This is a genomic window from Mitsuaria sp. RG, from assembly GCF_028369275.1.
Classification (GTDB): domain Bacteria; phylum Pseudomonadota; class Gammaproteobacteria; order Pseudomonadales; family Pseudomonadaceae; genus Aquipseudomonas; species Aquipseudomonas peradeniyensis.
This window is the reverse complement of the sequence record NZ_JAQMYQ010000039.1, coordinates 1-53,270: the sequence shown is the minus strand read 5'-3', so window position 1 is coordinate 53,270 and position 53,270 is coordinate 1. Positions and strand designations below refer to the sequence as shown.

Below are 53,270 nucleotides of genomic sequence, written 5' to 3'. Positions count from 1 at the left end.
TAGTATTAATCTGCCTGACGAGGATGTATCGGCGGCCGCTATCGCGGGGGCGTTTCGTCAGGCAATCGCCAGGTAATGCTTGACGAAGGTCTCGCTCAGCACTTCCCACAGCACCGGCGTGCCCTTGGTCACGAACCAGGCATCGCCTGCCTTGTACCGAGTCACCTGACCGGTGGATTCATCGGTCAGCTGGATCTCGCCGGTCACGATCACCGCCTGCTCGCTGAACGGGTAGACCATGCGGAACTTGCCCTGGGTGGTACCGAAGTAGGCGCTGCTGACCGGGTCGGTGGGGGCGCCGTGGGTCATCTTGCCGTAGCACTTGACCTCGCCTTCGAGGATGGTCGAGCCCAGGTCGGCAACGGTGCCCCAGGCGTCGAGTTCGGACAGTTGCACACCCTGGCGGACGGCGGTAAGGGTCATGGTGGTTCTCCTGGTCTTGTTCAAAAGGAATCAACGGCGGCCGTTGAAGAAGCCCGACAGCTGATGCACGGTCTTGCCGGCGGTCAGCAGCAGCGGACGGATGTGGTCCTTGCCGAGGATGCGTGCATGCTTGACCGAGCTGATCAGCTCGTAGCGGCTGGAGCCTTCGCTCATGCCTTCGGCGAGGATCTTGCAGATGATGTGGCTGGGGGTGACGCCGAAGCCCGAATAGCCCTGCACGTAGAAGGCGTTGGGACGGTTACTCAAGGTGCCGATCTGCGGGAACAGGTTGGCGCTGGTGGCCATCGGTCCGCCCCAGGCCAGGTCGATGCGCACGTCCTTGAGGTAGGGGAAGATCTTCAGCATCAGGTTGCGGTTCCAGGCCTTCAGGTCCTTCGGGATGTGCTCCACGAACGGGGTGGCGGCGCCGAACAGCAGACGGTTCTCGCGGGTGACGCGGTAGTAGTCGATCACCGGGCGGATGTCGCTGTAGGCACCGCGGATCGGGCTGATGCGCAGGATCTGCTCGTCCGACAGCGGTTCGGTCATCAGCTGGAAGGCGTAGGTGTTGACGGTGCGCGCATGCAGCTCGGGTTCGAGCTTGTTGAGGAAACTGTCACAGGCCCACAGCAGTTTGTTGGCCTTGACCGAGCCGCGTCCGGTGCGCACGGTGATCCGCTCGCCGTAGTGCACCTCCAGGGCCGGGCTGTGCTCGAAGATCCGCGCGCCGTGGCCGACCAGGGCCTGGGCTTCGCCGAGCAGCAGGTTCAGCGAATGCACGTGGCCGCCGCCCATGTGCAGCAGCGCGCTGCTGTAGGCGTCGGAGCCGATGATCTGCTTGACCTCCGAGCCGCCGAGGAAGCGGATCTCATCCTTGCCGTTGATCGCCTTGAAGTCTTTTTCCCAGGCGCGCAGGGTCTTTTCCTGGCGGGCGTTGAAGCCCATGTAGCCGTAGCCGTGGCAGAAGTCGGCGTCGATCTGGTAGCGGGCGATGCGCTCCTTGATGATGCCGGCGCCCAGTTCGCTGATCTCGAAGATCTCGCGCAGGCCTTTCTCGCCGACGCTGCCCTTGATCTTCTCCAGGTCGTGGCCGATGCCGGCCATGATCTGCCCGCCATTGCGGCCGGTGCCGCCGAAGCCCAGGTAGCGTGCTTCGAGCACGACGACGTTGGTGATGCCTTTCTCGGCCAGTTCCAGGGCGGTGTTGATGCCCGAGAAGCCGCCGCCGATCACCACGACATCGGCGTCGATGTCGCTTTCCAGGGTGGGGAAGCTCAGGTTGTACTTCTTGGTGGCGGTGTAGTACGTGGGCGTTTCGATGTTGATCATGGCGCAGCCTGGACAGTTGGAATTGTTGGACAGCAGGGCTTGCACAAGCGCTGGCGGTTGCAGGCATTGAGCACCTAACGACAGGTAGGTGTCTTGCCTGGGGCTGCCAGGGTTTTGCTTCAGGCTGCCAAGTGTGTCCATCTCTGAGGGCGTACGGCGACAGCATGACCTCCACAGGAGGTGTGGTGATCATGCGCCTCATGAACATGTTAAGTAAATCACCGCCAGCGGCTGCATTCCCTGTAGGAGCGGCCTTGTGCCGCGAAAGGGCTGCGCAGCGGCCCCAGGATCTCAGCGTAGAGGCAGAATTCGCTGGGGCCGCTGCGCGGCCCTTTCGCGGCACGAGGCCGCTCCTACAGGGATGGCGAATGGCTTTTACTTGAAATCCCACTGCATCTGCGTGGCGATGCTCACACCGCTGGACGACCTGACGCACACGTCCAGATAGTCGGTGAAGCGTGGCGGCACGGCGATGCCTTCTTCCAGCAGCCGGCTGTTGTCGAACAGGTAGTTGAGGTCGGCGAAGCCGCTGTACAGGCGCAGTGCGCGCAGCACCAGGCGCGGGTTGGCCGGGCCGATGCGGGCTTCGAAGCGGCTGGCCAGCGACTTCAGGTCGTCGACATCGACCTTGCGATAGCGCTCGCCCACTGGTTGCGCGCCATTGGCCAGGGCGAAGGCTTCGTCGATCTCGGCGAAGGTGCAGGCCGAGTGATGGCCGGCGGAGATGTGGTACAGGTCGTGACTCAGGCGCGGCTTGAGGGTCAGGCCGATCAGCGCCTCGGCGCAATAGTCCACCGGGATCACGTCGATCTGTTCGTCCAGGCCGCAGGTGAAGCTTTCCAGGGCGAAGCCCATGCGGAACACCCAGAAGATGCTGCCCGACGCCTGGCAACCCAGGCTGCGGTGGCCGACCACGATGGACGGCCGCGCCACCACCAGGGGCAGGGCGGGCAGCTCCTCACGCAGACGTCGTTCAACCTCAGCCTTCGAGGCGGTGTAGTCCACCAGCTGTTGGGCGGCCTCGGGGAATTCCCAGGACTCGCTGATTGGCGACTCGCGCTGCGGGCCGCAGCACATGGCGGTGCCCACGTGCAGGAAGCGCTTCAGGCGCGCGGAGCGGCTCAGCACCTGGGCAAAGGCGAAGGTGCCCTCGACGTTCACCGGCCAGATATTGGGGTTCTTCGAGAACGACGCCACGGCGGCGCAGTTGATTACCCTGTCGACCTGCATCAGCCGCGGGGTCTCGCGGGCCAGCCAGGCGGTGTCGAGGAAGTCGCCGCAGATGATCTGCGCCTCGCTCAGCGCCAGGCCCTGGCGCTCATCGACGCCATGCTGGCTCAGGTTGTCGCGCAGGCGTTGCAGGCCCTGGGCCGGGTTGTCGGCGCGGACCAGGAAGCACAGGGCGCCGGCATGGCCTTCGGCGATCATCCGGGCGGCGACGGCGCCTCCGAGAAAACCTGTGGCGCCGGTCAGCAGGATACGTTCCTGGGTTGAAGGGACAGCGTCGAGCGCGACGGTGGCAGGGGTGTTCATAGGTTTCCTCGGTCAATGACGGGCCCGGCTTACACCCCGTGACGGGGTGTAGAAGTCGTGTGAAAGTTGGGCCGAACAGCAGTTTCAGGCGCACAGCCATACGCACTCTTGAGTCAAGAGAAGGCAGCCGTACCGGGTTGGTTTGAAACCACCATGCCCAGGTAACGCGGGACGTTACCAGGGGCAGGGGTATTTAATTGTCTGGCCCGTGGCCTGTTAATTCAATTAACAGTTGTGGCCGATATGGAGGTTTTTGGTGAAAGTATTTTAATGGGTGTTGAACAGCTGTAAGTGCGCGTAGCCAATATGTAAAAAGTTTTAAAGTTGTTGCTCGATCAAGTACTCGTCGGGGGCGCGGCGGCCCCCGACGGGTATCTCAACTGCGCAAGAATGCCAGCAGGTCCTTGTTGATCACGTCGGCGTGGGTGGTCGGCATGCCGTGGGGGTAGCCCTTGTAGGTCTTCAGGATGCCCTTGGGCAGCAGCTTGGCCGACAGCGGCCCCGAGTTCTCGTAGGGCACGATCTGGTCGTCGTCGCCATGCATCACCAGCACCGGGACGGTCACTTTCTTCAGCGACTCGGTGAAGTCGGTCTGGGAGAACGCGACGATGCCGTCGTAGTGTGCCTGGGCGCCGCCCATCATGCCCTGGCGCCACCAGTTGAGGATCACCCCCTGGTCCGCCTTGGCCCCGGGGCGGTTGTAGCCGTAGAACGGCCCCGCCGGGATATCGTGATAGAACTGCGCCCGGTTGGCTTTCAGCTGGGCCTGCAGATCATCGAACACTGACTTGGGCAGCCCGCCGGGGTTGCCGTCGGTCTTGACCATCAGCGGCGGAACCGCGGCGATGATCGCGGCCTTGGGCACCTTGTCTTCGGGATGGCGGGCCATGTAATGAATTACCTCGCCACCGCCGGTGGAGTGGCCGACATGGACCGCACCCTCGACGCCCAGGTGCTTGACCACGGCGGCCACATCGTCGGCGTAGTGGTCCATGTCGTGGCCATCCCAGACCTGGCTCGAACGGCCGTGGCCACGGCGGTCATGGGCGACCACGCGATAGCCTTCGGCGACGAAGAACAGCAGCTGGGCATCCCAGTCGTCGGCGCTCAGTGGCCAGCCGTGGTGGAAGAAGATCACCTGGGCGTTACGGGGTCCCCAGTCCTTGTAGAAGATTTCGACACCGTCTTTGCTTGTGACGTATCCCATTTCGCTTCTCCTGTCTCTAGGGTGTGGAGCGGGCAGGCCGGTGATGGTTCACCTGGCCACCGGACAACTCTAGGATTAAAGTGCGCTTCAAGGTCAATGCAATTTCAAAGGTGCCGGATGAGAATAGGAGAGTTGGCCAAACTTACCGGGCTGGCCGCGTCGCGCATCCGCTTCTACGAAGCCAGCGGGCTGATCAGCTCGGTCGAACGCAAGGCCAATGGCTATCGCGACTACGACGCCGACGCGGTGTGGGTGCTGGAAATGATCACCAACGCCCAGGCTGCCGGGTTCTCGCTGGAGGAGATCCGCCAGTTGCTGCCTGCCAAGAGCAAGGGCTGGCAGCATGACGAACTGCTCGGCGGGCTCAGGCGCAAGGTCGAGGAGATCGAGCGGCTGCAGGAGCGCCTGGCGCGCAACAAGGCGCAGTTGCTGCTGGTGATCGAGGGGATCGAGAGCAAGCCTGAAGGCATGCCCTGCGTGGACAACTCGCAGCGGGTGCTGGAGCGGTTGCGCGAGGAGCTTGCCCAGGACAAGGCCCGGCGAGCTACTGACTTGTAGGAGCGGGCTTGCCCCGCGAACACCGGCCTCGGCCGGTGCCATGCCACTGCATAGTCATGGCCGGCCTCATCGCGGGGCAAGCCCGCTCCTACAGGAATCGAGCACCGTCAGTTCCGTCTCAGTCGCTCGAGCCCAGCGCCGCCAGCGGCCTGGGCGCATACAGCGCGCTCTGGAACTCAGGCACATACTCGTACTTGACCATCCGTCCCAGCTGCAGATCGCGGATATAGCGCGACAGCTCGCCATCTCCAAGCACCAGCTGCGCCGAATCCCCGCTCATGCTCGAGGCATGCAGGGTCTGGCGCGAGGTGGCGTAGCCGTAGGCCAGCCGGCCCTGGTGGTCGAGGTTGGTGAAACTGTTGGTCACCAGGCCTGGTTCAGCGGACAGCCCCTCGAGCTTCTTCGCCCTGAAGATCACATCCACCTTGCCGCTCTGCGCGTCGCCGATGTCGTAGGTCACGGCCCGCGCATCCTCGCGGCGGTCGATCGCGGTCAGCCACTTGGGCAGGTTGTAGCCCACCACGCCGCGCACCCGCGCCAGCTCGGTATTGACCGGCAGCTTGAGCACATAACCCCAGAAATCCTTGGCCATCGACTGGCCGACCAGGGAGAAAGGCCCGAGATTAGCCTTGCCGGGCTTGCTGGTAATGATCGACAGGGCGATCTCGTTGTAGCTGTCGTTGTCGCAGTAGTCGTAGGTGTAGGCGGTAAACGCCACCAGCCCGCGCCCCGGCCACACCTGCAACGGTTGCACTTGTTCCAGCACTTCGGCGGGCATCAGGGCGCGCAGGCGGTCGAGGTCGGCGGTATAGACGGCGGTGACGCGGCTGTTCCTGTAGTAGAAGTTCGGCGAGTAGGAGGTAAAGCCCATGTCGACCCGGGTCTTCTCCAGGCCCTTGAACCAGCTCAGGTCGATGCCCGGCGCCTCGGCCTGGATCACGGCCAGCGGCGGGTTGGAACGGTAACGGTCGTACAGCCCGCCCTTGAGCACTGGCACCGAGAGCCCTGCGATGTCGATCTGCGTGGTTTCGGCGTGTTCAGGGAGGCCATTGGCGGCGTGGGTGACGGGCATCAGCAGGGCGCCGGCCAAGGCGGTTGCGCTTGCGAGTTTCACGGTGCGGTATCTCCAGGGGGGTAAGGGCTGTCGCTGCGCAATCACCCTAACGTTCAACCCAACTTGAGAGTCAATGATCAAATTTTCGCCAACCCAGGGCTTGACCTTAAAGTTGACTTCAAGGCTAACGTCTGCGGCACACCACTTTTCGAGGTATTGCCGATGGACGTGTTCTCCCCCCTTACCCTGCCCAATGGCGCGGTCGTCCCCAACCGCATCGCCAAGGCCGCCATGGAGGAAAACATGGCCGATGCCGACCATGCACCTTCGGACCGGCTGATGCGCCTGTACCAGGCCTGGGCGCAGGGCGGCGCCGGTCTGCTCATCAGCGGCAACGTCATGGTCGACCGGCGCGCCATGACCGGCCCCGGCGGCGTGGTGCTGGAAGATGACCGGCACCTGGAGCGTTTTCGCCAGTGGGCCGCCATCGGCCGCTCGAAGGGGGCGCAGTTCTGGTTGCAGATCAACCACCCCGGCCGGCAGATGCCGGCGAGCCTCGGGCAGCAGACCTGGGCACCCTCGGCCGTGGCGCTGGACCTGGGCAACATGTCCAGGCATTTCGCCACCCCGCGGGCGATGCCTGCCGAGGTGATCGACGAGGTGATCCGGCGCTTCGCCAGCTCCGCGCGGCTTGCCGAACAGGCCGGCTTCAGCGGCGTGCAGATCCATGCGGCCCATGGCTACCTGCTCAGCCAGTTCCTTTCGCCGCTGAGCAACCAGCGCACCGACCAGTGGGGCGGCTCCCTGGACAACCGCGCGCGGCTGCTGCTGGAGATCGTCAAGGCGGTACGCGCGGTGGTGTCGCCCGGCTTCGCCGTGGCGGTCAAGCTCAACTCGGCGGACTTCCAGCGTGGCGGCTTCAGCGCCGACGATGCCCGGCAGGTGGTGTGCCTGCTCAATGAGCTGGCGGTCGACCTGGTGGAACTGTCCGGTGGCAGCTACGAGGCGCCGGCGATGCAGGGCCAGGCCCGGGATGGCCGCACGCTTGCGCGTGAAGCGTACTTCCTGGAGTTCGCCCGGGACATCCGCACGGTGGCGAAGATGCCGGTGATGGTCACCGGCGGCATCCGCCGTCGACCGGTCGCCGAGCAGGTGGTGCAGAGCGGCGTCGAGATGGTCGGCATCGGCACCGCCCTGGCCATCGCGCCGGCCTTGCCCCGCGCCTGGCAGGCAGGGGAGGCGGCGGTGCCGGAACTGCGCCCGATCACCTGGAAGAACAAGGCGCTGGCTTCGCTGGGCAACATGGCCATGGTCAAGTTCCAGCTGCGCAGGCTGAGCGAGGCCAAGGCGCCCGAGCCCGGGGTATCGCCATTGTGGGCTTTGCTGCGCCAGCAATGGACCGACGCCGTGCGCGCCAGGCAGTACCGGCGGCGCATGGCGCAGGCCTGACACCCCGGGACGCCAAGGAGATGCGATAATGGCCGCGCTATCACAAGAGGCGCACCATGCTGACCATCTCCAACAATGTGCATCTGCCGGATGCCGAGATCGAACTGACCTACATCCGCGCCCAGGGCGCCGGCGGGCAGAACGTCAACAAGGTCTCCAGCGCCGTGCACCTGCGCTTCGACATCCCGGCCTCGTCGCTGCCCGCGTTCTACAAGGAGCGGTTGCTGGCGCTGCGCGACAGCCGCATTACCGCTGACGGCGTGCTGATCATCAAGGCTCAGCAGTACCGCACCCAGGAGCAGAACCGCCTGGACGCGCTGGAGCGTCTGGCCGAGCTGATCATCGGCGCCGGCAAGGTCGAGAAGAAGCGCAGGCCGACCAAGCCGACCCTCGGTTCAAAGACCCGCCGCCTCGACTCGAAGTCCAGGCGTGGGACGATCAAGGCGGGGCGCGGAAAGGTGGATTTCTAGTGGGCTTGGGCGCAAGGGCAGGACTCGGCTGTTGCGTTCTTGCGGTCGGGGTTTCGAGGGCTTTGGGGGTGAGAGCTATTGACCCAGTGAGGGCCTCCAGGTGTTCGCCGTAACACTTTCAGCGCCTATGAGATCGAGCGCCGCCCGCGCGGCGCTCGATCTCATAGGCGCTACAGCTCTGACGTCGGCCTCCTTGAAAGGACCAGACCGATCTGGCGCACCTACTTTCTGCTGAACTTCTCACCTGGCACATGCAGATACGACATCACGCTTTCGGTGAGTTCGGTGGCCAGTTTCACCGCCTCCTTGTTGCGCGCCATGACCCCGGCCACCAGGCCCTCGATCAACGCCAGCACGGCGATGTTGGAGCTGGTCAGCACCGGATGATCGGCGGTGGCATACAGCACATGACGGGCCAGCGGCGCCAGCGGCGAGGCCGGGGAGTCGGTGATGGCCAGCACGGTGGCCTTGCGCTCATGGGCGAAGCGCGACAGCTGCAGGGTGTCCTGGGAGTAACGTGGCAGGGCGATGGCCAGCAGCACGTCCTGTTCGGTGATCGCGGCCAGGCGGTAGGCGGCGTTCTCGTTGCCGCCTTCCATGCTGATGGCGCAGGTGTCCTTGCAGAACGGCACCAGGGTCGAGGCGGCGAGGCCCGCCAGGTAGACACTATTGCCGAACCCCAGCACATAGACCTTGCGCGCCTCGAGCAGGCAGCCGACGAACGCCTCGAAGGCGTCGGCCTGGTTGTTGCTGGCGGTGGTCGCCAGGTTGCTGCTGGCGCTCTGGATCTGCTCATGCAGGCCGAACTCGCCACCCGGGCGCTGGGCCAGTTCGTTGCGCAGCTTGTCCACCGGCGAGACCATCTGTTGCAGGGTCGCCACCAGCTCGGCTTTCATGCCGCTGTAGCCGCCCAGGTCCAGGGCCTTGGCCAGGCGGTTGACCGCGGCCGGTGAGGTGGCGGTGGCCTGGGCCATCTCCTCGATGGTCAGAGTCGCGGCCTTCAGCGGGTGGCGCAGGATGTAATCGGCGACCTTGCGCAGGGACGGCGGCAGTTCGCCCAGGCTCTGCGACAGCTTGCGCATGACCGCAGAGGCGTAGACGGTGGTGTTCCTGGTATGGCTCGACATCCGGCGCGACGCTCCCTGAAAGTTGCCGGTAGTGTATCCCAAGGCGCCCGGCGGCGGAGCCGTTGAGCGCCCTGGCGCTTACTTCAGGCTGCCGGCGAGGAACTGGCGCAGGCGTTCGGACTGCGGCCGGGCCAGCACTTCGCGTGGGTCGCCGCGCTCCTCGGCCTGGCCCTGGTGGAGGAACAGCAGCTGGTTGGACACCTCGCGGGCGAAGCCCATCTCGTGGGTGACCACGACCATGGTGCGGCCTTCCTGGGCCAGGTCCTGCATGACCTTGAGCACCTCGCCGACCAGCTCCGGGTCGAGCGCCGAGGTCGGCTCGTCGAACAGCATCACCTCGGGCTCCATGGCCAGGGCCCGGGCAATCGCCACCCGTTGCTGCTCGCCACCGGACATGTGCGCCGGGTAGGCGTCGCGGCGATGGCCGACACCGACCTTGGCCAGGTAGTGCTCGGCCTTGTCCCGGGCCTCCTTGCGGTTGATGCCGAGCACGTGCACCGGGGCTTCCATGACGTTGTCCAGGGCGCTCATGTGCGACCACAGGTTGAAGTGCTGGAAGACCATGCTCAACCGAGAGCGCAGGCGCTGCAGTTGGTGCGGGTCTGCCGCGCGCAGCCCGCCGCGGGCGCACTCGCGCAGCTTGAGCTGTTCACCGTTGACCAGGATCTGCCCGGCATTGGGTTGCTCGAGCAGGTTGATGCAGCGCAGGAAAGTGCTCTTGCCCGAGCCGCTGGAGCCGATGATGCTGATCACATCACCGGCGTCGGCCTGCAGTGAAACACCCTTGAGCACCTGGTGGTTGCCGTAGCTTTTGTGCAGGTCGTGGATTTGCAGTTTGTTCATCAGTCGGTACTCGCAGGGGTCAGTCGCTGAGCAAGCGACCTTGGCGGATGGAGGTGCTGCCGGCGACCTTGGCCAGCCACAGGCCGGGCTGGGCGAAGCGCAGGCGTTCGCGGGCATAGAGGATGCCGTCGGTGGTGGCCCTGACCACGCTGTGGCGGTCGCTGAGCGGATCGAGCACTTCGAACAGCGGATCGCCGACCCGCACCTGCGCGCCCAGCGGCTGCAGGTAGCTGACCACCCCCGGGTGCTCGGCGTAGGCATACTGCGCACCGGCGAAGGGCGTGGGTTGGCAGCAATGCTCCGGCGCGGCCGGCCACGGCCCGCTGATCAGGCCCTGGTCGGCGAGGTAGCCGAGGATCTGCTCGGCGCTGGCCTGGCACTGCTCGCGTTCGGTGTCGGCCATGCCGCGCAACTCGATGGTGGTCGCCACGCAGGCCAGGGGAATCTCGGCCTCGGGGAAGTATTCGCGCAGGTGCAGCCACGGCGCCGCGCAGGCTTCATCGAAGGCATCTCCACCGGCGCCTTCGGCCAGCAGCGCCACTTGCGCGCCGAGGCGGGCGGCGAGCGGGCGCAGCTGGCTCCAGTGCTGCGGCATGGCGTACAGCAGCATCACCGATTCGAAATCGCAGTGCAGGTCCAGCACCAGGTCGGCGTCGCAGGCGTGGCGCAGCAGCAGGCGGCGCAGGCCGTCGAGCTCCGAGTCGGGCGCGGGCAGTTCGTCAAGAAGCTCGAGCATGGCCCGGCGGATGGTTGCCACGTTGGCCTGGCCATCGCTGCCCAGGTGGCCTTCCAGGTGGGCGGCCAGCGCTTCGGTCAGCGCTGGGAAATCGCGATTGAAATTCTTGCCGCTGTTGAACTCGAAACGGCCCTGGTGGGTGGCCTGGAACATCTGGCCGATGCCGATCGGGTTGGCCAGTGGCACCAGTTCGATCACCGCAGTCAGCCGGCCTTGCGCCTCGAGTTCGAGCAGGCGGCGCTTGAGCTCGATGGCCACGCGCATCCCCGGCAGCTCGTCGGCGTGCAACGAGGCCTGGATATAGGCCTTGCGCGGGCCGCTGCCAAAGCGCAGCACGCGCAGCGAGCGTTGGGTGCCGCAGGCGCTCCAGGGCAGGATATGGTCGATGTGCTGCATGGAAGCTCCTTAGTGCTTGCGGGGGGCGAGGTAGGCCAGCCAGTGGCGCTCGGCCAGCTTGAACAGGCGCACCAGCAGGAAGGTCAGGACCAGGTAGATCAGCCCGGCGGTGATGAAGGCCTCGAACGGCAGGTAGTAGCGCGCATTGAAGGTCTTTGCCGCGCCGGTGATGTCGACCAGGGTGACGATCGAGGCCAGGCTGGTGGTCTGCAGCATCATCAGCACCTCGTTGCCGTACTGCGGCAAGGTGCGGCGCAAGGCCGAGGGCAGCAGGATGCGCCTGTACAGCGTCAGCCTCGACATGCCCATGGCGCGGGCCGCCTCCACCTCGCCACGCGGCGTGGCGCGCAGGCTCCCGGCCAGCAACTCGGCGCTGTAGGCGCTGGTGTTGATGGCGAACGCCAGGCAGGTGCAGAACGTGGCGCTGGACAGGTAGGGCCACAACGGGCTCTGGCGCACCGCCTCGAACTGGGCCAGCCCGTAGTAGATCAGGAACAGCTGCACCAGCATCGGCGTGCCGCGGATCACATAGGTGTAGAGCCAGGCGGGGTAGCGCAGCAGGCACGCGCGCGAGACCCGCATCAACCCCAGCGGGATCGCCAGGGCCAGGCCGCAAGCCAGCGAGATCAACAGCACCTTGAGGGTCAGGGCGATGCCGTTCAGGTACAACGGCAGGTTCTGCCAGATCAGCGGATAGTCGAGTGTCATCGGGCAGATCCCCTAGAGCTCGGCGGCTTTGAAGCCGACCGAGTAACGTTTCTCCACGCCGCGCAACAGCAGCAGCGAGGCACTGGTCAGCAGCAGGTACAGCGCCGCCACGGCGAGGAAGAAGGTGAACGGCTGGTGGGTGGCGTCGGCGGCGTTCTTGGCCTTGAACATCATGTCCTGCAGGCCTATCACCGAGATCAGCGCGGTGGACTTGGTCAGCACCAGCCAGTTGTTGGTGAAGCCCGGCAGCGCCAGGCGCACCATCTGTGGCAGGCTGATCCGCACAAACACCTGCAGGGCGCTCATTCCGTAGGCCATACCGGCCTCGGCCTGGCCTTTGGGGATGGCCAGGAAGGCGCCGCGAAAGGTCTCCGAGAGGTAGGCACCGAAGATGAAGCCCAAGGTGCAGACCCCGGCGACGAAGGGATTGATGTCGATGTACTGCTCGTAACCCAGTGCCAGCGCCAGGCGGTTGACCAGGTCCTGGCCGCCATAGAACACCAGCAGGATCAGGACCAGGTCGGGAATGCCGCGCACCACCGTGGTGTAGACCTCGCCCGGTACCGCCAGCCATTTCAGGGGGGACAGGCGACAGGCCGCACCGAACAGGCCCAGGCCGATGGCCAGTGCCATCGCCAGCAGGGCCAGGTGGATGCTCAGCCAGGCGCCATCGAGAATGCTCGATCCGTAGCCGTGAAGCATGATGAAAACCCTCGTCAGCCTGCGCTATTGGCCGTAGATGTCGAACGGGAAGTACTTGCGCTGCACCTGCTGGTAGGTGCCATTGGCGCGGATCGCGGCGATGGCGGCGTTGAGCCGCGCCAGGTTGGCGCTGTCGCCCTTGCGCACGGCGATGCCGGCGCCGCGGCCGAAGTAGTGCGGGTCGGCGATGTCCGGGCCGACCAGGGCGAAGCCCTGGCCGGCCGGGGTCTTGATGAAGCTCTCCTCGGTGTTGACGATATCGGCGAGGGTGGCATCCAGGCGCCCGGACACCAGGTCGAGGAAGGCTTCGTTCTGCGAGGCGTAGCGCACGATCTCGACCCCCGCCGGCTCCAGTTGCTCGGTGGCGAAGCGGTCATAGGTGGACGACCTTTGAACCCCGACCTTGCGGCCCTTGAGGTCCACCGCCGGGGTGTCGAGCCGGCTGCCGGCCTTCATCGCGAACTTGCCGGGGGTCTGGTAGTACTTGTCGGTGAAGTCGACCGACTTCAAGCGATCCTCGGTGATCGACATCGACGACAGCACCGCGTCGATCTTGCGCACCTTCAGCGACGGGATCATGCCGTCGAACTCCTGAATCACCCACTGGCACCTGACCTGCATCTGCGCGCACAGGGCATTGCCGATGTCGTAGTCGAAGCCGGCGAGCTCGCCTTCAGGGGTGCGGTAGGAGAAGGGCGGGTAGGCGGCCTCGATGCCGATGCGCAGGCTGGCGTCGTCGGCCTGGGCGAAGGCGCTGCAGGCACAGAGTGCCAGCGCGCCGAGAAGTCCTGTCTTGTTCATGTTCTTGACTCCGGTGGGTGGGGCGTACCGTCCAGGGCCTTGCTTGGGAGGGGCCTGGGTACGGAGAAGAACATGACATGAAATATTTCATTTATCAATACGGTGAAAATAATTGTGTCAGTGCAGTGGTCGATGGTGTTCGCCGACAGGGTTGTGGCGCCTATGAGATCGAGCGCCGCCCGCGCGGCGCATCGCGGCACAAGGCCGCTCCTACATTTGTTGCAACGTGCCGAACCTGTCAGGCCATGGTTGCCCGCCTTGGCGCATGTCTTGAGACAGGTGAGGCGACAGTAATGCCCACGCTGAAATTGCGTCGGACCAACAAGGCGGACCAGGTAAGAGCACAGGATTGACTGGCCCGAAACAGATGTGGGAGCGGCCTTGTGCCGCGATGCGCCGCGCGGGCGGCGCTCGATCTGACAGGCGCTGCAAGGGTTGTGACGGACACCTGGTATCCGCCTAGTCGGCAACATGCACGCCCAATCCATCCCGGCCAGGCGCAAGCTCTGGCCGCAGGGGCAACGCCGGAATCACATAATCCCCACCGTTCTGCCGCCGGAACGGGATGGGCGCATCACGCCACAAATCATCGTCTCGCCCGACGGCGGAGGTTTCACGGGGCCCACCGACGACGCCCTGGCCGAGCAGGGCCTGGCACGCAATGTGGTGCTGTCGGTACCGCGCTTCTCGGGGCTTGCGGCGATGCTGGTCGACAGCGACCTGGTGGCCATGCTGCCGCCGCGCCTGGTGGCCGGGAACCCGGCCCTCAGGGTGGTGGAGGCGCCCTTGGTGGTGCCGGGCTTCGAGATGCTGATGCTGTGGCCGGAGCGGGTGCACCGCGATCCTGCGCATCAGTGGTTGCGTGAACAGTTGGCCCGGGCGGTACCGTTGCAGGCGCCTTGAGCTGTTATGCCGGCACCATGGCAAAGCCCACGCCGAAGCGGTTCCAGGCATTGATGGTGGCGATGGCCAGGGTCAGGTTGGCAATCTCCTTGGCGCTGAAGTGCTCCAGCAGCGCCTGGTACTCGTCCTGCGGCGCGCCGCGCTCGGCCAGGCGGGTCAGGCTTTCGACCCAGGCCAGGGCCGCCCGCTCGCGCTCGCTGAAGTAGCGGGTCTCGCGCCAGACGCTCAGGGTCTGCAGGCGTGCTTCGGTTTCACCAGCCTTGCGCGCATCGTTGGCGTGCATGTTGACGCAGTAGGCGCAGCCATTGATCTGCGAGGCGCGCAGGCGGATCAGCTCGAGCAGTGAATGCTCAAGGCCCGAGGCGACCAGCGCCTGCTCGAGGCCGATCATGGCCTTGTAGGCTTCCGGCGAGTGTTTGGCCCATTCGATACGGTCATGCATGGTGAGGCTCCAGTTCGACAAGAGGAAAGTGGCACTACCTTAGGGCCAGTTCGCGCCGCGCCGAATAGCCAATCCCGCGCTTTGCCAGGAGGCCAATCCGTCATTCGGATGGGCACTGACAGGCATCCAATCTCTTCATTTCTGCCAGGGCGGCCGAGGCGGGATAATGGGCAGGTCTTCACCTGAGAACCGTTTCATGTCCGCAGATCGATTCATGCGCGAGGCCCTTGAGCTTGCCCGCGCCAATATCCAGGCCGGTGGCCGCCCCTTCGGCGCCGTGCTGGTCCACCAGGGGCAGGTGATCGCCCGTGCCGTCAACCAGATCCACAGCACCCAGGACCCCACCAGCCACGCTGAGATGCAGGCCATCCGCCAGGCCGCCCAGGTGCTTGGCCGGGCGCGCCTGGACGGTGCCGAGATCTACGCCAGCGGCCATCCGTGCCCGATGTGCCTGGCCGCCATGCACCTGTGCGGCATCGAGCGCGCCTGGTTCGCCTACGACAACGACGAGGGCGAGCCCTATGGGTTGTCCACCGCCGCAGTGTATGCGCAGATGGCCCGCCCGCCACAGCAGCAGAGCCTGCCCCTGCGCCCGCTGAAACCGGCGGGTGAAAGCGGCCTGTACCGTGAATGGCAGCAGGCCGGCGAAGCATGAGGGGCGCGTTGAACCTGTTGCTGGTGGTGCTGCTGGCGTTGAACCTGCGGCCGATTCTTACCAGCATTGGCCCACTGCTCGAACCGATGCGCCAGAGCACCGGCCTGGGCTACCAGCAGGCGGCGCTGCTGACCGCGTTGCCGGTGCTGTGCATGGGCCTGGTACCGCTTCTGCAACCCTGGCTGCGGCGCTGGCTGAGCGAGCATGGCGGCATGCTGGCGGGACTGGCGGCCATCGCCCTGGCGTGTCTGTGGCGCCTGCAACTGGACAGCGCCTGGGCGCTGATCGTAAGTGCGGTGGTCGCAGGCCTGGGTGTCGCCGTGGTGCAGGGCATGATGCCGGGGCTGGTCAACCGCTGGTTCCCCGGCCGCCTGGCGGCGACCATGGGGCTGTATTCGGCGGCGTTGATGAGCGGCGGTGGCCTGGCGGCGGTGCTTGGCCCATCGATCACCGCGCACTTCGGCCATTGGCAGTTCGGCCTTGGCCTGTGGGCGTTGCCGGCGCTGCTGGCGATCGTGGCGTGGACCGTCCTGCGCCCGCGCCAGGATGCACCCAGCCTGGCCGGTGGCGGGGGCGGCCATTGGTTCGGCAACCGCCGGGCCTGGCTGCTTGCGCTCTATTTCGGGCTGATCAACGGTGGCTATACGAGCATGGTGGCCTGGTTGCCGGCCTATCACCTCGAGCACGGCGGCACGGCCCAGGGCGGCGGCGAGCTGGTTGGCCTGATGACCATCTTCCAGGTCTGCGGTGCCCTGGGCCTGCCGTTGCTGCTGCGGCGTCTGGTTGATCGGCGGCCGGGCCTGTGGCTGGCCTTGCTGATCCAATTGGCGGGCTTCCTTGGCCTGCTGCTGGCGCCAGCCAGCGCCATGGGCCTGTGGGTGGCGCTGATCGGCCTGGGCCTGGGCGCGTGCTTCAGCCTCAGCCTGACGCTGACCCTGGAGCACCTGCGCACGCCCGGCGAAGCCGGCAGCCTGGCGGCTTTCGTCCAGGGCGTAGGTTTCATCGTCACCGGTATCGTGCCGTACGTCACCGGCTGGTTGCGTGATGTCAGCGGCGACTTCCAGGCCTCCTGGACCCTGCTGGCCTGCACCGTGCTGGCGATGCTGCTGGTGACCGTGCGTTTCGCTCCGAAAGGCTATGCCCGGGCCATCGCCCGTGAGGGACGAGTCGCTGAGGCAGCGCTCAACTGAGGCGCTGTAGGGTGTCACCGACCCGGTCCAGCGCCGGGTCGATGTCCAGCAGTTCGATGGCACCGAAACCGAACAGCAGTCCCGGCCTGACCGGCGCTTCGCTGAAGAACGGGGCCAGCGAGTAGAGGCCGACTTCCACCTTGCGCGCCAGGTTGATCAACAGCTCGATATCCACCCCGGGCTTGGCCAGCGCGCTCAGGTGAAAGCCGGCGCTGGCCGGCACCGTGTCGAACCAGGGCGCCAGGTCGCCGCCCAGGCGTGCCAGGATCCGCTCGCGGCGGGCGCTGTACACCTCATGGCAACGACGGATGTGCTTGTTCAGGTGACCTTCGCTGATGAAGCGGGCCAGGGCCCATTGCTGCAAGGTCGGGCTGTGCCAGTCGCTCAGGTGCTTGGCCACGCAGGCGGCCTGCAGCACGGCCGGTGGCAGCACCGCGTAGCCCAGGCGCAACTCCGGCAGCAGGGTCTTGGAGAAGGTTCCGACATAGGCCACCAGGCCATGTCGATCTAGGCGCTGCAAGGCTTCGGCGGCTGGCCCCTGGTAGCGGAACTCGCAGTCGTAGTCGTCCTCGATGATCAGCGCGCCGAGCTCGACAGCCCGCGCCAGCAGCGCCTGGCGCCGCGGCTCGGCCATGGGCATGCCAAGCGGAAACTGGTGCGAGGGTGTCACGTAGATCAGCCGGGTGCCGTCCTCGATCTGCTCGACGCACAGCCCCTGGTCGTCCACCGCCACCGACTGCAGGCGCGCGCCTAGGGCCAGGAACAGTTGGCGCGCCGGTGGGTAGCCCGGGTCCTCCATGGCCACCTTGCAGCCGGGTTCGACCAGTACCCGGGCGATCAGGTCCAGGGCCTGCTGGGCGCCGTTGCATACCAGCACGTCACTTGCGGTGCACTGGATGCCGCGGGTGAAGGCAATCTGGTGGGCGATGGCCTCGCGCAGCTCGGGCAGGCCCTGGGCGGAAAACTGTCGGTCGGGGTGGCGCTGGCTGCGGCGCAGGGCGTAGTTCATGCAACTGCGCCAGTGCTCGTAGGGGAACTGCGCCTTGCTCGAGGCGCCGCCGATGAAGTCGTAGCGCGACGGCGCGTCCAGCGCCCGTTGGCCCAATACCGTGGCGCGCTGGCGCCAGCGTTCGAGGGTTTCGGCGGCGGCCAGGGGGATGTTGTCGCTGTCGCTCTGGCGCGGCGTGTGGCGCGGGGTGATGAAGGTGCCGCGACCGACCACGCCACTGAGCAGGTTGTCGTAGGTCAGGCGCGAGTAGGCTTCGGCCACGGTCTTGCGCGAAACCCCCAGCTGCTCGGCCAAAAGGCGCGTGGGTGGCAGTTGGGTGCCGGCCGCCAGGTGGCCGCTGTCGATGCCGGCGCGCAGTTGCTGGTAGAGCTGGTCGGCCAGGCCTTTGCGGCCTTCGAGGCGGATGTGCAGTTCCATCGGGGCAGGGGGTCCGAAGCGCAGGGGGTGTAAAAGCTTCGGGTTTTATCGACAAAGCTGCAAGGGGCCCTACTGACGATCGCGCAGGGAATAATACCCGAGAGCGAGTGGCATACCCTGTGGGAGCGGGTTTACCCGCGAAGCAAGCAACGCGGTGGATGGCACCGGCTTTGCCGGTGTTCGCGGCTAAAGCCGCTCCCACAGGTTCCTGCTAAATCAACAAGTCATGTGCAGTTCCATGAGAGGGACGGCGTGTTCACAGGCGAGCGGTACTGATGGTGATGTAGCCTTTTTCCGGCAATGCGATGCGGATCACCGTCTCGTCCTCGCAGGCCTTGCGTTTCTGTTGGATGCACACGCCATCCACCGCTGCTTCGCGCATGCGCGCGGGGATGGCGCGGCCCTTGGCATCGAAGAAGGCTTCGCTGGCGAGCAGCTCGACACGCTCGATCAGCTGGCGGGTGTGTTCATCGGTGGCGCAGAAGAACCGCACCCCGGACAGGTGCGGGTTGTCGTCGGGGTTGCTGACCTCGTGGGCCAACAGTTGACGCAGGGTGTGGCGCAGTTCGCGGGTAGGGCGATGAGCATTTGTGGGCATGGCATGGCCTCGTCTGGATGGGGTTGGCCGCGCCGGGGCGGCGGTCACGTCTCCAGTCCTGATGATGTTTTGCCGAGGGTGGGGCAACAATCTAGAAGCTTCCGTACTTTCGGTAGGAGGGTTCCGAAATTACAGGCACCAGGTTGAACATCGCCTTGATCCGCGTCAGGTGCGGGGCACAATTTCCGCGGCCTCGACAGCGCCGGGCTCAAGTGCCGCCTCGACGATTTCGATCCAGTGCCGCACCGGCGTGCGACCGGCGCCGCCGAGGTGCAGCTGGCAGCCGATGTTGGCAGTGGCGATGACCAGTGGGTTGTCGCTTTCCAGGGCATTGAGGCGGTTGTCGCGCAGCTGGCGCGCCAGCTGCGGCTGGGTCAGTGAATAGGTGCCGGCCGAGCCGCAGCACAAGTGGCTATCCGGCACCTGGGTGAGATGAAAGCCCAGCCGGGCCAGCAGACCTTCCACCGCGCCGCCAAGCTTGAGGGCGTGCTGCAGGGTGCAGGGGCAGTGGAATGCCAGGCGCTGCTCGGCGCATAGACCCAGATGCTCCAGTGGCTCGGCCTGCAGCACCTGTACCAGGTCACGAGACAGGGCGCTGACCCGAGCGGCCTTGGCGGCGTAGCGTGGGTCTTGTTGAAGCAGGTGGCCATAGTCGCGGACAAAGGCGCCGCAGCCGCTGGCGGTTTGCACGATGGCCTCGGCGCCGGCCTCGATGGCCGGCCACCAGGCGTCGATGTTGCGTCGGGCGCGGTCGAGGCCTCGTGCCTGGGCATCCAGGTGATAGTCCACGGCGCCGCAGCAACCGGCCTGGTGGATCGGCTCGACGCTGATGCCTAGCCGGTCGAGCAGGCGAGTGGCGGCGGCATTGGTGTTGGGTGAAAGGGCCTGCTGCACGCAGCCTTCGAGCAGCAGCACGCGACGGGTGTGGCGCGGCATCGGACGTTGGCCCGGGGTGACGACCTGCGCCGGCAGCTTGTCCTTGAGGCTGGCCGGGAGCAGGGGATACAGGGCCTGCCCGGCGCGCACAAGCGCCTTGAATGCGCCCGGCCTCGGCACCACGGCGCGAAGGCCCGCGCGCAGCAGGCGTTGCCCCAGCGGCCGGGGGACCTGCCGATCGACCACGGCGCGGCCGATGTCGAGCAGGTTGTGGTATTCCACCCCCGACGGGCAGGTGGTCTCACAGTTGCGGCAGCTCAGGCAGCGGTCCAGGTGCGCCTGGGTGCTGGTGCCCGCCGGTTCGCCTTCGAGCACCTGCTTGATCAGGTAGATGCGCCCGCGAGGCCCGTCCAGCTCATCGCCGAGCAACTGGTAGGTGGGGCAGGTGGCAGTGCAGAACCCGCAGTGCACGCAGGAACGCAGGATACGTTCGGCCTCGTCGGCGCGGGGCAGCTGGCGGGTGGACTCACTCAGGTGGGTTTGCATGCCATGGCCTCACAAGTGCGCGTATAGGCGGCCAGGGTTGAACACACCCTGGGGATCGAGTTGGCGTTTCAGCGCCTGGTGATAGCGCAGCGTCAGCGGATCGAGTGGGGCACTGCTGTCGTCGCCGGGCGCGTAGGCGGTGGCATGACCGCCGGCCTCGGCCGCCAATGCCCGGATGACGGACGTCGGGGCGTCGGACTTGAGCCAGCGCTGGGCGCCACCCCAGTCGATCAACTGCTGTCCCGGCAGTTCGAGTGCACCGCAGGCAATGGGCAGGGACAGCCGCCACAGCGTTGCGGGTGCGGTGAAGAACGCCAGGCGCTGCTCGCGCAGGTCTTGCCAGAAGCCTGTGTCGAACGCTTCACCACCCAGGCGCTCACGGGCCGAGCGCACCGAACCTTCGCCGCCCTCCAGGCGCAGATGCAGCGCCTCGCCGTCATGGCAGGCGGCGCTGACTGGCAGCGCTTGTCGGCCCCATTCGGCGAGTGCGGCGAGTGCCTGCTGCGTGCTCATCTCCAGGCGCAGGCCCAGGCATTGGCGCGGTTGCGGCAGCACCTTGAGTGACACTTCGGTGAGCAGCCCCAGGCAGCCGAAGCTGCCCGCCATCAGCCGCGACACGTCGTAGCCGGCGACATTCTTCATCACCTCACCACCAAAGCGCAGGAGCTTGCCGTGGCCGGTGATCAGCCGGGTGCCGAGGACATAGTCACGCACCGACCCGGCCCAGGGCCGGCGTGGCCCCGACAGCCCGGCCGCGACCATGCCGCCCAGCGTCGCCTCGGGGCCCAGGTGCGGTGGCTCGCAGGCCAGCATCTGCCCGGCCTCGTGCAGCGTCGCCTCGACCTCCCGCAGGGGCGTGCCGGCGCGGGCGGTGAGCACCAGCTCGGTGGGGTCGTAGCCGACGATGCCGCGGTGGCCACGGGTGTCGATGACCTGCCCGGTCACCGGGCGACCGAGCATGGCCTTGCTGTTGCCGCCCTGGATGCGCAGCGGGGTGCGCCGGTTCAGCGCCTGGTTGACCTGCTCCAGCAGGTCCTGGCCGAGGTCCCTGTCCATCAGAAACGCTCCAGGTCGGGGAAGGGCAGTTGCCCGTGGTGTACATGCAGCGCGCCGAACTCGGCGCAGCGCTGCAGGGTGGGGATGTTCTTGCCCGGGTTGAGCAGGCCCCGTGGGTCGAAGGCGGCCTTGACCGCGTGGAACAGGGTGATCTCGTCGCTGTTGAACTGCGCGCACATCTGGTTGATCTTCTCCCGTCCTACGCCGTGTTCGCCAGTGATGCTGCCGCCGACGGCCACGCACAGTTCGAGGATCTGGCCGCCGATGGCCTCGGCACGTTCCAGTTCGCCGGGCAGGTTGGCATCGAACAGGATCAGCGGGTGCAGGTTGCCGTCGCCGGCATGGAACACATTGGCCACCCGCAGGCCGTACTGCCGGGAAAGCGCGCTGATGCCCTTGAGCACCCGCGGCAGCTCGCGGCGCGGGATGGTGCCATCCATGCAGTAGTAGTCCGGGGAAATGCGCCCCACCGCCGGGAAGGCATTCTTGCGCCCGGCCCAGAAGCGCACGCGCTCGGCTTCGTCGCAGGCCAGGCGCACCTCGCGGGCGCCGGCCTTGCGCAGCACGGCATCGACCCGGGCGCAGTCGTCCTGCACGTCGGCCTCGACGCCGTCGAGCTCGCACAGCAGGATCGCCGCCGCGTCCAGCGGGTAGCCGGCATGGATGAAGTCCTCGGCGGCGCGAATCGCCAGGTTGTCCATCATCTCGAGCCCAGCCGGGATGATCCCGGCGCCGATGATCTCGGCCACCGCGCCCCCGGCGCCCTCGACGCTGTCGAAACTGGCCAGCAGCACTCGCGCCACCTGCGGCCTGGGCAGCAGCTTGACGGTGACCTCGGTGACGATGCCGAGCATGCCCTCGGAGCCGGTAAACAACGCCAGCAGGTCGAAACCGGGGCTGTCCAGGGCGTCGCTGCCCAGTACCAGGCGTTCGCCTTCGACGGTGAGGATCTCCACCTTGAGCAGGTTGTGCACGGTCAGGCCGTATTTCAGGCAATGCACGCCACCGGCATTTTCGGCGACATTGCCGCCGATCGAGCAGGCGATCTGCGAGGAAGGATCGGGCGCGTAGTACAGCCCATGGGGCGCCGCCGCCTGGGAGATCGCCAGGTTGCGCACGCCAGGCTGGACCCGGGCGAAGCGGCCCTGCGGGTTGACTTCGAGGATGCGGTTGAAGCGCGCCATCACCAGCAGGATGCCCTGGCTCAACGGCAGGGCGCCGCCGGACAGGCCGGTGCCGGCGCCGCGCGCCACCACCGGCACGCCGCGCTGGTGGCAGAGCCGCATTAACGCCTGCACCTGCTCCAGGCGCTCGGGCAGCGCCACCAGCAGCGGCAACGAACGGTAGGCCGAGAGGCCGTCGCACTCGTAGGGCTTGAGGTCTTCGCTGCGGTGCAGGATCTGCAGATCGGGGAGGGCCTCGCGCAGGGCGGCCAGCAGTGCCGGCTTGTCCACGGCCGGTAACGGTCCATCGACACGTTCGTCGTAAAGGATGCTCATGCAGGCTTACTGCGCCAGGTGCCGGATCATCGCCACCGTCAGGTACAAGCGTGGCGCCACGCTGGCGATCTCCATGTACTCGTCGTCGCCATGCAGGCCGGCGCCGACCACACCCAGCGTTTCCAGCACCGCCGGCTTGTCGCTGTCGGGCACGTAGGCGTAGCCGGCGTCGGTGCCGAAGCGCATGGCGATCGGCTGCAACTGCCGGTCGATCTTGCTGTAGAGCTGCCGCGCCGTTTGCGCAAGCTCCGTGGAGGCGTCGTTCCTGGCCAGCGGCGGGCGGCCTTTTTCCACGACCAGCTCGGCCTGGGTATCGGCTACAAGCTGTTTCTTGATGATCCGCAGGGCGTCTTCCTGCACCCGCTCGGTCTCGCTCAGGTCGGAGTAGCGCATGTCGGCCTCGGCGCTGGCCTGGGCGGGAATGATATTGGCCTTTTCCCCGGCCTTGGCCAGGGTCCAGTTGACGGTGGTGCCCTTGCCCTTGTCGCCGAGGTCGTTCAACTGCAGCAACTGGTGCGCCAGCTCCACCAGCGCGTTGCGCCCGGCTTCCGGGGCGGAGCCGGCGTGGGAGGCGCGGCCCTTGACCTCGAGCTTGAGGCGGTTGATGCCGTTGGTGGCGACGGTGACCGCGTCCTTGTCCGGCGGCTCGTAGGAGAAGACGAAATCGTGCTTGCGTGCCAGCTCGGCGATCAGTTGCCGCGAGCCGGCCGAGCCCATCTCCTCGTCCGGGTTGAACAGCACGGTGAGGGTGCGGTAGCCCTTGTACTGCTGGTCCTGTAGCAGTTTCAGCGCATGCAGGATCATCGCCACGCCGCCCTTGGCGTCGGCCACGCCGGGGCCGTAGGCGCGTTCCCCATCGATCCGGAACGGGCGCTTGGCCACGGTGCCGGGGCCGAACACCGTGTCGTAGTGGACCATCAGCAGGAAGTCCTTGTCGCCGCTGCCCTTGAGGGTGCCGACGATATTGTCGCCCACCGAGGGCGTGGCCGGCTGGGTGCTGACCTTGGCACCGAGGGCCTCGAGGCGTTTCACCAGTTCGCTGCCGACCTGTTTCAGACCGGGTTCGGTGCCGGTGCCGGTGTCCACTGCCACCAGGGTCTTGAGGGTCTCCAGGTAATGAGGCTGTTCGGCCTGGGCCTGGCTGAACAGTTCCTGGGGCGTCGGGTCGGCGGCCTGGGCGGTGGCACAGGCCAGGGCAAGGGCCAATGAGCAGAATCGCAAGGGCATGGGCAGGGATCTCGTTGTCGTGAACCCTTCAGCGTAGACCCTGCCATCCGATTACCGAGTCATTTGCCCCCGGCGACAAAGCTGCCGTGCAGCCTGAGAGGGGTGAAAATCATGACAACTCATAGTGATGCATGACATTACATATAGTTAATAAGATATTGAATATAAAGAATTTATCTTTTCGCTATCGCGTGTTGTACGCACTGCTCGTAATACGTCTGCTTGATCGCCGCCGGCTTCAGCCGAGACCGGCTGTTGTAGGTCTGCTCGGTGATGCCGAAGGCCGTCATGCGCATCCACGGCTTGGCGAACTTGCGCGCCTGGAGCTTCTTGCGCGTGGCGTACAGGGTGACGCCGGAAAGCTTGGCCTGCTGCGCCTCGGCGGCGATCTGCGCGCCCCAGCCGCACACCTGGCGATCGTTCTGGCTCAGTGCCCGGGCCTGGGCGCCGAAGGCGGCGGTGGCCAGCAGGCAGCCGGCCACGGTTGCTAGAATCACTCGCATGTTGCTGTCCTAAGCATCTGAAGGAAAACAAAGTTTGCCTTTGCTTCCGACGCCTGGGGGCCAGCAGTTTGCCGTCAGGCGATGGCCATTTGCAGGCCACCGTGCTGGCGCCTGCGCAGCGACTGCAGGGCCAGGGCCGCGATCCACAGCACGCCGACGCCGTAGTTCAGGCGCTGGTAGAGACCGAACAGTTCACCGCTGTGCACGGCCTGGGTCATCAACACTACGGTAACCACCGCCAGTACAGCGCTCAGCAGCGACCCCCAGGCCAGCCCCGGGGATCGGGCAAGGCGCATGCCCAGGCCGATCCACAACACGCTGGCGAGCGTCAGCGAAAGGAACATCAGCAGGCCGCCGAGGTTGTGCATCTGTTGCGAGAACGATGGCTCCAGCGGCGCGCAGCCCTGGTCACAGGCAAACCCGCCGGTCACCAGGCTGCCCAGGCCATGCAACAGCACCAGCAGGGCGCTCAGCCGTGCCAGCTTCGAGCGCCGCCAGCGCCGCGCCAGGCCCCAGGCGAACAGTGCGAACAACAGGGCCAGCGGGAAATTGTTGGCCCAGGGCGACAGCCCGTGGGTGGGGGCGCCGACCGCGCCGAGCTGGCTCATGGCTTGTTGCAGGTGGTCGTAGCCGGGGTAGGCCAGCGCCGTCAGGGTGACGCCCAGCAGCAGCCAGAGGGGGATGAGCAGGCCGCTGGCGAGCAGCAGGCGATCGAACGTCTTCATGCAGTGCCTTCCTTGGTGAGTGCAGGACGCAGCCTACCGCGTCGCCGTGGCCATTCGCCAGCCTTAGCGGCCGTTGACCAGCATCACCAGCAGCACGCAGGCCAGCAGCGCCAGGTAGGCCCGGGCATGCACGCTGTCGGGGATGCGCCCGAGCAGTGGCGCGGCCAGGTGCATGCCGAGCCAGGCGCCGACGGTCATCACCAGGGCCGCGCGCAGGTCGATGAAGCCCAGCAGGCCCGGGCCAAGGTCGAGCTGGCCAGCCGGCAGCAGCGCATAGACCAGCGTGGCCGCCAGGGCCATGGGCAGCGACAGCGGGTTGGCCATGGCCGTGGCGGTGCGCATGCTGGCGCCGCGGCGGCGCATCAGTGGCACGGTCATCACGCTGCCGCCCACCCCGAGCAACGCTGCCAGGGCGCCGATGGGCACGCCGACCAGGCTGGCGCCGGTACTGCCCAGGGGCGCCAGGCGATGTTCGCCAGCGCGGACGAAGCCCGGGCGCAGCCAGGCGTCCATCAGGCTCAGCGCCAGGTAGGCGATGAACAGCCAGCGCAGCCAGGCGCTGGCCAGGTACAGCGCCGCCCAGGCCCCGAGCAGCGCGCCGAGGGCGATGGCCGGCGCCAGTGGTCGCACCAGGTCCCAGCGCAGGCTGCCCGCGCGGTGATGGCGCCAGGTGGCCAGCGCGCTGCTGAAGATCATCACCGTGGCCGAGGTGGCCACGGCGATCTGCATGGCGTGCTGGGCCATGGCGGTCCCCGCGCCATGGCTGGCCAGCAGCAGGGCATAGAACAGCGGCACGGCGAAGAACCCGCCGCCGAAGCCAAACAGCAAGGTGGTGACGCCGGCGCACAGGCCGAACAGGCCAAGCAGGGGATAGAGCATGGTGTGGGCCTCGGGCCAGGGTTGAGGCGGTCAGGGTAGGGGTATGCCTCTTGGCTGGCTTGCGCAACCTGGCCAATAATCGTCGTGTTTCGGCCAGAGCCTCCTTTCATGCGCAATGTTCCCCTGTCCGAGGTCGATGCCACCCCCCGTGCGGTGCTGGCCATCGCCACCGACTATTCGCCCGATACCTTGCTGCCCAGGCATGTCCATCGCCGGGCGCAGTTCCTGTATGGCATGAGCGGGCTGATGGAGGTGCTGACCGACGACGGCGCCTGGGTCATCCCGCCCGGCAGCGGAGTATGGATTCCGCCCGGCAAGCCGCACCAGGTGCGCATGCGTGGCGTGAGTACCCGCAGCCTGTACATCGAACCGACCGCGCTGCCCAGGCCGGGTGGCGTGTGCGAGGCACTACGGGTCGGGCCGCTGCTGCACCAGCTGTTGCTGGCCAGCGCCGAGGTGCCGGCCCTGCATGACGAGGCGGGGCGCGATGGCCTGCTGCTGCGGCTCGTGCTGCATGAGCTGGGCCAGGCCGAGCGTCTGCCGCTGTTCGCGCCGCTGCCGGCCGAGCCGCGTCTGGCGGCCCTGTGCCAGGCGTTCCTGGCGCAGCCGTCGGTCCACACCCGTGGCGACACCTGGGCAGGGCAGCTCAACTGGAGCCCGCGTACCTTCAGCCGGCGCTTTCGCGAGCAGACCGGGCTGTCGTTCGGCCAGTGGCGCCAGCAGGCATGCCTGATGGCCGCGGTGACACGGCTGGCGACCGGCGAGGCGGTGACCACCATCGCCCTGGACCTGGGCTATGAAAGCCCCAGCGCGTTTTCCAGCCTGTACCGGCGAGTCATGGGCCAGCCGCCGTCGGCGGCACGCCAGGGCAGATGAAAACCCCGCTGGACGTATGTGATCGTACAACTGCTTGCGCTATCATCACGCCTGTCTTTCACAACCAGACATACAGGGCATGACAGAGCAGCAGGTACAGGCACGGACCCGGCGCAAGCCGCGCAGTCTGGCCCAGGAACTGGTCACGGTGCTGACCGAACGCATCCGCAGCGGCCAGCTCAAGCGCGGCGACAAGCTGCCCACCGAGTCGCAGATCATGGTCGAGGAGGGGGTCAGCCGCACCGTGGTGCGCGAGGCCATCTCGCGGCTGCAGGCCGCCGGCCAGGTCGAGACCCGCCACGGCATCGGCACTTTCGTGCTGGACGCGCCGAGCACTGGTGGCTTTCGGATCGACCCGGCGACCATCGTCACCTTGCGCGAAGTGCTGGCGGTGCTGGAGTTGCGCATCGCCCTGGAGATCGAAGCCGCGGGCCTTGCCGCCCAGCGTCGCGGCGATGAGGAACTGGCCGGCATGCGCGCGGCGCTGGACGAGCTCAACGAGGGCGCGGCCCACGCCTCGGATGCGGTGTCGGCGGATTTCCAGTTCCACCTGCGCATTGCCCAGGCCAGCGGCAATCACTATTTCGCCGACATCATCAACCACCTGGGTACCAGCATCATCCCGCGCACCCGGCTCAATTCGGCGCGCCTGGCCCATGACGACCAGGCGCACTACATGAGCCGGCTGATGCATGAGCACGAGGCGATCTACGAGGCCATCGCCCGACGCGACAGCGAAGGCGCGAAGATGGCCATGCGCATGCACCTGAGCAACAGCCGCGAGCGCCTGCGCCAGGCCCATGAAGAGGCCGAGGCGCAAGGCATTTGATCTGTACTGGTCCCTTCGCGGGTAAACCCGCTCCCACAGGTTCTTCACAGCGCGCTGGCAAACGCTGATCCCTGTGGGAGCGGGTTTACCCGCGAAGAGGCCGACGCAGGCACCCTAAAAGAGCCCAGGGCTCTCAGACCGCCCCGTCACTCCACTGCCCATTCACCAATCGCCGCAGCCCCAGCGGGTTACCATCGCGCAATGCCTCCGGCAGCAGCGCCTGCGGGTAGTTCTGGTAGCACACCGGGCGCAGGAACCGATCGATGGCCAGGGTGCCGACCGAAGTGCCGCGGGCATCCGAGGTCGCCGGGTAAGGTCCGCCATGGACCATGGCGTCGCACACCTCGACCCCGGTCGGGTAGCCATTGACCAGGATCCGCCCGACCTTCTCCTCCAGCAGCGGCACCAGCCAGGCAAACGCCTCGAAGTCTTCCGGCTCGCCGATCAGCGTGGCGGTCAGCTGGCCGCGCAGACCGAGCAGGGCGGCGCGCAGTTGCTCGCGGTCGCTGACTTCGACGGCCACCGTGGCCGGGCCGAACACTTCTTCCTGCAGCAGCGGGTCGGACTCCAGCAGCAGACGGGCGTCGGCCTTGAACAGCTGGGCACGGGCCTGGTCGCCCTGTTGCGCCTGACCGGCCAGGTGCTGGATGCCGGCATGGGCGTGCAAGTGTTCCAGGCCGGCGACATAGCTGCGCAGGCCGCCGGCGTTGAGCAGGGTCTGGCCAGCCTGTTGCTCCAGATGCCGGCCCAGGTCATTCAGCAACTGGCTGAAGCCAGGCGACTGCAGGCCGATCAGCATCCCCGGGTTGGTGCAGAACTGCCCGGCGCCCAGGCACACGGAGCCGGCCAGCTCACGGGCGATGGCTTCGCCGCGCTTGGCCAGCGCGCCCGGCAGGATGATCACCGGGTTGATGCTGGACATCTCGGCGAACACCGGGATCGGTTGCGCCCGCTCGGCAGCCATGCGGCACAAAGCGTCGCCGCCCTTGAGCGAGCCGGTGAAGCCGACCGCCTGGATGGCCGGGTGCTTGACCAGCCACTCACCGACACCGCCACCGAACACCATGTTGAACACGCCCTTGGGCATGCCGGTGCGTTCGGCGGCGCGCAGGATGGCGCAGGCCACCAGGTCGGCGGTGGCCATGTGGCCACTGTGGGCCTTGAACACCACCGGGCAACCGGCGGCCAGGGCTGCGGCGGTGTCGCCGCCGGCGGTGGAGAAGGCCAGCGGGAAATTGCTGGCGCCAAATACCGCTACCGGGCCGACGCCGATACGCATCTGGCGGATGTCCACCCGTGGCAGCGGCTGGCGCTCGGGCAGCGCCAGGTCGATGCGCGCACCGAGGAAGTCGCCACGGCGCAGTACCTGGGCGAACAGGCGCATCTGCCCGCTGGTGCGGCCGCGTTCGCCCTGGATACGCGCGGCGGGCAGGGCGGTTTCGCGGCAGACGATGGCGACGAAGCTGTCATCGAGTTCGTCAAGTTCGGCGGCGATGGCGTCGAGGAATTCGGCGCGGCGTGCCGGGGGGAGCTGGCGGAATTCGCCGAAGGCGACGGCGGCGGCTTGGGCGGCGCGGTCGACTTCGCCCTCGGTGGCCTGGGCAAAGCTGTAGGGCAGTGCCTCGCCGGTGGTGGCGTCCAGGCTTTGCAGGCGTTGCGGGCCGACGGCACTGCGTTGGCCGGCGATGAAGTTGTGGCCGAGGATATTGGGCATGGGGTGCTCCTGTCGAGGGACGTTGGGGGGCGCTTTGCGCCCCTTTCGCGGCACAAGGCCGCTCCTACAAGGGGGATGCGATCTACTGTAGGAACGGCCTTGTGCCGCGAAAGGGCTGCGCATCAGCCCCAATATTCATCAGGTAATAGGTGCCGGATTGAACAGGGTGATGTCGTTGTGCAAACCATGCTGCTCGGCCCAGGTGCGCTTGCGACCGCTGGCCACGTCGAGGTAGTAGTGGAACAGCTCCCAACCAAGCTCCTCGATGCTCGCCCGGCCACTGGCGATGCGCCCGGCGTCGATGTCGATCAGGTCCGGCCAGCGCTGGGCCAGTTCGCTGCGGGTGCATACCTTGACCACCGGTGCCATGGCCAGGCCGTAAGGCGTGCCGCGACCGGTGGTGAACACATGCAGGTTCATCCCGGCGGCCAGCTGCAGGGTGCCGCAGACGAAGTCGCTGGCCGGGGTGGCGCAGAAGATAAGGCCCTTGTGCGTGACCCGTTCGCCCGGGCCGAGCACGCCCTGGATGGCGCCGCTGCCGGACTTGACGATCGAGCCCAGGGATTTCTCGACGATGTTGGACAAGCCACCTTTCTTGTTGCCTGGCGTGGTGTTGGCGCTGCGATCCGCCGCGCCCTGTTGCAGGTAGCGGTCGTACCAGTCCATCTCGCGCACCAGCGCCTCGGCGACTTCCGGCGTTTCGGCGCGGGAGGTGAGCATGTAGATGGCGTCGCGCACCTCGGTGACTTCCGAGAACAGCACGGTGGCTCCGGCGCGCACCAGCAGGTCGGCGGCATGGCCCAGGGCGGGGTTGGCGGTGATGCCGGAAAAGGCGTCGCTGCCGCCGCATTGCATGCCCAGGATCAGCTCGCTGGCCGGCACGGTTTCGCGGCGGCGCTGGTCAAGCTTGCGCAGGCGGGTTTCGGCCAGGGCCATGATCTGCTCGATCATCTCGACGAAGCCCAGCGAGGCGTCCTGCAGGCGGTATAGCCAGGGCTCGCTGAGATCCACGGAAGGGTCGTCCTCGTGCATCACCTGGCCGGCCTGGAGTTTTTCGCAGCCCAGGCTGATGACCAGCGCCTCGCCGCCCAGGTTGGGGTTGCGCGCCAGGTTGCGCACGGTGCGAATCGGGATGTAGGCATCGCGGGCGTTGATCGCCACGCCGCAGCCGTAGCTGTGGGTGAGGGCGACCACATCATCCACGTTGGGGTATTTTGGCAGCAGTTCGCTGCGGATGCGCTTGACCGCGTGGTCGAGCACGCCGGTCACGCACTGCACGGTGGTGGTGATGCCGAGGATGTTGCGGGTGCCGACGGTGCCGTCGGCATTGCGATAGCCTTCGAAGGTGAAGCCTTCGAGGAGCGCCTGGGCGGCGGGCACGGCGTCGCAGCGCGGCAGGCTGTCGAGCTCGGGGGCGGCCGGCATCGCCAGTTGATCTTCCTTGACCCAACTGCCCTGGCGCAGGTCTTCCAGGGCGTGGCCGATGACCTGGCCGTAGCGGCGCACCGCCTCGCCCCGGCGGATATCCACGGTGGCGACCTTGTGGCTCTGCGGCACGCCCTCGACCAGGGTCAGGCCGTCGGCGAAGCGCGCGCCTTCGCCCAGGCCGCCGTCGTTGACCACCACCACGACATTGTCGTCGGGGTGCAGGCGCACGTAGCGGGGCGACTCGGAATGTTCGATCAACTGCATGGTCAGGCCCTTCTTGTCGTTTCTTTCAGGCTTCTTGTACGCCAGCCTGCGCCCGGGCAGGGCGCAGGCGTGTTTCACTCAATGGCGCGAAGTGGCAAGTTCAGCGGTGGGTGCCGCTTCCTGCTTCGGGTCGTCCTTGAGCTCGATGCGCTTGATCGGACCGACGATCACCAGGTAGCTGAACACTGCCACCAGGGCGTTGGCGCCCACGTACACCAGGGCCCACTTGAACGAGCCGGTGGCGCTGATGATGTAGCCGATGACGATCGGCGTGGTGATCGAGGCGATGTTGCCGAAGGTGTTGAACAGCCCACCCGACAGCCCGGCGATCTGCTTGGGCGAGGTGTCGGCGACCACCGCCCAGCCCAGCGCGCCGATGCCCTTGCCGAAGAACGCCAGGGTCATGAAACCGACCACCATCCATTCGGCCTCGACGTAGTTGCAGAAGACCATGGTGGTCGACAGCAGCAGGCCGCAGACGATCGGCAGCTTGCGCGAGAAGGTCAGCGAGTTGCCGCGGCGCAGCAACCAGTCCGACAGCACGCCGCCGAGCACGCCGCCGATGAAGCCGCACACTGCCGGCAGCGAGGCGATGAAGCCGGCCTTGAGGATGGTCATGCCGCGTTCCTGCACCAGGTACACCGGGAACCAGGTGAGGAAGAAGTAGGTGATGGCGTTGATGCAGTACTGGCCCAGGTAGACGCCCAGCAGCATGCGGCTGGTCAGCAGTTGCTTGATGTAGCCCCATTTCGGGCCGTCGTTGCCGCGTTTCTGGTCCATGTCCACCAGGCCGCCGTTCTGTTCGATGTGCTCGAGCTCGGCGGCACCGATGCGCGGGTGCTGGCGCGGGTTGTAGATGGTCTTGAGCCACACCGCCGAGAACACGATGCCCAGCGCGCCCATCACCACGAACACATGTTCCCAGCCGAAGGTGAAGACGATCCAGCCCATGATCGGCGCGAACAGCGCGGTGGCGAAGTACTGCGCCGAGTTGAAGATCGCCGAGGCGGTGCCGCGCTCTTGCGTCGGGAACCAGGCCGCGACGATCCGGGCATTGCCGGGGAACGACGGCGCTTCGGCGAAGCCGACCAGAAAGCGCAGGGTGAACAGCGTGACCACCGCCCAGGCCACCGGCAGGCCGCCGACAAAGCCCTGCAGCAGGGTAAACAACGACCAGGTGAAGATGCTGAAGGCGTAGACGTTCTTCGAGCCGAAGCGGTCAAGCAGCCAGCCGCCGGGGATCTGCCCGGCCACGTAGGCCCAGCCGAAGGCGGAGAAGATGTAGCCGAGGGTGACCGCGTCGATGCCCAGGTCCTTCTGCAGGCTGGAGCCGGCGATGGCGATGGTGGCGCGGTCGGCGTAGTTGATGGTGGTCACCAGGAACAGCATCAACAGGATCAGGTAGCGCACATGCGTCTTTTTCGTCGCTTGCATGCTGGTTACTCCCACTCGTTATTTTTATACGGGGATCGGTTGTGGGCCGGAGCAGGGTGGCCCTGCTCCGGCGGCGGCATCGGCAGGCCGCAGGAAGTTCGCTTATTGCGGGCCCATCTTGTCCATCAGCGCGGCGAGCATCTCGTACTCCTGCGCGGTCAGGTCGGTCAGCGGCGTGCGCACGGGCCCGGCGTCGTAGCCGGCGATCTTCGCCCCGGCCTTGACGATGCTCACGGCGTAACCGGCCTTGCGGTTGCGGATGTCCAGGTACGGCAGGAAGAAGTCGTCGATCAGCCTGGCCACGGTGGCGTGATCGTCGCGGGCGATGGCGTGGTAGAAGTCCATCGCCGTCTTCGGCACGAAGTTGAACACCGCCGAGGAGTACACCGGCACACCCAGGGCCTTGTACGCCGCAGCATACACCTCGGCGGTAGGCAGGCCACCCAGGTAGCTGAAGCGATCACCCAGGCGGCGACGAATCGACACCATCAGCTCGATGTCGCCCAGGCCGTCCTTGTAGCCGATCAGGTTCGGGCAGCGTTCGGCCAGGCGTTCCAGCAGGTCGGCGTTCAGCCGGCAGACGTTGCGGTTGTATACCACCACGCCGATATTCACCGCCTTGCACACCGCCTCGACATGGGCGGCGACGCCGTCCTGGCTGGCTTCGGTGAGGTAGTGGGGCAGCAGCAGCAGGCCTTTGGCGCCGAGGCGCTCGGCCTCTTTGGCGTATTCGATGGCCTGGCGGGTCGAGCCGCCGACGCCGGCGAGGATCGGCACCGACGTGGCGCAGGTGTCGACGGCGGTCTTGATCACCTGGCTGTACTCGCTGGCGGCCAGGGAGAAGAACTCGCCGGTGCCGCCGGCGGCGAACAGGGCGCTGGCGCCGTAGGGGGCGAGCCATTCCAGGCGCTTGACGTAGCCGGCCGGGTTGAAGTCGCCGTGGGCGTCGAAGTCGGTGACGGGGAACGACAGCAGGCCGTGGGAGAGGATGGATTGCAGTTCTTGTGGGGTCATTGTTGTAGGCATCCTGTGGCGCTTGGAGGAGGGGAACCAAGGTGAGAGGTAAGTTATCGTACAACTGTAATCATGACTAGTCCCTCGCGATAGAAATTTTGAATCCATCCCGCCATGACAGCGCCAACCCCTGTAGGAGCGGCCTTGTGCCGCGAAAGGGCCGCACAGCGGCCCCGGAATTTCGGCGTTGAGCCACGATCGCCGGGGCCGCGTTGCGACCCTTTCGCGGCATAAGGCCGCTCCTACAGGGGAACGCGTAAACCCGAGAATTTGGCAGAGGAGTGTTGTCGTATGACTTGTGGAGGAGGAGAAAAAAAGATCGCGGAGACAGGCACAAGCCCGCCGCCCGCTTCCACGGGAAGTGTTCTGGGACCAGCAGAGGGTGACCGGGGAAACGGGGGCGGTATTGCACCGCCCCGCGATCAAAGCTAACGAAGCTTCAGTGGATCAGGCAGCCTGGTGGTGCTTGACCTGGGACTTGCGGACCTGGGCGCGGCAGGCGTCGCCGAAGGCCTGGAACATCTTGATCGAGTCGGGGTTCTTTGCCGCCTGCCACTCCGGGTGCCACTGCACCGCGAACAGGAAGGGCGACAGGCTCGGGGCGTGGATCGCCTCGACCAGGCCGTCTTCGGCATGGGCGATCGGCTCGATGCCGGCACCCAGGTTGCGCAGGCCCTGGCCGTGCAGCGAATTGACGCGGATCTCGTCGGTGCCCAGGGTATCGCGCAGCCAGCTGCCTGGCTTGATCTTCACGCTGTGCACCGCGGCGTACTGGACTTCGACCGGATCTTCCGGGTTTTCCCGGTGGTCGTTGAAGCCGGGCTCGGCGTAGACCTTCTGGTAGATGTCACCGCCCAGGGCCACGTTGATTTCCTGCATGCCGCGGCAGATGCCGAAGATCGGCAGGCCGCGCTTGATCGCGGCCTTGACCAGTGGCATGTCGAACAGGTCGCGGTCTTTGTCCTGGCCCTTGCCGGGGGTCTGGTTTTCCTGGCCGTAGAGGCTCGGGTCGATGTTGCTGCCGGCACCGGTCAGGTAGACGCCGTCGGCCATGTCCAGGTAGGTCTCGAGGTCTTCGACGCCACAGCAGGTGGGCACCAGGACCGGGACGCAACCGGCGAAATCGACCAGCGGGGTGATGTATTTGTGGGTCATGACCTGATAGTCATGGCCTTTGCGCTCTTGGCTGCCCATGGTCATCAGGACGACGGGTTTGCGCAGGGAGGGTTGCTTGTTGCCAATGTTGCTGTTGGACATATGTCACCTTGAGACAGGTCATGCCTGTCGTTGTTGTGCAGGCGCACGGCCGGGGCCTTCAGTGCTGCCTGGAGCCCCGAGCACTGCCGGCTCGCCTTGCAGGCGATGTCGGTCGGGGCCTGACTCCTAGCTTGCCAGAGCCGTTCGATATGTCAAACGAGTGGCGAGGCGCCCAGGCGCCGGTTTCCGGGGGATTGAGATGTTCAAGGCCTTGGCTGGCAAGGGTTTGGCGGGGGTTTAGGTCAATAATATTTAACGATGCAGTTGGCTCATTGCGCCGGTGCAATGATCGCTCGTGCACGTTGGTTTTTCGCCGACAAGCAGGCGTACGGCACAGTCCGGGCCGTGTCTGTCTGCAGGCATGCCTGCAAGGGAAGTTGGACTTGTCGGCGAAAGGGCCGCAGAGCGGCCCCATTACAGCAGGAGGCGTTTCAACCGATCTGCTTGCGCAGTAGCGCCATGGCCCGATCGATCTGTTGCTCGTCGTTGAGCAGGCTGGGCGCAAAGCGGATCACCGGCCCGACGTCGCGGTCCACGGCATCGACCATGACCTTGTTGGCGTTCAGGTAGGCCGCCACGGCATCGGGATCGCGGTCCTTGATGCGCAGGAAGGTGAAGCCGGCGGAGAACTCACGGCTGACCGGGGTCACCAGCTCGATGGCGCGGTGCTCGGCCAGGCGTGCCTTGAGGTAGTCGTTGAGCTGATGGATGCGCGCCTGGACGTCGGCCTTGCCCAGGGCCAGGTGCAGCTTGAAGGCCTCGCCCAGCGCCCAGCGGTGCTCGAAGGCGTGGTAACCGCCCGGGGTCATGATGGTGCCGAAGTCCTCGTTGCGCGAGAAGGTGGCGAAGGTCGGTGTCAGGTGCTGCATCTGCTCCGACGCCGCGCATATGATCCCCGTGCCCCGGGGGCCGAACATCCATTTGTGGGTGCCGGCGATGAACCAGTCGCAGTTGAAGTCGGCGAAGCGCACGTTTTCCACGCCGAAGCCGTGTACGCCATCGACCACGTAGAGAATGCGCTCGGCCTCGTCGCGGTTGCGGTTGTGCTGGCGTACCAGTTCGCCGATGGCGCCCACCGGCAGCTTGACGCCGCTGCCCGAGTGCACCCAGGTCATGCCCAGCACCCGGGTCTCGGGGCGGATGCTGCGGTCGATCAGGCTCAGGACCCGATCAGTGGAGACCTCGCCGGGTTTGTCGAACAGGCGCAGCTTGCGCACCTGGGTGCCGTGCTGGCGCTGGCGGAATGCCAGGCAATTGTGGGTCGAGTAGTGCTCGTGTTCGGTGGTGAGGATTTCCTGGTGCGGCGCCACATGCAGGCCGCCGTAGATCATGCCCAGGCCCTCGGTGGTGCTGCCGGTCAGGGCAACCTGGCGCGGACGCACATCCAGGTAGCGGCCCGCCCATTCGCGGACCTCGTCCTCGCGTTGCCATTCGTACTGGCTTTCCCAGTCCATGCACAGGGCCGGGTTGCGGTCGAGGGTGGCGCGGTGGCGGTCGATCGCTTCCTGCACCGGGCGCGGGTGGGCGGTAATCAGGAAATTGGCGAAGTGCGCGACATCGGGGGCCAGGGGGAACAGTTGGCGCAGTTGGCGCCATTTGTCCGGGCCTTGCAGTGTCGGGGCTGCCGGCTCGGCGGCCAGGGCACCGGGCAGCAAGGGCAGGCTGGCGGCCAGGGCGGCGGCCTGCTTGAGGAAGGCGCGCCGGTCAGTCATGGCGAGCTTCCCGGTTGTTGTCGAGCAGGGCCACCGGGTTGGCGGCTTTCTGCACTTGCCCCCACACACGCAGGAAGTTGCCCGCCCAGAGTTTGGCGATATCGGTTTCGGAATAGCCGCGGGTCAGCAGCTCGGCGGTGACGTTACGGATCTCGCCGACGTTCATGAAGCCGGTGACGCCGCCGCCATCGTTGAAGTCGGAGCTGATGCCGACATGGTCGATACCCATCTTCTTCACGGCGTAGTCGATGGCATCGACGTATTCCTTGAGGCCGGCACGGGGCTCTTCGTCGACGATGGCGTAAAGGCTGCTGGCGTATTCGCCGAAGCGCGCCTCGGGCCAGATGGCGATGATCGGGTCGCCTGGCATCAGCGCGTTGGTCAGGCCTTGCAGCGGTTGCAGGTCGAAGCGCGCGCGCAGGGCCTCGAGTTTTTCCAGGGTCGGCTTGCTCAGCGGCTTGAGGTAGGTGGTGAAGGCCACGACCTGGAGCACGCCGCCGCTGTCCTTGATCAGTTGCATCTCCTTGTCGGAGAGGTTGCGCGGGATGTCCACCAGCGCCCGCGGCGCCGAGTGCGAGGCGACGAACGGGGCGCGACTCAGGCGGGCCACGTCTTCCAGGGCCAGGGTGGACATCTGTGAGACGTCGATGATCACGCCCAGGTCGTTGAGCCGCTTGACCGCCTGCTCGCCCAGTGGCGACAGGCCGCCGAAGGCGTCGGGGGTGTCGTTGAAGAACGGCAGCGGGCGCGAGGAGTCGGCCCAGGCGTTGTTGCCGGTGTAGCTGAAGCCGAACATGCGCATGCCGCGCTTGCTCCACAGGTCGAGCTGCGACAGGTCGTTGCCCAGCGGGTAGGCGTTGAGCATGCTGATGAAGATGGCGAACTTGCCTTCGCCGTTCAGGCGGCGGAAGTCCTCGGGGGTGTAGGCGATGCCGACCTGGTTGGGGAAGTCGCGCACGATCCCGCTGATGATCTTGTAGCGCACTTCCTGCTGGTTGCGGGCCTCGTCGACGAAGCCCGGGGTCGGACGGTGCGGTGCGTTCGGGCCGTTCCACAGCTCGGGCCAGCCGAAGACGGTCAGCGCCGCGCCCGACAACCGGCCCTTGGCCGCCTTGGCCAGGTCGAACTGACCACGGCCGTCCTTGTCAGCCTCGTAGCCGTCGCTGCCGTAGCCCAGCGGCACGGTGACATGGCTGTCGAAGGAGAGCATGTGTTCGTGCAGTTCATTGGCCTGCTGCACGATGGCGCGGGGATAGCCGCTGTCCTGCTTCCAGAAGTAATAGCCGGCGGCGCCACCCAGGGCGGCCACCAGGGCCAGGGGCAGGCCGATGTACAAGGCTTTGCGGGAACGGGTCTTGGTCATTGCCATCTCGTTGCGGGGCTGATCGGGTCGGCCTGTCGGGTCGCCAGGGGCGCCAGGGCATGGCTCGGGTATGTGGTGGACGAATGACGAGGGGGTAAATTTATCGGCGTAAAGCCATCAAGTCTGCCGTGGCGCGGCCGATAGCGCTGGTATTGAAAGGACCCACCACGGAGGATTAGGGAATGGTAGGTATCAACAGTGCGACGATGGGCGTGATCACCAGTGTGGCCAACGCCCAGCCCGCAGAAAAGAAAGAAAAGCCGTTGACGAGCGTCGCGGTGGACCTGTCGGGTGAAACCACCCCGGGCAAGGCCGAGGAGGCCAAGCAGGCCGAGGGCGGTGAGGGCAGCGGCGAGCCGGGGCACATTACCCAGCTGCGCGACATGATCAAGCAATTGCAGAAGCAGCTTGCCGAAGAGCAGAAGCAACTGGCGATGATTGCCGAGCAAGAGATGGACGAAACCTCCAAGCTGGCCATGATCACCGCCAAACAGGCGAGCATCGCCACCCTGAGCGGGCAGATCCTGGCCGCCACGCAACAGTTGCTCGAAGCGTTGACCAAGACTGGCGGCAGCAGCGCCGGTGGCATGATCGCCACCCAGGCCTGAGACCCATACCGGTAAAGCAAGACGCCCCGCATCATGCGGGGCGTCGTCGTTTCAGCGGTGTGTCAGTCCTGCGCCAGGCGCGCGCGGCTCTGGCGCTCGCTCTTGTACTGCATGGCCACCGCCGGCGCCGGCTTGGCGCTGCCGGTCTCCAGCCACTGGCGCATGCGGCTGGCATCGGCGAAGTGGGTGTACTTGCCGTAGGCGTCGAGAATCACCATGGCCACCGGACGGTTGTCCATCTTCGTCAGCAGCACCAGGCAATGCCCCGCTTCGTTGGTGAAGCCGGTCTTGGTCAGGGCGATGTCCCAGTTGCTCTTGTTCACCAGGTGGTCGGTGTTGCGAAAGCCCAGGGTGTAGTTGGGCTTGCGGAACGCCACGGTCTTCTCGCGGGTGGTCGACAGCTCGCTGAGCAGCGGATACTTGCGCGAGGCCATCAACAACTTGGCGAGGTCGTGGGCGGTGGACACGTTCAGGGTCGACAGGCCGGTCGGCTCGACGTAGCGGGTGCGGCTCATGCCAAGGCTGCGGGCCTTGGCGTTCATCGCCTTGATGAAGGCGCCATAGCCACCGGGGTAGTGGTTGGCCAGGGTGTTGGCCGCGCGGTTTTCCGACGACATCAGGGTGATCAGCAACGTCTCGCGACGGTTCAGCTCACTGCCCAGGCGTACCCGCGAGTACACGCCCTTCATCTCCGGGTTGTTGGCGATGGTCATGCCGAGCATTTCGTCCATGGGCAGCTTGGCGTCGAGCACGACCATCGCGGTCATCAGCTTGGTGACCGAGGCGATGGGGCGCACGCGATCGGCGTGGCTGGCATACAGCTCCTTGTTGGTGTTGAGGTCGATCAACAGGGCGCTGCCAGAGGCCAGGTGCAGCTTGCTTGGGTCACGCTGGACCTGGGCCGGGGGTTGTGCAGCAGCGGTCGACGGTAGGGTCGCGGTACCTGTGAGCAACAGCAGCAGGCTGAGGATGGACAGGGAAGTTTTCACGTTGAGGCTCACTAAATGTTGGTATGTCGTTGGCTGTGCAAGGGTTTCCCCCCAAAAAACCGTTGCATTCTGGAGTATGGTCGAACCGCTGTCGAATGCCTTATATCTAAAGGGCGCAACGTGAAGTAAATTTAATCCGGCGTGCTTTGCGCCGCCTCCCTACGTGGTCAACCGGACGACCTGCCATGACGCTCACGATCGATTTCACCGACCAGGCCACCGGCCTGCATCACGATGCGATTCTCAAGCCCCTGCGCGCCTTCAACGACAGCGTGATCGGTTCGCCCGGCGCGGCCACCGTCGCCTGGACGCTGCGCGATCCCGACGATGATGAGGTCGTTGGCGGGCTCTACGCCAGGCTCGGAGGGGGTTGGTTGTTCGTCGAGCTGCTGGTGGTGCCCGAGCGCATGCGCGGGCAGGGCAGCGGACGCGAGCTGATGGCCCAGGCCGAGGCGCTGGCGAGGGAGAAGGGGTGTTGCGGAATCTGGCTGGATACCTTCAGTTTTCAGGCGCCGGACTTCTACCGCAAGCTGGGGTTCGAGGTGTTCGGCGAGCTTGCCGACTTTCCGCCTGGGCATACCCGTTATTTCCTGCATAAACGGTTGGCGTAGCATCTCGCTCCTCACAGTCGGGGCTGCTTTGCAGCCCTTTCGCGGCACAAGGCCGCTCCTACAAGGGTCAACCCACCCGCAACCAGATCGCCGAGGCGTCGTCGCTCATCTTGAACCGCGGGTAGCGCAGGCATGCGGCATCGTCGTGCTCGATGCCGCGCAGTGTCCGTGCCAGGTCATCCAGGCCGTGGCTTTGCAGGCGCTCGATGAAACCTGCCGGGTCATAGGCCCGGTAGGTATCGAACAGCGCCGCGAAGCCATCGCTCATCAGCAGCACATCGTCACCCACGGCGACTGGCGCTCGGCTGTAGAAGGTGCCCTCACGGGACAGCTCGGCATCGACGCCGAGCACGGCCCGGGGCCGTTCGCGGGCGCTGCGGCGGTCGGCCAGCACCGCCGGGGTGCGCACGCCGTGGGCGCCGGTGCCGGGGCCGAGTGCGGCGGCTTCGGCTTGCTCGACCTCGCGATCGGGCTCGGGGGTGAGGAAGCGGATGCCTTGCGCGCTGCGATGCAGCACCACGCAGTCGGCCAGGTGCGCGCAGACCAGTTCTTCACCCTCGATGGCCACTGCGGCAAAGGCGGCGCGCGGCAGTTCCCAGGTGGCCAGGGGCTCGCGCCGGCGATCCTGCCGGTAGGCCTGGGCAATAGTATCGAAAACTGTCTCGCAGACCTGTCGCAGTGGCCCCGAGGCCGTGGCGAAGGCGCGCTGGGCCGTGGCCGAGAGCCACGCCGCGCCGCCGCGCTCGCCGAGCAGGCCGGGGGCGCCGAGGTCGGTGGCGCCGTCGATGACCCAGGCGTGGCAGTCGGCGTTGCCGATACGGTCGTCATTGGGCACATCGGGCTTGCCAGCCAGGCACAAGCTCTGGATCAGGTCGAAATGCATGTCGGGCTCCAGGTCGGTGGGATCACCGACCTTGAGCCCTGCGCCGTCGCGAGTCAAATTTCACGGTCTGGGCGTGCGGTCCCAGCAATGACTGTCCAGGTCGCAGACGCCGAATTGCCGGTCCATCAGCGCCATGCGTCGCAGGTGGGCGTCGAGGATGTCGCGGCCTACTTCGCTGTCGATGATATAGCGGCTGTAGCGCTCGATCAGGCGTTGCTTCCAGGCATCGCGGGTAGCCGCGTCCAGGGTGTCGGGCGCAATGGCCAGGCGTTGCAGGGTGGTGTCGTCGACGCGCTTGAGCTGGTCGCTGAAGGTGGCGATGTAACGGGCGCGCTGTGCTTCCTTGTGACGGGAGGCTTCGGCATCGAAAGTATCGAGATTGCGTTGCCATTGCGCCCAGTAGGCATCCGGCAACTTCAGGTCGCGTTTCTGGCGCAATGCGTCGACGATCTGCGCGTTGCTCTGGCGCGGTGGTGGCTGTCGGTCCTGGCTGGCCAGTGGGTCCTGGGCCAGGATCTGTGTGATCCAGGCCGTGCGGGCTTCGCTATCCGGTTGAATCGGACCGAGCGGCGCTGAGTCGGTGGCGTTCGAGCGTGGCAGGCCATTGCAGCCGGTGAGTGACAGCAACAGCAACAGCGACAGAGCCAGCAGGGCTGGCAGGTTGTGGCGCAACATGAATCTTCCTTGAGTAACTGCACAATCGTGCATCCGATCGGATGCACGAGGGGTATCGGCTCTTGCCTGGCCGACTTGAGCGTTCAGCCGCGATGCTTGGCCAGGCGCATCAGTTTCGAGACCAGGCACTGTTCGCCGCAAATCTTTCAGCGTCTGTAAGATCGAGCGCCGCCCGCGCGGCGCATCGCGGGACAAGCCCGCTCCCACAGTTTGTTTCGGGCCAATTATGCCTGTGAAAGTACCGGCGCCTGCCTTGGTGCATGCCTTGAGTCATGTGGAGCAGCGTTAGCGACCACGCCAAAACCGCGTCGTACCAACAAGGCGGACCAGGTGATGGCACAGGAAAGACAGGCCCGAAACAAATGTGGGAGCGGGCTTGTCCCGCGATGCGCCGCGCGGGCGGCGCTCGATCTCACAGCCGCTGCAAGATTTGCGTAGGACACCTGGTAGCCCCGACGCAGTCAATGACCCACGAGCCAAAGACCTTGAAGGGGCTGAGGTTTGCGGCGATGATCCGCCGCAACCCGTTCACCGACGAGGAGGGTCCGCATGCCTGTTGCCCCGCTTTTGCGCTGCACCGACCTTGACGCCACCCGCCGTCATTACCGCGATGTGCTGCAATTTACCGTCGCCGACACCGCGCAATCGACCCTTACCGTCCAGTTGCACGACTGCCGCCTGCTGTTCACCGAGGACGACCTGTGGCGGCTGCCGCCGGGGTGTGCCGGGACCTTCTATCTGGTGGTCGAGGATGTCGACGGCTATTACGCACAAGTTCGCGAGCTGGCGGATATCGCCTGGCCGTTGCACGACACGGAGTATGGTTCGCGGGAGTTCGGCGTGCGTGATTGCAATGGCTATTACCTGGCCTTCAGCCAGCGGCACGCCGACGTCGCGCAAGCCGCACGGGTTGCCTCGTGATCCTGCGCGGCCGAGCATTGCTGGCGATGTTGCTGCTTGCCGGCCCGGCCTTGGCCATGGACGGCAAGGGCAACTCGAGCGACCACTTCACCGTCGGCTCGAGCCTCGCCACCGCAGCGGTGAGCGGCTCCACCAGCCATCCGACGCGTACCTACCAGGCCGCCCGCGACGATGCGTTGCTGTTCATCGCCAGCGACGGGCGCCTGCGCGGCGCACGGCTGGAGCAGGCCTTGGACGAGTACCGCCAGCTGCATCCGGTGAGCGCGCTGAGCGATCGTGAGCTGGCCCAGGCGTTCGCCTGCCAGGGCTGATGGCTTGAGCCGCTGATCGGTCCGCCCTGGCATGCCAGGACAGGCGGCTAGACTCGTGGGCAACGAGTCCCGCCAGGAGTCCGATCATGACCGCCAAGAACAGCATTTGCCTGTGGTACGACAGCGACGCCGAGGTGGCGGCGAACTTCTACGCCAGCACCTTCCCCGACAGCCGGGTGACCGCCGTGCACAAGGCGCCCGCCGACTACCCCTCGGGCAAGGCGGGCGATGTGATCACGGTGGAGTTCACCGTGATGGGCATCCCGTGCATCGGTCTCAATGGCGGCCAGGCGTTCAGCCACAGCGAGGCCTTTTCGTTCCAGGTGGCGACCGACAGCCAGGAGGAAACGGATCGCTACTGGGACGCCATCGTCGGCAACGGTGGCAGCGAGAGCGTGTGCGGCTGGTGCAAGGACAGGTGGGGGCTGTCCTGGCAGATCAGTCCGCGGGTATTGACCCAGGCGGTGGCCAGCCCCGATCGCGCCCTGGCGAAGCGGGCGTTCGAGGCGATGCTGCAGATGGGCAAGATCGACATTGCCACGATCGAGAAGGCCATCAAGGGCTGAAGGCGAGGCGCCTCAATGTACGGTCTTGCGTTCCCTGACGCACGCCCGTGCCTGTTCCGTCAGGACGTCCAGCCGCTCGTCGCGCAGGCGCTCGGCATCCATCATCGCCGCCTCACCCTGTTGCTTGAGCAGGTAGGCGTGGATCTGCCGGACTTCGACGGTCTGGTAGATCGGCGCGATGTCCAGCCGCCCGATCAGCGCGCCGCTGGCCTGCCCGGTACTGCTCATCAACACCTGTGGGCCGGTACAGGCGACCACCTGCAGGCCCATGTTCTCGAACCATGGCACCTGCTGGGCGAAAGTGCTCAGCTCGACGCAGGCATAGCGTTCACGCACTGCGTCCAGCAGGCCACGGGCGATGCCCTGACGGCGGTGGCTGGGCGTCACTGCAAGGTAGGCCAGGGCGCAGGCCTGCGGGTTGTCCTGGGCCGGCAGTACCAGGGCGAAGCCGAGCAACTGGTCCGGTGCCTCGGCATCCAGGGCCAGGGTCAGCTCGACGGCCAGGCCGCGGGTGCCGTCCAGGGCAATCAGGTACTGGTGCACCTCCAGGCCGACACCGTACTGGTACAGCGGGTAGAGTGGGTTGTCCGGGCTGATGGCGACGCTGCTGAGCTGGCCGACATGGTCGATCACCAGCTGGCGGATCTGGTTCTGGAAGGATTCGGGCGGCACGCCATCAAGGCGGCGGAGGATGAACATCGCGGGTCGGGCTCCGGCAGGATTGAAACACCCGCCCCGGAACGAGGCGGGTGATCATTCTAGCGCAGCCCGGCCAGCATGAGGTCGAGGTTCTGCACCGCGGCGCCCGAGGCGCCCTTGCCCAGGTTGTCGAACACCGCAGTCAGCAATACCTGGCCATGCTCGGGGTTGGCATACACGGCCAGGCGCAAGTCGTTGCTGTCGTTCAGCGCCTGCGGGTCCAGCGCCTGAGCTGGGCCGTGCTGGTGCAGAGGCATCACCTGCACATGGCGGGCACCCTGGTAATGCCGCTCCAGGCAGGCTTGCAGCTGCTCGGCGCTGACCCCGGGCAGCAGGCGCAGTTGCAGCGGGATGCTCAGCACGATGCCCTGGCGGTAGTCGCCGTAACCCGGCACGAACACCGGCCGCGCGCTCAGCCCCGCATGCTGCTGGATCTCTGGCACATGCTTGTGGGCGAGCTCCAGGCCGTATAGCTGGAGTGTCGGCAGGTAGGCGTCGCTGCGCTGCTCATGCCGCTCGACGGCGGCCCGGCCGCCACCGGAGTAGCCTGAGATGGCATGGATGCTCAGCGGATAGTCAGCCGGCAGCAAGCCTGCCTTGACCAGCGGATGCAGCAGGGCGATCGCGCCGGTGGGGTAGCAGCCGGGGTTGCTTACCCGGGTGGCCCGGGCAATGCGTTCGGCCTGTTGTTCGTTCAGTTCCGGCAGGCCATAGATCCAGCCGGGCGTGGTGCGGTGCGCGGAGCTTGCGTCGATCACCCGCACCGCCGGGTTGTGCAGGGTGGCCACGGCCTCGCGGGCGGCGTCGTCGGGCAGGCAGAGCACGGCGATATCGGCGCTGTTGATCGCCTCGCTGCGCCGCGCCGGGTCCTTGCGCTCGGCTTCGGGCAGGGTGAGCAGGCGCAGGTCCTGGCGGCCGTGCAGGCGGGCATGGATCTGCAGGCCGGTGGTGCCTTGGTCGCCGTCGATGAAGACGAGGGGCTGGTGCATGTCGGTGTTCCAGTGAAGAGAAGGAATGGCGTTATCCTCGTCGTTCGCTGGACGAAAGAAAATTTGAATATCATGATTGCCATGTTCAGTAATCCTGAATCTAAATCGCATGCCCCTGTAGGAGCGGCCTCGTGCCGCGAAAGGGCTGCGAAGCAGCCCCAGGGTTGCCCGTTTGGCGCGAAAGTGCCGGGGCTGCTGTGCAGCCCTTTCGCGGCACAAGGCCGCTCCTACCTGAGATGTGCCAGCCGCTATTACTTCATCCGTGCCGAGACCCCATGCGAGAAATCAGCCTCGACCGCCTGCGCACCCTGGTGGTGATTGCCGACCGTGCCTCCTTTGCCGATGCCGCCCGTCAGCTCAACCTGGCGCCTCCGACCATCAGCCTGCACGTGGCCGAGCTGGAGGCACGCATTGGTGCGCCCTTGCTCACCCGCACCCGCGGCCAGGTGCGCCCCACGGCCATTGGCGAGACCTTGCTGACCCGCGCCCGGCGCCTGCTGGCCGACGCCGACCAGGCCCTGGACGAAGTGCGCCGCCAGGTGCAGGGCCTGACCGGGCGGGTGCGCCTGGGCGCTTCGACTGGCGCCATCGCCCACCTGTTGCCCCAGGCCCTGGAAACACTGCGGGTGGACCATCCGGGAGTCGACGTGCAGGTTCAGGTGCTCACTTCACAGGCCTCCCTGGCGCGACTGCGCGAGGGCACCCTGGACATCGGCCTGGTGGCGCTGCCGCAGGTGGCGGGCAAAGGGGTGAGGATCACACCGTGGCGGCGTGACCCGATCATGGCCTATGTTCCCGCCGACTGGCAGCCGCCTGCCCGGGTCACGCCGGCCTGGCTCGCGGCCCGGGCGCTGATCCTCAACGACAGCTCCACGCAGTTGTCGCGGGTGACCTCGGAGTGGTTTGCCGCGGCGGGGCTGTACCCCGAGCCGCGGATCGAGCTGAACTACAACGATGCGATCAAGAGCCTGGTGGCGGCGGGCTACGGCGCCACCTTGCTGCCGCAGGAAGGGGAGGTGCAGCAGTCGCCGCCGCGCATCGCCCGGCGGCCGTTGCGACCGGGGATGTGGCGCCAACTGGGGATCGCCTGTCGCGAGGGGCAGGTGGAGCGGGCGACGGAACATGTACTGGAGGCGTTGGGGCGGCTGCGTCAATGAAAAATGGCAGTACAGGCTGTCACTTGCCATTCACTGGAGAATGCTAGTGCAGGATCTGCTTGAGAAACGCCTGTGCCCGCGCCGTGCGCGGCTGGCCGAAGAACACCTCGGGTGGGCTGTCCTCGATAATCTTTCCGCCCTCGAGGAACAGCACCCGCTCGGCCACCTGCCGGGCGAAGCCCATCTCGTGGGTGACGCACAGCATGGTCATGCCGGTGCCGGCCAACTGCACCAGCACATCCAGCACCTCGGCCACCATCTCCGGGTCGAGCGCCGAGGTCGGCTCGTCGAACAGCATGATCCTCGGTTTCATGCATAGCGCCCGGGCGATCGCCACCCGCTGCTGCTGGCCACCGGACAGCTGGCTGGGGTACTTGTGCGCCTGGCTCTCGATGCCGACCTTGCTCAAGTAGAAGCGCGCCCGTTCCTCGGCCTCCCGGCGCGACAGGCCGCGCACGCTCATCGGCGCCAGCAGGCAGTTGTCGAGCACGCTCATGTGCGGGAACAGGTTGAAGTGCTGGAACACCATGCCGATCTCGCTGCGCACCTGGTCGGCCTGGCGGCCTTTGCTGGCGAGGTCGGTGCCGGCCACGCGGATGCTGCCCTGCTGGGCGATTTCCAGGCGGTTGATGCAGCGGATCAGCGTCGACTTGCCCGAACCTGACGGGCCGCAGAGCACGATGCGCTCGCCCTCGCGCACCGACAGGTCGATATCGTGCAGCACATGGAAGGCGCCGTAGTGCTTGTTCAGGCCCTCGATGCGAATCAGCTCCGGGCGCGGATCGGGGGCAGGGTGCAGGCTGGCAAGGCTCAGGGGGGCGGTCATCTTGTTGTTCTCCCGCTCAAGGTTCAGTCGAAACGTGCGGCGCTGTAGGGCGCAGGGTCGGTGAAGGGGTGCTCGCCGGTCATCAATTCGGCCAGCAGGCGGCCGCTGACCGGGCCCAGGGTCAGGCCGTGGTGGGCATGGCCGAAGTTGAACCACAGGTGCTTGTGCAGGGGCGCCGGGCCGATCACCGGGCGCATGTCCGGCAGGCAGGGGCGGCGGCCCAGCCACGGCTTGTCGTCCAGGCGCTCGCCCAGGGCCGGGAACAGCTGGCGCGCCAGGGCCTCGCAGCGGCGCAGCTGGATCTCGTTGGCGGCGGCATCGCTTGCGGCGAATTCGATGCCGGTGGTCAGGCGCACGCCACGGGCCATCGGCGCCAGGACATAGCCGCCCTGGGTGTCGCAGATCGAGTGGCCCAGCTCGGCGCCGTCGCGGGTGGCGTAGTGCATGTGGTAGCCGCGCTTGATGCCCAGCGGAAAGCGGTAGCCCAGCCGCTCGTAGAGGTCGGCCGACTGCGGGCCGAGGCAGGCCACCACCTCGTCGGCCGTCACCGTCCCTCGACGGGTGTCCAGCTGCCAGCCGTCCTCGACCTGGCGCAGGCTGCGCGCGTCGCCATGGAGGAACTGCCCGCCGCGCTGGACGAACAGCGCCGCGTAGCCACGGGTCAGGCCGCCGGGGTTGCTCACTGTCTTCGGGTCGAGCCAGTGGATGCCGCCGATCACGCCACCGTCCAGTTGCTGTTCGCGGGCCTGCAGTTGTTCGCGTTCGAGGATCTCGTACTGCAGACCATAACGGGCCAGGCCCCGCAGGTCGCGCTTGGCCTGTTCGAACAGCGCACTGTCACGGTACACCTCGATCCAGCCCTTGGCCTGTACCAGTCCTTGCAGGCCGGCGGCCTCGATCAGCGCATCGTGTTCCTCGACGCTGCGCTGCACCAGCGGCAGCATGTCGGCGGCAGCCTTGGCCAGGCGGCCGGGGGCGGACTGGCGCCAGTAGCTGAGCAGCCAGGGCGCGGCCTTGGGCAGGTGGGTCAGGCTGTAGCGCACGTCGGGCTGGCGGTTCAGGCCGTAGCGCAGCAAGGCGCTCCATTGGCGCGGGAAGGCGTAGGGGATCACGCTGGAGCGCTCGATCAGCCCGGCGTTGCCATGGCTGGTGCCGCTGCCCGGTTCGTCGCGGTCGACGAGGATCACCTGGCGTCCGCGGGCCTGCAGGTGCAGGGCGGTGCTGACGCCGACGATGCCGGCGCCCAGGACGATGGTCTGGCAATGCATGAAAAGGTTCCTTCAATCAGTTCAGGTGGCGGCCCAGGCGGGCCTCCAGGTGTTTCAGGGTGCGCCGGACCACCTCGACGATCAGCAGGTAGAGCACCGCCGCCCACAGGTAGATCTGGAAGTCGAAGCTGCGCGAGAAGGCCAGCTTGGTCACCCCCATCAGGTCGTAGATGGTCACCAGCGAGGCGATGGCGCTGGCCTTGATCATCATGATCAGCTCGTTGCCCAACGGGCCGATGGCCACCAGCAGCGACTGCGGCAGCACCACCTTGAAGAAGGTGGTCGAGCGCTTGAGGTTGAGGGCCTTGGCCGCCTCGTACTGGCCCGGCGCGACGGCCATCAGGCTGGCGCGGAAGATCTCGGCCTGGTACGCGGCGGTGTTGAGGGTGAAGGCGAGCAGGGCGCAGTACCAGGCCTCGCGGAAGAACCACCACAGCCCCAGGTCCTGCCAGAAGCCCTTGAGCGAACCGAGCCCGTAGTACAGCAAAAACAGCTGGGCCAGCAGCGGCGAGCCGCGAAAGAAATACACGTAGCCCGCAGCCAGGCGTCGCAGAACGAGGTGCTGCGACATCCGCGCCAGGGCCAGGAGCATGCCCAGCAGCGCGCCGAGGGTGAAGGAGATCGCCACCAGCTTGGCGGTGACCAGCAGGCCATCGACGAAGCGCGCGCCGTAGCGCTCCAGCAGGTCGGGATCGAGCACGTAGGCCAGCAGTTGCTCCGGGCTCATGGGCGGGCTCCTTGCAAATGGCGGTTGCTGCGCCGCTCCAGCAGGGTGAAGACCCTGCCCGACAGCGCCGAGAACAGCAGGTAGACCAGGCAGGCGACGCCGTAGAACAGCATCGGCTCCTTGGTCACGCTGACCGCCAGGTTGGTCTGGCGCATCAGGTCGATCAGCGAGATGGTCGAGACCAGCGAGGTGTCCTTGAGCAGGCTCAGCCAGTTGTTCGACAGGCCCGGCAGGGCGATGCGCGTCAGTTGCGGCAACACCACCTTGAAGAATCCGGTGCGCTTGCTAAGGCCCAGGGCCGCGCAGGCTTCCAGTTGGCCCTTGGGCAGGGTCTTGAAGGCCATCAGCCAGATCTCGCTGGAAAACGCGGCGAACACCAGGCTGAAGGCGGCCATCGCGGCGAGGAAGGTGTTGATCAGCACCTCGCCCTGGTAGCCCAGCGCGGCGAGGATCTTCTGCGCGGCGATCTGGCAGCCGTAGTAGATGATCAGCAGGGTCAGCAATTCGGGCAGGCCGCGGAACACCGTGGAGAACGTGGTGGCCCAGGCCCGCGGCAGGCGTTTGCGCGAGCGCGCGGCGAGCGCCACCAGCAGGCCCAGCGGCAGGCCGATGGGCAGGCAGGCCAGGGCCAGCGACACGGTCACCAGAGCGCCGGCCAAGAGCGCCTGGCCCCAGCCGCCGCTGGCGAAGGAGAGCAGGGAGAGTTGATCGAGCATGGGTAACCCCCGGGATACAGACGACCCCGTGGGAGCGGGCTTGCCCCGCGATAGCACCTGGTTGACGCAGGACGCCATCGCGGGGCAAGCCCGCTCCCACGAGATTACTGGTAGATATCGAAGGCGAAGTATTTGCTCGCGATCTTCTGGTACGTGCCATTGGCCACGATCGCCGCCAGGGCCTCGTTCAGCCGCACGCGCAGGGCATCGTCATCCTTGCGCACGGCAATCGCCGCGTCGGCCTTGGTGCCGTCGACGTCGCCGAGGATCTTGCAGCAGTCCTTGCCATTCTTGTTCAGCCATTCGTGCAACGGGAACTTGTCGGCGATCACCCCGTCCAGGCGACCGGCGGCGAGGTCGGCATTGGCCTCGTCCAGGGTCGGGTACAGCTTCACGTCCGCGCCGGCCTTGCCGTACACGTCCTCGGCGTAGATCGCCTGGGTCGAGGCGGACTGGGCACCGACGGTGTAGCCCTTGAAGTCGGTCTGCGCGTCGCTGATCTTGCTGTCCTTGGCGACCGCCACGGTCAGCGGGGTGCGGTAGTAGCGGTCGGTGAAGGCGATCTTGCGGCGGCGCTCCTCGGTGTCGATCATCGAGGCCACCACGGCGTCGTACTTGCGCGCCATCAGCGCCGGGATGATGCCTTCCCAGTCCTGGGCCACCAGGGTGCACTCGACTTTCATCTGCTCGCACAAGGCATGGGTGATGTCGATGTCGAAGCCGTGCAATTTGTTGTCGGCATCGACGTAGTTGAACGGCGGGTAAGCGCCTTCAGTGGCAAAACGCAGGGTCTCGGCACTGGCGCCGGCCGCCAGCAGCAGGGCGCACGCACCCACCACAGCCATGGTTCCTTTCATCTCGCACCTCGGTAGTTGCACTCTTGCTATTGTTGTTTGCCCGCCGGCCACGAGGTGTAGCCGACGAACTCGTTATGTAGAGCGGCAGTTGCTTCCAAGCGTCTTTCAACATCCGGTCCGAGCTTCTTGCAGACCTCGTTGACCATCAGGTGCACCCACGACAGCATGGTCGCGGTGGATTCCCAGAACAGGTTGAATTCGGTGGGGATGCGGAACACCTCGTCGGCGTTGGCATCGGCCCAGTCACAGAAGGTGTCGGTGACCAGGGTCACCGGGATGCCCAGCGCGCGGGCCTTGTGGCACAGCTGCAGGGCGTGGCGGGAATAGCGGCGCGCCTCGAATACCACCAGTGCACAGTCCTGCGGGCGCCCCAGCAGCACCTCGGCGAAATGTCCGGCGCTGCCGTCGACCAGTTGCACGCCGTCGCGCAGGTATTGCAGCAGGTGGCTCATGCACATGGCCACGCCGCGTTCGGTCTGAAAGCCTGCGACGAACACCCGCGGTTTTTCCGCCAGGCGCCGGGCGACCTGCTGCCAGGCTTCGCCGCGGCTGTATTCGTGCACGCGCACCAGCGCGGCCATTTCCAGCTCCAGGCTGCCCGAGCGCTGGTCGTCCTCGGGTTGCTGGCGGAACTCCTGCAGGCGGTCGCCCACCAGCCAGGGGCCGTCGCCGAGGTCGTTCTGCAGGTCCTGCTTGAGCGCCTTGAGGTGCGCGTAGCCCAGCGAGCGGCAGAAGCGGCCGACGCTCGACTCGCTCACACCCAGCTTGGTGGCGATGCTGGCCGAGGTCTGGAACGGCAGTTCGTGGAGGTTGGCGAGCATGTAGCTGGCGATCTGGCGGCCCGAGGCGGCAGCGGTGTGCAGGCTGCTTTCCAGGCGTTGCTTGATCGATTGGCTCATGGTCGGTTCCGGTTGATTTCTGGCGTGGAGGCCAAAATGGCTGTTTTCTGTCATCAAGTCAATATTTGACAGATAGCTGTCATTGGCGGGAAAGTCTGTGCAGTTGCGCTGTAGCGAATCCAATTCCAAGAAAGGAGCTCCAGATGTCTTCACCTTCCACCGGCCCTGTCGTGCGCGTGCCTTTTACCGAGCTGCAGGCGTTGCTGCAGTCGATTTTCGAGCGTCATGGCTGCAGCGCGGCGGTGGCCGCCGTGCTCGCCCACAATTGCGCCAGTGCCCAGCGCGACGGTGCCCACAGCCATGGGGTGTTCCGTATTCCCGGTTATGTCTCGACCCTGGCCAGCGGCTGGGTTGATGGCCGCGCCGAGCCGTTGGTGACCGACCTGGCATCCGGCTATGTACGGGTCGATGCCAAGGGTGGTTTCGCCCAGCCGGCGCTGGCGGCGGCCCGGCCGCTGCTGGTGGAGAAGGCCCGGGCGGCCGGCATCGCGGTGCTGGCGATCCACAACTCGCACCATTTCGCCGCGCTGTGGCCGGATGTCGAGCCGTTCGCCGACGAAGGCCTGGTGGCCTTGAGCGTGGTCAACAGCATGACCTGCGTGGTGCCACACGGTGCGCGCAAGCCGCTGTTCGGCACCAACCCCATTGCTTTTGCCGCGCCTTGCGCCGGGCATGATCCGATCGTCTTCGACATGGCCACCAGCGCCATGGCCCATGGCGATGTGCAGATCGCCGCGCGGGCGGGCGAGCAGTTGCCGCCGGGCATGGGCGTGGATGCCGATGGCCAGCCGACCAGCGACCCCAAGGCGATTCTCGAGGGCGGCGCCTTGCTGCCGTTCGGCGGGCACAAGGGCTCGGCGCTGTCGATGATGGTCGAGCTGCTGGCGGCGGCGCTGACGGGAGGCAATTTCTCCTGGGAGTTCGACTGGTCCGGGCATCCGGGAGCCAAGACCCCCTGGACCGGGCAGTTGATCATCGTGATCGACCCGAGCAAGGCCGAGGGCGAGCGCTTTGCGCTGCGCAGCCGTGAACTGGTGGAACAGATGCAGGCAGTCGGGTTGACGCGGATGCCGGGCGAGCGGCGTTATCGCGAGCGTGAAGTGGCCGGGCGGGAAGGGGTGGCGTTGAGTGAGCGGGAGTGGGGGGAGTTGCAGGGGTTGGCGGGCTGAACTGGCCCCATCTGGATCGGGATGGGGTGCAGGTCCTCAATCCCGATCACGATCAAAAAAGTGCGAGCGATCAAACAGCAGGGTCGTGCCGAGCACGACGAAGAATAGTGCCCATTGCCCACCATCGAGCTTCATGAACTCGCGTTGTCCCAGCTGTGAACAGGTGCTGATGCCCGCCACCATGAAGACGATGTACAGGATTCTGCGAAGCAGTACTGACCTGCAAAGCCAGTCGAACAGAAGGATTGCGACCGGCAGATAGATCAGCAGGTAAAGCATGTTCATGAATGCCTCCTCTATCGGTTTCGCTCATACCAACTCGAGCGTTCGAACAGCAGAGGAAATCCGGCGAGTGAAAAGAACAGGCCCCATGCCCCTCCATCCCAGTAAAGAACCTCCTGGGCACCGAGTTGTGTGCAAGCGGTGATGCCTGTGATCTGGAAAACCAGGTAGAGCCACCTGCGCACCAGAATCGGCTTGCAGATCCAGTCGAGGAACCAGCCTGTCAGTGCAGTACATACAGCCAGGTAGATGTAAGGCATCGTATGGTCCTTGTCTTTGGACGCGCCCTTCAAGGCCTTTGGCGAGAAGGCAATTGATCGCGTGATGGCGGCCAAGGGTTTGGCGATGGTCTTGCACCGCTCTCG

At 66.3% G+C, this 53,270-nt stretch carries 56 protein-coding genes and 1 pseudogene; 16 read left to right on the top strand and 41 right to left on the bottom strand.

Going from position 1 to position 53,270, the window contains the following annotated elements:
- Nucleotides 1–57: 57 nt before the first annotated feature.
- The 4 genes from POF53_RS19735 to POF53_RS19720 all read right to left on the bottom strand — a co-directional run bounded on the left by POF53_RS19735 (nucleotide 58) and on the right by POF53_RS19720 (nucleotide 4,492).
- The gene (locus POF53_RS19735; protein WP_050705511.1) at nucleotides 58–423 is read right to left on the bottom strand and encodes a cupin domain-containing protein; all 366 of its coding nucleotides are present in this window, start codon (nucleotides 421–423) and stop codon (nucleotides 58–60) included.
- 30 nt (nucleotides 424–453) lie between these two features.
- Nucleotides 454–1,752, bottom strand: a complete 1,299-nt coding sequence (locus tag POF53_RS19730; RefSeq protein ID WP_203646981.1) for an NAD(P)/FAD-dependent oxidoreductase — start codon at nucleotides 1,750–1,752, stop codon at nucleotides 454–456.
- A 375-nt stretch (nucleotides 1,753–2,127) separates the two neighbouring features.
- Nucleotides 2,128–3,285, bottom strand: coding sequence for a cationic peptide resistance protein CprA (gene cprA / locus POF53_RS19725; protein WP_498969082.1), 1,158 nt, complete (start codon nucleotides 3,283–3,285; stop codon nucleotides 2,128–2,130).
- A gap of 376 nt (nucleotides 3,286–3,661) precedes the next feature.
- Nucleotides 3,662–4,492: an alpha/beta fold hydrolase gene (locus tag POF53_RS19720; RefSeq protein ID WP_203646978.1), complete on the bottom strand. Its 831-nt coding sequence runs from the start codon at nucleotides 4,490–4,492 to the stop codon at nucleotides 3,662–3,664.
- A gap of 117 nt (nucleotides 4,493–4,609) precedes the next feature.
- Here POF53_RS19720 and POF53_RS19715 point away from each other — a divergent pair, with 117 nt between their 5' ends.
- Nucleotides 4,610–5,050, top strand: a complete 441-nt coding sequence (locus POF53_RS19715) for a MerR family transcriptional regulator (RefSeq protein ID WP_232855367.1) — start codon at nucleotides 4,610–4,612, stop codon at nucleotides 5,048–5,050.
- A 118-nt stretch (nucleotides 5,051–5,168) separates the two neighbouring features.
- On the opposite strand, the gene POF53_RS19710 is transcribed toward POF53_RS19715, so the two are convergent.
- Nucleotides 5,169–6,164 (bottom strand): acetoacetate decarboxylase (ADC), encoded by a 996-nt coding sequence (locus POF53_RS19710; RefSeq protein ID WP_498969079.1) that lies wholly within the window; start codon nucleotides 6,162–6,164, stop codon nucleotides 5,169–5,171.
- Nucleotides 6,165–6,326: 162 nt separating this feature from the next.
- On the opposite strand from POF53_RS19710, the gene POF53_RS19705 reads away from it, so the two are divergent.
- Together POF53_RS19705 and arfB are read left to right on the top strand one after the other, a co-directional pair.
- Nucleotides 6,327–7,553 (top strand): NADH:flavin oxidoreductase/NADH oxidase family protein, encoded by a 1,227-nt coding sequence (locus tag POF53_RS19705; RefSeq protein ID WP_498969077.1) that lies wholly within the window; start codon nucleotides 6,327–6,329, stop codon nucleotides 7,551–7,553.
- A gap of 56 nt (nucleotides 7,554–7,609) precedes the next feature.
- Nucleotides 7,610–8,023 carry an alternative ribosome rescue aminoacyl-tRNA hydrolase ArfB gene (arfB, locus tag POF53_RS19700; protein ID WP_203646975.1) on the top strand — a complete coding sequence of 138 codons (414 nt, stop codon included), beginning with the start codon at nucleotides 7,610–7,612 and terminating at the stop codon, nucleotides 8,021–8,023.
- A 221-nt stretch (nucleotides 8,024–8,244) separates the two neighbouring features.
- Here the strand turns inward: arfB and POF53_RS19695 are convergent, their stop codons facing one another.
- The 6 genes from POF53_RS19695 to POF53_RS19670 form a co-directional block, all read right to left on the bottom strand.
- Nucleotides 8,245–9,150 carry a MurR/RpiR family transcriptional regulator gene (locus POF53_RS19695; protein ID WP_498969075.1) on the bottom strand — a complete coding sequence of 302 codons (906 nt, stop codon included), beginning with the start codon at nucleotides 9,148–9,150 and terminating at the stop codon, nucleotides 8,245–8,247.
- Nucleotides 9,151–9,228: 78 nt separating this feature from the next.
- Nucleotides 9,229–9,993: an ABC transporter ATP-binding protein gene (locus POF53_RS19690; protein WP_232855360.1), complete on the bottom strand. Its 765-nt coding sequence runs from the start codon at nucleotides 9,991–9,993 to the stop codon at nucleotides 9,229–9,231.
- A 19-nt stretch (nucleotides 9,994–10,012) separates the two neighbouring features.
- A complete protein-coding gene (locus tag POF53_RS19685) occupies nucleotides 10,013–11,125 on the bottom strand; it encodes a succinylglutamate desuccinylase/aspartoacylase family protein (protein WP_232855359.1) in 1,113 nt (370 codons plus the stop codon).
- Nucleotides 11,126–11,134: 9 nt separating this feature from the next.
- On the bottom strand, nucleotides 11,135–11,833 hold the full coding sequence (locus POF53_RS19680; protein ID WP_186714582.1) for an ABC transporter permease: 699 nt from the start codon (nucleotides 11,831–11,833) through the stop codon (nucleotides 11,135–11,137).
- Nucleotides 11,834–11,845: 12 nt separating this feature from the next.
- Nucleotides 11,846–12,538, bottom strand: coding sequence for an ABC transporter permease (locus POF53_RS19675; protein ID WP_498969084.1), 693 nt, complete (start codon nucleotides 12,536–12,538; stop codon nucleotides 11,846–11,848).
- A gap of 21 nt (nucleotides 12,539–12,559) precedes the next feature.
- Entirely contained in the window at nucleotides 12,560–13,336 is a 777-nt protein-coding gene (locus POF53_RS19670; RefSeq protein WP_234562294.1) for an ABC transporter substrate-binding protein, read from the bottom strand.
- Between the two features lie 77 nt (nucleotides 13,337–13,413).
- Here POF53_RS19670 and POF53_RS19665 point away from each other — a divergent pair, with 77 nt between their 5' ends.
- Together POF53_RS19665 and POF53_RS19660 are read left to right on the top strand one after the other, a co-directional pair.
- Nucleotides 13,414–13,689: a hypothetical protein gene (locus POF53_RS19665; RefSeq protein ID WP_232855357.1), complete on the top strand. Its 276-nt coding sequence runs from the start codon at nucleotides 13,414–13,416 to the stop codon at nucleotides 13,687–13,689.
- 232 nt (nucleotides 13,690–13,921) lie between these two features.
- Nucleotides 13,922–14,239, top strand: a pseudogene (locus tag POF53_RS19660) (LysR substrate-binding domain-containing protein); the annotation flags it as partial.
- A gap of 4 nt (nucleotides 14,240–14,243) precedes the next feature.
- On the opposite strand, the gene POF53_RS19655 reads toward POF53_RS19660, so the two are convergent.
- On the bottom strand, nucleotides 14,244–14,681 hold the full coding sequence (locus tag POF53_RS19655; RefSeq protein WP_050706207.1) for a carboxymuconolactone decarboxylase family protein: 438 nt from the start codon (nucleotides 14,679–14,681) through the stop codon (nucleotides 14,244–14,246).
- Between the two features lie 196 nt (nucleotides 14,682–14,877).
- Here POF53_RS19655 and POF53_RS19650 point away from each other — a divergent pair, with 196 nt between their 5' ends.
- Nucleotides 14,878–15,336: a nucleoside deaminase gene (locus tag POF53_RS19650; protein WP_198743857.1), complete on the top strand. Its 459-nt coding sequence runs from the start codon at nucleotides 14,878–14,880 to the stop codon at nucleotides 15,334–15,336.
- A complete protein-coding gene (locus tag POF53_RS19645) occupies nucleotides 15,333–16,526 on the top strand; it encodes a cyanate transporter (RefSeq protein WP_232855356.1) in 1,194 nt (397 codons plus the stop codon). Before POF53_RS19650 ends, POF53_RS19645 begins: the two co-directional genes overlap by 4 nt.
- On the opposite strand, the gene pdxR is transcribed toward POF53_RS19645, so the two are convergent.
- The 9 genes from pdxR to POF53_RS19600 form a co-directional block, all read right to left on the bottom strand.
- Nucleotides 16,519–17,952: a MocR-like pyridoxine biosynthesis transcription factor PdxR gene (pdxR, locus tag POF53_RS19640; RefSeq protein WP_498969070.1), complete on the bottom strand. Its 1,434-nt coding sequence runs from the start codon at nucleotides 17,950–17,952 to the stop codon at nucleotides 16,519–16,521. The two genes, POF53_RS19645 and pdxR, sit on opposite strands and share 8 nt — an antisense overlap.
- 256 nt (nucleotides 17,953–18,208) lie before the next feature.
- The gene (locus tag POF53_RS19635; RefSeq protein WP_110738654.1) at nucleotides 18,209–18,550 is read right to left on the bottom strand and encodes a hypothetical protein; all 342 of its coding nucleotides are present in this window, start codon (nucleotides 18,548–18,550) and stop codon (nucleotides 18,209–18,211) included.
- A gap of 165 nt (nucleotides 18,551–18,715) precedes the next feature.
- A complete protein-coding gene (gene glcF, locus POF53_RS19630; protein WP_498969068.1) occupies nucleotides 18,716–19,972 on the bottom strand; it encodes a glycolate oxidase subunit GlcF in 1,257 nt (418 codons plus the stop codon).
- Nucleotides 19,973–19,981: 9 nt separating this feature from the next.
- Nucleotides 19,982–21,028 (bottom strand): glycolate oxidase subunit GlcE, encoded by a 1,047-nt coding sequence (gene glcE, locus POF53_RS19625; RefSeq protein WP_475858342.1) that lies wholly within the window; start codon nucleotides 21,026–21,028, stop codon nucleotides 19,982–19,984.
- On the bottom strand, nucleotides 21,028–22,527 hold the full coding sequence (glcD, locus tag POF53_RS19620) for a glycolate oxidase subunit GlcD (RefSeq protein WP_232855351.1): 1,500 nt from the start codon (nucleotides 22,525–22,527) through the stop codon (nucleotides 21,028–21,030). The genes glcE and glcD overlap by 1 nt, the downstream gene beginning before the upstream one ends.
- A gap of 6 nt (nucleotides 22,528–22,533) precedes the next feature.
- Nucleotides 22,534–23,754: a M20/M25/M40 family metallo-hydrolase gene (locus tag POF53_RS19615; protein ID WP_232855350.1), complete on the bottom strand. Its 1,221-nt coding sequence runs from the start codon at nucleotides 23,752–23,754 to the stop codon at nucleotides 22,534–22,536.
- A 173-nt stretch (nucleotides 23,755–23,927) separates the two neighbouring features.
- Complete coding sequence (locus POF53_RS19610) at nucleotides 23,928–24,257, bottom strand: hypothetical protein (protein ID WP_232855349.1); 330 nt, start codon at nucleotides 24,255–24,257, stop codon at nucleotides 23,928–23,930.
- A 74-nt stretch (nucleotides 24,258–24,331) separates the two neighbouring features.
- The gene (locus POF53_RS19605) at nucleotides 24,332–24,982 is read right to left on the bottom strand and encodes a DUF998 domain-containing protein (RefSeq protein WP_203646957.1); all 651 of its coding nucleotides are present in this window, start codon (nucleotides 24,980–24,982) and stop codon (nucleotides 24,332–24,334) included.
- A 63-nt stretch (nucleotides 24,983–25,045) separates the two neighbouring features.
- On the bottom strand, nucleotides 25,046–25,861 hold the full coding sequence (locus POF53_RS19600) for a sulfite exporter TauE/SafE family protein (protein ID WP_232855347.1): 816 nt from the start codon (nucleotides 25,859–25,861) through the stop codon (nucleotides 25,046–25,048).
- A 108-nt stretch (nucleotides 25,862–25,969) separates the two neighbouring features.
- Here POF53_RS19600 and POF53_RS19595 point away from each other — a divergent pair, with 108 nt between their 5' ends.
- Both POF53_RS19595 and POF53_RS19590 read left to right on the top strand, forming a co-directional pair.
- Nucleotides 25,970–26,737, top strand: coding sequence for an AraC family transcriptional regulator (locus POF53_RS19595; protein WP_232855346.1), 768 nt, complete (start codon nucleotides 25,970–25,972; stop codon nucleotides 26,735–26,737).
- Between the two features lie 79 nt (nucleotides 26,738–26,816).
- The gene (locus POF53_RS19590; RefSeq protein WP_186734669.1) at nucleotides 26,817–27,566 is read left to right on the top strand and encodes a FadR/GntR family transcriptional regulator; all 750 of its coding nucleotides are present in this window, start codon (nucleotides 26,817–26,819) and stop codon (nucleotides 27,564–27,566) included.
- Nucleotides 27,567–27,699: 133 nt separating this feature from the next.
- Here POF53_RS19590 and POF53_RS19585 read toward each other — a convergent pair whose 3' ends face one another.
- The 7 genes from POF53_RS19585 to pvdM form a co-directional block, all read right to left on the bottom strand.
- Entirely contained in the window at nucleotides 27,700–29,280 is a 1,581-nt protein-coding gene (locus POF53_RS19585) for an aldehyde dehydrogenase (NADP(+)) (protein WP_203646949.1), read from the bottom strand.
- 138 nt (nucleotides 29,281–29,418) lie between these two features.
- Nucleotides 29,419–30,972 (bottom strand): galactarate dehydratase, encoded by a 1,554-nt coding sequence (gene garD / locus POF53_RS19580; protein ID WP_498969063.1) that lies wholly within the window; start codon nucleotides 30,970–30,972, stop codon nucleotides 29,419–29,421.
- 78 nt (nucleotides 30,973–31,050) lie between these two features.
- Nucleotides 31,051–32,406 (bottom strand): MFS transporter, encoded by a 1,356-nt coding sequence (locus POF53_RS19575; RefSeq protein WP_050705309.1) that lies wholly within the window; start codon nucleotides 32,404–32,406, stop codon nucleotides 31,051–31,053.
- A gap of 102 nt (nucleotides 32,407–32,508) precedes the next feature.
- Entirely contained in the window at nucleotides 32,509–33,420 is a 912-nt protein-coding gene (gene kdgD, locus POF53_RS19570; RefSeq protein ID WP_203646947.1) for a 5-dehydro-4-deoxyglucarate dehydratase, read from the bottom strand.
- A 447-nt stretch (nucleotides 33,421–33,867) separates the two neighbouring features.
- Complete coding sequence (locus POF53_RS19565) at nucleotides 33,868–34,677, bottom strand: gamma-glutamyl-gamma-aminobutyrate hydrolase family protein (protein WP_203646946.1); 810 nt, start codon at nucleotides 34,675–34,677, stop codon at nucleotides 33,868–33,870.
- A 431-nt stretch (nucleotides 34,678–35,108) separates the two neighbouring features.
- On the bottom strand, nucleotides 35,109–36,389 hold the full coding sequence (gene pvdN, locus POF53_RS19560; RefSeq protein ID WP_254465118.1) for a pyoverdine-tailoring periplasmic protein PvdN: 1,281 nt from the start codon (nucleotides 36,387–36,389) through the stop codon (nucleotides 35,109–35,111).
- Nucleotides 36,382–37,752, bottom strand: a complete 1,371-nt coding sequence (gene pvdM, locus POF53_RS19555; protein ID WP_203646944.1) for a dipeptidase — start codon at nucleotides 37,750–37,752, stop codon at nucleotides 36,382–36,384. Before pvdM ends, pvdN begins: the two co-directional genes overlap by 8 nt.
- 182 nt (nucleotides 37,753–37,934) lie before the next feature.
- Between pvdM and POF53_RS19550 the strand changes: the two genes are divergently transcribed.
- A complete protein-coding gene (locus POF53_RS19550; RefSeq protein ID WP_232855340.1) occupies nucleotides 37,935–38,360 on the top strand; it encodes a hypothetical protein in 426 nt (141 codons plus the stop codon).
- Nucleotides 38,361–38,422: 62 nt separating this feature from the next.
- On the opposite strand, the gene pbpG is transcribed toward POF53_RS19550, so the two are convergent.
- Nucleotides 38,423–39,349: a D-alanyl-D-alanine endopeptidase gene (pbpG, locus tag POF53_RS19545; RefSeq protein WP_203646942.1), complete on the bottom strand. Its 927-nt coding sequence runs from the start codon at nucleotides 39,347–39,349 to the stop codon at nucleotides 38,423–38,425.
- 185 nt (nucleotides 39,350–39,534) lie between these two features.
- On the opposite strand from pbpG, the gene POF53_RS19540 reads away from it, so the two are divergent.
- Nucleotides 39,535–39,960, top strand: coding sequence for a GNAT family N-acetyltransferase (locus POF53_RS19540; protein WP_203646940.1), 426 nt, complete (start codon nucleotides 39,535–39,537; stop codon nucleotides 39,958–39,960).
- 67 nt (nucleotides 39,961–40,027) lie between these two features.
- On the opposite strand, the gene POF53_RS19535 is transcribed toward POF53_RS19540, so the two are convergent.
- On the bottom strand, nucleotides 40,028–40,843 hold the full coding sequence (locus POF53_RS19535; RefSeq protein ID WP_232855339.1) for a protein phosphatase 2C domain-containing protein: 816 nt from the start codon (nucleotides 40,841–40,843) through the stop codon (nucleotides 40,028–40,030).
- 60 nt (nucleotides 40,844–40,903) lie between these two features.
- Nucleotides 40,904–41,518: a hypothetical protein gene (locus POF53_RS19530; protein WP_232855338.1), complete on the bottom strand. Its 615-nt coding sequence runs from the start codon at nucleotides 41,516–41,518 to the stop codon at nucleotides 40,904–40,906.
- Nucleotides 41,519–42,067: 549 nt separating this feature from the next.
- Here POF53_RS19530 and POF53_RS19525 point away from each other — a divergent pair.
- The 3 genes from POF53_RS19525 (at nucleotide 42,068) to POF53_RS19515 (ending at nucleotide 43,316) form a co-directional block, all read left to right on the top strand.
- Nucleotides 42,068–42,439, top strand: a complete 372-nt coding sequence (locus POF53_RS19525) for a VOC family protein (RefSeq protein ID WP_203646931.1) — start codon at nucleotides 42,068–42,070, stop codon at nucleotides 42,437–42,439.
- A complete protein-coding gene (locus POF53_RS19520; protein WP_274235421.1) occupies nucleotides 42,436–42,750 on the top strand; it encodes a DUF2388 domain-containing protein in 315 nt (104 codons plus the stop codon). The genes POF53_RS19525 and POF53_RS19520 overlap by 4 nt, the downstream gene beginning before the upstream one ends.
- Before the next feature lie 86 nt (nucleotides 42,751–42,836).
- On the top strand, nucleotides 42,837–43,316 hold the full coding sequence (locus tag POF53_RS19515) for a VOC family protein (RefSeq protein WP_232855334.1): 480 nt from the start codon (nucleotides 42,837–42,839) through the stop codon (nucleotides 43,314–43,316).
- A 12-nt stretch (nucleotides 43,317–43,328) separates the two neighbouring features.
- On the opposite strand, the gene POF53_RS19510 is transcribed toward POF53_RS19515, so the two are convergent.
- On the bottom strand, nucleotides 43,329–44,015 hold the full coding sequence (locus tag POF53_RS19510) for a GNAT family N-acetyltransferase (RefSeq protein ID WP_232855332.1): 687 nt from the start codon (nucleotides 44,013–44,015) through the stop codon (nucleotides 43,329–43,331).
- Nucleotides 44,016–44,074: 59 nt separating this feature from the next.
- The gene (gene argC, locus POF53_RS19505; RefSeq protein WP_203646928.1) at nucleotides 44,075–45,004 is read right to left on the bottom strand and encodes an N-acetyl-gamma-glutamyl-phosphate reductase; all 930 of its coding nucleotides are present in this window, start codon (nucleotides 45,002–45,004) and stop codon (nucleotides 44,075–44,077) included.
- A gap of 275 nt (nucleotides 45,005–45,279) precedes the next feature.
- Between argC and POF53_RS19500 the strand changes: the two genes are divergently transcribed.
- Complete coding sequence (locus tag POF53_RS19500; RefSeq protein ID WP_203646926.1) at nucleotides 45,280–46,161, top strand: LysR family transcriptional regulator; 882 nt, start codon at nucleotides 45,280–45,282, stop codon at nucleotides 46,159–46,161.
- A 43-nt stretch (nucleotides 46,162–46,204) separates the two neighbouring features.
- Here POF53_RS19500 and POF53_RS19495 read toward each other — a convergent pair whose 3' ends face one another.
- The 6 genes from POF53_RS19495 to POF53_RS19470 all read right to left on the bottom strand — a co-directional run bounded on the left by POF53_RS19495 (nucleotide 46,205) and on the right by POF53_RS19470 (nucleotide 51,454).
- Nucleotides 46,205–46,987, bottom strand: a complete 783-nt coding sequence (locus POF53_RS19495) for an amino acid ABC transporter ATP-binding protein (protein ID WP_096047910.1) — start codon at nucleotides 46,985–46,987, stop codon at nucleotides 46,205–46,207.
- Nucleotides 46,988–47,010: 23 nt separating this feature from the next.
- Entirely contained in the window at nucleotides 47,011–48,255 is a 1,245-nt protein-coding gene (locus POF53_RS19490) for an NAD(P)/FAD-dependent oxidoreductase (protein WP_498969055.1), read from the bottom strand.
- Between the two features lie 16 nt (nucleotides 48,256–48,271).
- Nucleotides 48,272–48,982 (bottom strand): ABC transporter permease, encoded by a 711-nt coding sequence (locus POF53_RS19485; protein WP_203646925.1) that lies wholly within the window; start codon nucleotides 48,980–48,982, stop codon nucleotides 48,272–48,274.
- Nucleotides 48,979–49,698 (bottom strand): ABC transporter permease, encoded by a 720-nt coding sequence (locus POF53_RS19480; protein ID WP_232855319.1) that lies wholly within the window; start codon nucleotides 49,696–49,698, stop codon nucleotides 48,979–48,981. The genes POF53_RS19485 and POF53_RS19480 overlap by 4 nt, the downstream gene beginning before the upstream one ends.
- A 104-nt stretch (nucleotides 49,699–49,802) precedes the next feature.
- Nucleotides 49,803–50,555 (bottom strand): transporter substrate-binding domain-containing protein, encoded by a 753-nt coding sequence (locus POF53_RS19475; RefSeq protein ID WP_232855317.1) that lies wholly within the window; start codon nucleotides 50,553–50,555, stop codon nucleotides 49,803–49,805.
- Between the two features lie 26 nt (nucleotides 50,556–50,581).
- Nucleotides 50,582–51,454, bottom strand: a complete 873-nt coding sequence (locus POF53_RS19470; protein WP_498969052.1) for a MurR/RpiR family transcriptional regulator — start codon at nucleotides 51,452–51,454, stop codon at nucleotides 50,582–50,584.
- A gap of 143 nt (nucleotides 51,455–51,597) precedes the next feature.
- On the opposite strand from POF53_RS19470, the gene POF53_RS19465 reads away from it, so the two are divergent.
- Nucleotides 51,598–52,623, top strand: coding sequence for an Ldh family oxidoreductase (locus POF53_RS19465; RefSeq protein ID WP_232855313.1), 1,026 nt, complete (start codon nucleotides 51,598–51,600; stop codon nucleotides 52,621–52,623).
- 36 nt (nucleotides 52,624–52,659) lie between these two features.
- Here the strand turns inward: POF53_RS19465 and POF53_RS19460 are convergent, their stop codons facing one another.
- Nucleotides 52,660–52,908 (bottom strand): hypothetical protein, encoded by a 249-nt coding sequence (locus POF53_RS19460; RefSeq protein ID WP_232855311.1) that lies wholly within the window; start codon nucleotides 52,906–52,908, stop codon nucleotides 52,660–52,662.
- Nucleotides 52,909–52,919: 11 nt separating this feature from the next.
- A partial coding sequence (locus POF53_RS19455) for a hypothetical protein (RefSeq protein ID WP_498969049.1) occupies nucleotides 52,920–53,270 on the bottom strand: 351 nt, incomplete at its 5' end.

Bases quoted from the DNA above. Each gene is read 5' to 3' on its own strand.
- POF53_RS19735 (WP_050705511.1), bottom strand. From the start codon at position 423: ATGACCCTTACCGCCGTCCGCCAGGGTGTGCAACTGTCCGAACTCGAC.
- POF53_RS19730 (WP_203646981.1), bottom strand. From the start codon at position 1,752: ATGATCAACATCGAAACGCCCACGTACTACACCGCCACCAAGAAGTAC.
- cprA (WP_498969082.1), bottom strand. From the start codon at position 3,285: ATGAACACCCCTGCCACCGTCGCGCTCGACGCTGTCCCTTCAACCCAG.
- POF53_RS19720 (WP_203646978.1), bottom strand. From the start codon at position 4,492: ATGGGATACGTCACAAGCAAAGACGGTGTCGAAATCTTCTACAAGGAC.
- POF53_RS19715 (WP_232855367.1), top strand. From the start codon at position 4,610: ATGAGAATAGGAGAGTTGGCCAAACTTACCGGGCTGGCCGCGTCGCGC.
- POF53_RS19705 (WP_498969077.1), top strand. From the start codon at position 6,327: ATGGACGTGTTCTCCCCCCTTACCCTGCCCAATGGCGCGGTCGTCCCC.
- arfB (WP_203646975.1), top strand. From the start codon at position 7,610: ATGCTGACCATCTCCAACAATGTGCATCTGCCGGATGCCGAGATCGAA.
- POF53_RS19695 (WP_498969075.1), bottom strand. From the start codon at position 9,150: ATGTCGAGCCATACCAGGAACACCACCGTCTACGCCTCTGCGGTCATG.
- POF53_RS19690 (WP_232855360.1), bottom strand. From the start codon at position 9,993: ATGAACAAACTGCAAATCCACGACCTGCACAAAAGCTACGGCAACCAC.
- POF53_RS19685 (WP_232855359.1), bottom strand. From the start codon at position 11,125: ATGCAGCACATCGACCATATCCTGCCCTGGAGCGCCTGCGGCACCCAA.
- POF53_RS19680 (WP_186714582.1), bottom strand. From the start codon at position 11,833: ATGACACTCGACTATCCGCTGATCTGGCAGAACCTGCCGTTGTACCTG.
- POF53_RS19670 (WP_234562294.1), bottom strand. From the start codon at position 13,336: ATGAACAAGACAGGACTTCTCGGCGCGCTGGCACTCTGTGCCTGCAGC.
- POF53_RS19665 (WP_232855357.1), top strand. From the start codon at position 13,414: ATGAAATATTTCATTTATCAATACGGTGAAAATAATTGTGTCAGTGCA.
- POF53_RS19655 (WP_050706207.1), bottom strand. From the start codon at position 14,681: ATGCATGACCGTATCGAATGGGCCAAACACTCGCCGGAAGCCTACAAG.
- POF53_RS19650 (WP_198743857.1), top strand. From the start codon at position 14,878: ATGTCCGCAGATCGATTCATGCGCGAGGCCCTTGAGCTTGCCCGCGCC.
- POF53_RS19645 (WP_232855356.1), top strand. From the start codon at position 15,333: ATGAGGGGCGCGTTGAACCTGTTGCTGGTGGTGCTGCTGGCGTTGAAC.
- pdxR (WP_498969070.1), bottom strand. From the start codon at position 17,952: ATGGAACTGCACATCCGCCTCGAAGGCCGCAAAGGCCTGGCCGACCAG.
- POF53_RS19635 (WP_110738654.1), bottom strand. From the start codon at position 18,550: ATGCCCACAAATGCTCATCGCCCTACCCGCGAACTGCGCCACACCCTG.
- glcF (WP_498969068.1), bottom strand. From the start codon at position 19,972: ATGCAAACCCACCTGAGTGAGTCCACCCGCCAGCTGCCCCGCGCCGAC.
- glcE (WP_475858342.1), bottom strand. From the start codon at position 21,028: ATGGACAGGGACCTCGGCCAGGACCTGCTGGAGCAGGTCAACCAGGCG.
- glcD (WP_232855351.1), bottom strand. From the start codon at position 22,527: ATGAGCATCCTTTACGACGAACGTGTCGATGGACCGTTACCGGCCGTG.
- POF53_RS19615 (WP_232855350.1), bottom strand. From the start codon at position 23,754: ATGCCCTTGCGATTCTGCTCATTGGCCCTTGCCCTGGCCTGTGCCACC.
- POF53_RS19610 (WP_232855349.1), bottom strand. From the start codon at position 24,257: ATGCGAGTGATTCTAGCAACCGTGGCCGGCTGCCTGCTGGCCACCGCC.
- POF53_RS19605 (WP_203646957.1), bottom strand. From the start codon at position 24,982: ATGAAGACGTTCGATCGCCTGCTGCTCGCCAGCGGCCTGCTCATCCCC.
- POF53_RS19600 (WP_232855347.1), bottom strand. From the start codon at position 25,861: ATGCTCTATCCCCTGCTTGGCCTGTTCGGCCTGTGCGCCGGCGTCACC.
- POF53_RS19595 (WP_232855346.1), top strand. From the start codon at position 25,970: ATGCGCAATGTTCCCCTGTCCGAGGTCGATGCCACCCCCCGTGCGGTG.
- POF53_RS19590 (WP_186734669.1), top strand. From the start codon at position 26,817: ATGACAGAGCAGCAGGTACAGGCACGGACCCGGCGCAAGCCGCGCAGT.
- POF53_RS19585 (WP_203646949.1), bottom strand. From the start codon at position 29,280: ATGCCCAATATCCTCGGCCACAACTTCATCGCCGGCCAACGCAGTGCC.
- garD (WP_498969063.1), bottom strand. From the start codon at position 30,972: ATGCAGTTGATCGAACATTCCGAGTCGCCCCGCTACGTGCGCCTGCAC.
- POF53_RS19575 (WP_050705309.1), bottom strand. From the start codon at position 32,406: ATGCAAGCGACGAAAAAGACGCATGTGCGCTACCTGATCCTGTTGATG.
- kdgD (WP_203646947.1), bottom strand. From the start codon at position 33,420: ATGACCCCACAAGAACTGCAATCCATCCTCTCCCACGGCCTGCTGTCG.
- POF53_RS19565 (WP_203646946.1), bottom strand. From the start codon at position 34,677: ATGTCCAACAGCAACATTGGCAACAAGCAACCCTCCCTGCGCAAACCC.
- pvdN (WP_254465118.1), bottom strand. From the start codon at position 36,389: ATGACTGACCGGCGCGCCTTCCTCAAGCAGGCCGCCGCCCTGGCCGCC.
- pvdM (WP_203646944.1), bottom strand. From the start codon at position 37,752: ATGACCAAGACCCGTTCCCGCAAAGCCTTGTACATCGGCCTGCCCCTG.
- POF53_RS19550 (WP_232855340.1), top strand. From the start codon at position 37,935: ATGGTAGGTATCAACAGTGCGACGATGGGCGTGATCACCAGTGTGGCC.
- POF53_RS19540 (WP_203646940.1), top strand. From the start codon at position 39,535: ATGACGCTCACGATCGATTTCACCGACCAGGCCACCGGCCTGCATCAC.
- POF53_RS19535 (WP_232855339.1), bottom strand. From the start codon at position 40,843: ATGCATTTCGACCTGATCCAGAGCTTGTGCCTGGCTGGCAAGCCCGAT.
- POF53_RS19530 (WP_232855338.1), bottom strand. From the start codon at position 41,518: ATGTTGCGCCACAACCTGCCAGCCCTGCTGGCTCTGTCGCTGTTGCTG.
- POF53_RS19525 (WP_203646931.1), top strand. From the start codon at position 42,068: ATGCCTGTTGCCCCGCTTTTGCGCTGCACCGACCTTGACGCCACCCGC.
- POF53_RS19515 (WP_232855334.1), top strand. From the start codon at position 42,837: ATGACCGCCAAGAACAGCATTTGCCTGTGGTACGACAGCGACGCCGAG.
- POF53_RS19510 (WP_232855332.1), bottom strand. From the start codon at position 44,015: ATGTTCATCCTCCGCCGCCTTGATGGCGTGCCGCCCGAATCCTTCCAG.
- argC (WP_203646928.1), bottom strand. From the start codon at position 45,004: ATGCACCAGCCCCTCGTCTTCATCGACGGCGACCAAGGCACCACCGGC.
- POF53_RS19500 (WP_203646926.1), top strand. From the start codon at position 45,280: ATGCGAGAAATCAGCCTCGACCGCCTGCGCACCCTGGTGGTGATTGCC.
- POF53_RS19495 (WP_096047910.1), bottom strand. From the start codon at position 46,987: ATGACCGCCCCCCTGAGCCTTGCCAGCCTGCACCCTGCCCCCGATCCG.
- POF53_RS19490 (WP_498969055.1), bottom strand. From the start codon at position 48,255: ATGCATTGCCAGACCATCGTCCTGGGCGCCGGCATCGTCGGCGTCAGC.
- POF53_RS19485 (WP_203646925.1), bottom strand. From the start codon at position 48,982: ATGAGCCCGGAGCAACTGCTGGCCTACGTGCTCGATCCCGACCTGCTG.
- POF53_RS19480 (WP_232855319.1), bottom strand. From the start codon at position 49,698: ATGCTCGATCAACTCTCCCTGCTCTCCTTCGCCAGCGGCGGCTGGGGC.
- POF53_RS19475 (WP_232855317.1), bottom strand. From the start codon at position 50,555: ATGAAAGGAACCATGGCTGTGGTGGGTGCGTGCGCCCTGCTGCTGGCG.
- POF53_RS19470 (WP_498969052.1), bottom strand. From the start codon at position 51,454: ATGAGCCAATCGATCAAGCAACGCCTGGAAAGCAGCCTGCACACCGCT.
- POF53_RS19465 (WP_232855313.1), top strand. From the start codon at position 51,598: ATGTCTTCACCTTCCACCGGCCCTGTCGTGCGCGTGCCTTTTACCGAG.
- POF53_RS19460 (WP_232855311.1), bottom strand. From the start codon at position 52,908: ATGAACATGCTTTACCTGCTGATCTATCTGCCGGTCGCAATCCTTCTG.